The 53,281-nt window shown below is 33.8% G+C and carries 47 protein-coding genes and 4 pseudogenes (1 of these 51 only partly in view); 36 read left to right on the top strand and 15 right to left on the bottom strand.

What is annotated here, in order from left to right; genetic code table 11:
* Positions 1–69 precede the first annotated feature (69 nt).
* Positions 70–981: a 1,4-dihydroxy-2-naphthoate polyprenyltransferase gene (gene menA, locus RTP99_RS21005; RefSeq protein WP_000536373.1), complete on the top strand. Its 912-nt coding sequence runs from the start codon at positions 70–72 to the stop codon at positions 979–981.
* Between the two features lie 85 nt (positions 982–1,066).
* Here menA and satA read toward each other — a convergent pair whose 3' ends face one another.
* Positions 1,067–1,621 carry a streptothricin N-acetyltransferase SatA gene (gene satA / locus RTP99_RS21000; RefSeq protein ID WP_000054742.1) on the bottom strand — a complete coding sequence of 185 codons (555 nt, stop codon included), beginning with the start codon at positions 1,619–1,621 and terminating at the stop codon, positions 1,067–1,069.
* 384 nt (positions 1,622–2,005) lie between these two features.
* On the opposite strand from satA, the gene RTP99_RS20995 reads away from it, so the two are divergent.
* Complete coding sequence (locus tag RTP99_RS20995; RefSeq protein WP_000665169.1) at positions 2,006–2,848, top strand: polysaccharide deacetylase family protein; 843 nt, start codon at positions 2,006–2,008, stop codon at positions 2,846–2,848.
* Between the two features lie 220 nt (positions 2,849–3,068).
* On the opposite strand, the gene RTP99_RS20990 is transcribed toward RTP99_RS20995, so the two are convergent.
* Positions 3,069–3,614, bottom strand: a complete 546-nt coding sequence (locus tag RTP99_RS20990) for a TetR/AcrR family transcriptional regulator (protein WP_000107859.1) — start codon at positions 3,612–3,614, stop codon at positions 3,069–3,071.
* A gap of 173 nt (positions 3,615–3,787) precedes the next feature.
* Here RTP99_RS20990 and RTP99_RS20985 point away from each other — a divergent pair, with 173 nt between their 5' ends.
* The 12 genes from RTP99_RS20985 (at position 3,788) to RTP99_RS20930 (ending at position 19,177) form a co-directional block, all read left to right on the top strand.
* Positions 3,788–5,242, top strand: a complete 1,455-nt coding sequence (locus RTP99_RS20985; RefSeq protein ID WP_000410731.1) for a DHA2 family efflux MFS transporter permease subunit — start codon at positions 3,788–3,790, stop codon at positions 5,240–5,242.
* A gap of 226 nt (positions 5,243–5,468) precedes the next feature.
* Complete coding sequence (locus tag RTP99_RS20980; protein WP_000798158.1) at positions 5,469–5,831, top strand: Na-translocating system protein MpsC family protein; 363 nt, start codon at positions 5,469–5,471, stop codon at positions 5,829–5,831.
* Between the two features lie 595 nt (positions 5,832–6,426).
* Positions 6,427–7,959 carry an NADH dehydrogenase subunit 5 gene (locus RTP99_RS20975; protein WP_000908916.1) on the top strand — a complete coding sequence of 511 codons (1,533 nt, stop codon included), beginning with the start codon at positions 6,427–6,429 and terminating at the stop codon, positions 7,957–7,959.
* The gene (locus RTP99_RS20970) at positions 7,959–10,583 is read left to right on the top strand and encodes a DUF2309 domain-containing protein (RefSeq protein WP_000512989.1); all 2,625 of its coding nucleotides are present in this window, start codon (positions 7,959–7,961) and stop codon (positions 10,581–10,583) included. Before RTP99_RS20975 ends, RTP99_RS20970 begins: the two co-directional genes overlap by 1 nt.
* A gap of 79 nt (positions 10,584–10,662) precedes the next feature.
* Positions 10,663–11,184, top strand: a complete 522-nt coding sequence (locus RTP99_RS20965; RefSeq protein ID WP_000992255.1) for a carbonic anhydrase — start codon at positions 10,663–10,665, stop codon at positions 11,182–11,184.
* A 257-nt stretch (positions 11,185–11,441) separates the two neighbouring features.
* A complete protein-coding gene (locus RTP99_RS20960; RefSeq protein WP_011040477.1) occupies positions 11,442–12,467 on the top strand; it encodes an alpha/beta hydrolase in 1,026 nt (341 codons plus the stop codon).
* Between the two features lie 175 nt (positions 12,468–12,642).
* The gene (locus tag RTP99_RS20955) at positions 12,643–13,860 is read left to right on the top strand and encodes an NAD(P)/FAD-dependent oxidoreductase (protein ID WP_000365728.1); all 1,218 of its coding nucleotides are present in this window, start codon (positions 12,643–12,645) and stop codon (positions 13,858–13,860) included.
* A 215-nt stretch (positions 13,861–14,075) separates the two neighbouring features.
* Complete coding sequence (locus RTP99_RS20950) at positions 14,076–15,599, top strand: MDR family MFS transporter (RefSeq protein WP_042875254.1); 1,524 nt, start codon at positions 14,076–14,078, stop codon at positions 15,597–15,599.
* A 76-nt stretch (positions 15,600–15,675) separates the two neighbouring features.
* On the top strand, positions 15,676–16,257 hold the full coding sequence (locus tag RTP99_RS20945; protein WP_001093178.1) for a PadR family transcriptional regulator: 582 nt from the start codon (positions 15,676–15,678) through the stop codon (positions 16,255–16,257).
* A 110-nt stretch (positions 16,258–16,367) separates the two neighbouring features.
* Positions 16,368–17,798 (top strand): cryptochrome/photolyase family protein, encoded by a 1,431-nt coding sequence (locus RTP99_RS20940; protein ID WP_001179990.1) that lies wholly within the window; start codon positions 16,368–16,370, stop codon positions 17,796–17,798.
* A 111-nt stretch (positions 17,799–17,909) separates the two neighbouring features.
* Positions 17,910–18,365, top strand: coding sequence for a TspO/MBR family protein (locus RTP99_RS20935; RefSeq protein ID WP_000749772.1), 456 nt, complete (start codon positions 17,910–17,912; stop codon positions 18,363–18,365).
* Positions 18,366–18,466: 101 nt separating this feature from the next.
* The gene (locus RTP99_RS20930) at positions 18,467–19,177 is read left to right on the top strand and encodes an alpha/beta hydrolase (RefSeq protein WP_000758839.1); all 711 of its coding nucleotides are present in this window, start codon (positions 18,467–18,469) and stop codon (positions 19,175–19,177) included.
* A 35-nt stretch (positions 19,178–19,212) separates the two neighbouring features.
* On the opposite strand, the gene RTP99_RS20925 is transcribed toward RTP99_RS20930, so the two are convergent.
* Positions 19,213–19,578 (bottom strand): YxeA family protein, encoded by a 366-nt coding sequence (locus tag RTP99_RS20925; protein ID WP_000713453.1) that lies wholly within the window; start codon positions 19,576–19,578, stop codon positions 19,213–19,215.
* Positions 19,579–20,005: 427 nt separating this feature from the next.
* Between RTP99_RS20925 and RTP99_RS20920 the strand changes: the two genes are divergently transcribed.
* The 3 genes from RTP99_RS20920 to RTP99_RS20910 are packed head-to-tail and all read left to right on the top strand — an operon-like array spanning position 20,006 to position 23,335.
* Positions 20,006–20,779 (top strand): C39 family peptidase, encoded by a 774-nt coding sequence (locus RTP99_RS20920; RefSeq protein WP_000456803.1) that lies wholly within the window; start codon positions 20,006–20,008, stop codon positions 20,777–20,779.
* Between the two features lie 28 nt (positions 20,780–20,807).
* Positions 20,808–21,488: a response regulator transcription factor gene (locus RTP99_RS20915; RefSeq protein ID WP_011040476.1), complete on the top strand. Its 681-nt coding sequence runs from the start codon at positions 20,808–20,810 to the stop codon at positions 21,486–21,488.
* Positions 21,488–23,335, top strand: coding sequence for a HAMP domain-containing sensor histidine kinase (locus RTP99_RS20910; RefSeq protein WP_001227604.1), 1,848 nt, complete (start codon positions 21,488–21,490; stop codon positions 23,333–23,335). Before RTP99_RS20915 ends, RTP99_RS20910 begins: the two co-directional genes overlap by 1 nt.
* A 147-nt stretch (positions 23,336–23,482) precedes the next feature.
* Here RTP99_RS20910 and RTP99_RS20905 read toward each other — a convergent pair.
* Positions 23,483–23,731: pseudogene (locus RTP99_RS20905) on the bottom strand (DUF4046 domain-containing protein); the annotation flags it as partial.
* 399 nt (positions 23,732–24,130) lie between these two features.
* Here RTP99_RS20905 and RTP99_RS20900 point away from each other — a divergent pair.
* Positions 24,131–25,186, top strand: coding sequence for a serine hydrolase domain-containing protein (locus tag RTP99_RS20900; RefSeq protein WP_001034047.1), 1,056 nt, complete (start codon positions 24,131–24,133; stop codon positions 25,184–25,186).
* Positions 25,187–25,782: 596 nt separating this feature from the next.
* Here the strand turns inward: RTP99_RS20900 and RTP99_RS20895 are convergent.
* On the bottom strand, positions 25,783–26,133 hold the full coding sequence (locus RTP99_RS20895; RefSeq protein WP_312367354.1) for a YxeA family protein: 351 nt from the start codon (positions 26,131–26,133) through the stop codon (positions 25,783–25,785).
* Between the two features lie 254 nt (positions 26,134–26,387).
* On the opposite strand from RTP99_RS20895, the gene RTP99_RS20890 reads away from it, so the two are divergent.
* Positions 26,388–26,510, top strand: coding sequence for a flavoprotein (locus RTP99_RS20890; protein ID WP_000564623.1), 123 nt, complete (start codon positions 26,388–26,390; stop codon positions 26,508–26,510).
* A 394-nt stretch (positions 26,511–26,904) separates the two neighbouring features.
* Positions 26,905–27,129 (top strand): hypothetical protein, encoded by a 225-nt coding sequence (locus tag RTP99_RS20885; protein ID WP_312367352.1) that lies wholly within the window; start codon positions 26,905–26,907, stop codon positions 27,127–27,129.
* 113 nt (positions 27,130–27,242) lie between these two features.
* Here the strand turns inward: RTP99_RS20885 and RTP99_RS20880 are convergent.
* A pseudogene (locus RTP99_RS20880) lies at positions 27,243–27,397 on the bottom strand (acyl dehydratase).
* Positions 27,398–27,515: 118 nt separating this feature from the next.
* On the opposite strand from RTP99_RS20880, the gene RTP99_RS20875 reads away from it, so the two are divergent.
* The 6 genes and pseudogenes from RTP99_RS20875 (at position 27,516) to RTP99_RS20850 (ending at position 32,567) form a co-directional block, all read left to right on the top strand.
* A complete protein-coding gene (locus RTP99_RS20875; RefSeq protein ID WP_000549437.1) occupies positions 27,516–27,902 on the top strand; it encodes a YflT domain-containing protein in 387 nt (128 codons plus the stop codon).
* Between the two features lie 85 nt (positions 27,903–27,987).
* The gene (locus RTP99_RS20870; RefSeq protein ID WP_000683206.1) at positions 27,988–28,389 is read left to right on the top strand and encodes a hypothetical protein; all 402 of its coding nucleotides are present in this window, start codon (positions 27,988–27,990) and stop codon (positions 28,387–28,389) included.
* A gap of 35 nt (positions 28,390–28,424) precedes the next feature.
* On the top strand, positions 28,425–29,450 hold the full coding sequence (locus RTP99_RS20865) for a ParM/StbA family protein (protein WP_000839461.1): 1,026 nt from the start codon (positions 28,425–28,427) through the stop codon (positions 29,448–29,450).
* Between the two features lie 293 nt (positions 29,451–29,743).
* Positions 29,744–30,694 carry a magnesium transporter CorA family protein gene (locus RTP99_RS20860; protein ID WP_000388884.1) on the top strand — a complete coding sequence of 317 codons (951 nt, stop codon included), beginning with the start codon at positions 29,744–29,746 and terminating at the stop codon, positions 30,692–30,694.
* Between the two features lie 343 nt (positions 30,695–31,037).
* Positions 31,038–31,463: pseudogene (locus RTP99_RS20855) on the top strand (MarR family winged helix-turn-helix transcriptional regulator).
* 225 nt (positions 31,464–31,688) lie between these two features.
* The gene (locus RTP99_RS20850; RefSeq protein ID WP_000423193.1) at positions 31,689–32,567 is read left to right on the top strand and encodes a LysR family transcriptional regulator; all 879 of its coding nucleotides are present in this window, start codon (positions 31,689–31,691) and stop codon (positions 32,565–32,567) included.
* 302 nt (positions 32,568–32,869) lie between these two features.
* On the opposite strand, the gene RTP99_RS20845 is transcribed toward RTP99_RS20850, so the two are convergent.
* The 4 genes from RTP99_RS20845 to ycaC all read right to left on the bottom strand — a co-directional run bounded on the left by RTP99_RS20845 (position 32,870) and on the right by ycaC (position 36,762).
* The gene (locus tag RTP99_RS20845) at positions 32,870–34,705 is read right to left on the bottom strand and encodes an amidohydrolase (protein WP_001102412.1); all 1,836 of its coding nucleotides are present in this window, start codon (positions 34,703–34,705) and stop codon (positions 32,870–32,872) included.
* 13 nt (positions 34,706–34,718) lie between these two features.
* The gene (locus RTP99_RS20840; protein WP_000806865.1) at positions 34,719–35,312 is read right to left on the bottom strand and encodes an antibiotic biosynthesis monooxygenase; all 594 of its coding nucleotides are present in this window, start codon (positions 35,310–35,312) and stop codon (positions 34,719–34,721) included.
* Entirely contained in the window at positions 35,309–35,953 is a 645-nt protein-coding gene (locus tag RTP99_RS20835) for a hydrolase (protein WP_000067162.1), read from the bottom strand. The genes RTP99_RS20840 and RTP99_RS20835 overlap by 4 nt, the downstream gene beginning before the upstream one ends.
* A 164-nt stretch (positions 35,954–36,117) precedes the next feature.
* The gene (ycaC, locus tag RTP99_RS20830) at positions 36,118–36,762 is read right to left on the bottom strand and encodes an isochorismate family cysteine hydrolase YcaC (RefSeq protein ID WP_000131205.1); all 645 of its coding nucleotides are present in this window, start codon (positions 36,760–36,762) and stop codon (positions 36,118–36,120) included.
* Positions 36,763–37,254: 492 nt separating this feature from the next.
* Between ycaC and RTP99_RS20825 the strand changes: the two genes are divergently transcribed.
* The 3 genes and pseudogenes from RTP99_RS20825 to RTP99_RS20815 form a co-directional block, all read left to right on the top strand.
* Positions 37,255–38,091, top strand: a complete 837-nt coding sequence (locus tag RTP99_RS20825) for a bromoperoxidase (protein WP_001074322.1) — start codon at positions 37,255–37,257, stop codon at positions 38,089–38,091.
* Between the two features lie 601 nt (positions 38,092–38,692).
* Positions 38,693–40,282, top strand: a complete 1,590-nt coding sequence (locus tag RTP99_RS20820) for a bifunctional metallophosphatase/5'-nucleotidase (RefSeq protein WP_000913757.1) — start codon at positions 38,693–38,695, stop codon at positions 40,280–40,282.
* A gap of 226 nt (positions 40,283–40,508) precedes the next feature.
* Positions 40,509–40,672: pseudogene (locus RTP99_RS20815) on the top strand (D-alanyl-D-alanine carboxypeptidase family protein); the annotation flags it as partial.
* Between the two features lie 197 nt (positions 40,673–40,869).
* Here the strand turns inward: RTP99_RS20815 and RTP99_RS20810 are convergent.
* A complete protein-coding gene (locus RTP99_RS20810; protein ID WP_000551409.1) occupies positions 40,870–41,289 on the bottom strand; it encodes a DUF1259 domain-containing protein in 420 nt (139 codons plus the stop codon).
* 493 nt (positions 41,290–41,782) lie between these two features.
* Between RTP99_RS20810 and RTP99_RS20805 the strand changes: the two genes are divergently transcribed.
* On the top strand, positions 41,783–43,048 hold the full coding sequence (locus RTP99_RS20805; RefSeq protein WP_000272633.1) for a Y-family DNA polymerase: 1,266 nt from the start codon (positions 41,783–41,785) through the stop codon (positions 43,046–43,048).
* Complete coding sequence (locus RTP99_RS20800) at positions 43,045–43,386, top strand: YolD-like family protein (protein WP_000980464.1); 342 nt, start codon at positions 43,045–43,047, stop codon at positions 43,384–43,386. Before RTP99_RS20805 ends, RTP99_RS20800 begins: the two co-directional genes overlap by 4 nt.
* A gap of 77 nt (positions 43,387–43,463) precedes the next feature.
* On the opposite strand, the gene RTP99_RS20795 is transcribed toward RTP99_RS20800, so the two are convergent.
* Positions 43,464–44,597 (bottom strand): zinc-dependent alcohol dehydrogenase, encoded by a 1,134-nt coding sequence (locus RTP99_RS20795; protein ID WP_000649081.1) that lies wholly within the window; start codon positions 44,595–44,597, stop codon positions 43,464–43,466.
* 367 nt (positions 44,598–44,964) lie between these two features.
* On the opposite strand from RTP99_RS20795, the gene sasP reads away from it, so the two are divergent.
* The gene (sasP, locus tag RTP99_RS20790; protein WP_000002833.1) at positions 44,965–45,177 is read left to right on the top strand and encodes a small acid-soluble spore protein, SasP family; all 213 of its coding nucleotides are present in this window, start codon (positions 44,965–44,967) and stop codon (positions 45,175–45,177) included.
* A 294-nt stretch (positions 45,178–45,471) separates the two neighbouring features.
* On the top strand, positions 45,472–45,987 hold the full coding sequence (locus tag RTP99_RS20785; RefSeq protein ID WP_000512137.1) for a DUF3231 family protein: 516 nt from the start codon (positions 45,472–45,474) through the stop codon (positions 45,985–45,987).
* Positions 45,988–46,022: 35 nt separating this feature from the next.
* Here RTP99_RS20785 and RTP99_RS20780 read toward each other — a convergent pair whose 3' ends face one another.
* Complete coding sequence (locus RTP99_RS20780; RefSeq protein WP_000680658.1) at positions 46,023–46,499, bottom strand: YndM family protein; 477 nt, start codon at positions 46,497–46,499, stop codon at positions 46,023–46,025.
* Between the two features lie 305 nt (positions 46,500–46,804).
* Entirely contained in the window at positions 46,805–47,662 is an 858-nt protein-coding gene (locus RTP99_RS20775) for an MBL fold metallo-hydrolase (RefSeq protein ID WP_000368292.1), read from the bottom strand.
* Positions 47,663–47,912: 250 nt separating this feature from the next.
* On the opposite strand from RTP99_RS20775, the gene RTP99_RS20770 reads away from it, so the two are divergent.
* Both RTP99_RS20770 and ppsA read left to right on the top strand, forming a co-directional pair.
* The gene (locus RTP99_RS20770) at positions 47,913–49,115 is read left to right on the top strand and encodes a macrolide family glycosyltransferase (RefSeq protein ID WP_001151406.1); all 1,203 of its coding nucleotides are present in this window, start codon (positions 47,913–47,915) and stop codon (positions 49,113–49,115) included.
* A 151-nt stretch (positions 49,116–49,266) separates the two neighbouring features.
* Positions 49,267–51,873 carry a phosphoenolpyruvate synthase gene (gene ppsA, locus RTP99_RS20765; RefSeq protein WP_000094207.1) on the top strand — a complete coding sequence of 869 codons (2,607 nt, stop codon included), beginning with the start codon at positions 49,267–49,269 and terminating at the stop codon, positions 51,871–51,873.
* A gap of 55 nt (positions 51,874–51,928) precedes the next feature.
* Here the strand turns inward: ppsA and RTP99_RS20760 are convergent, their stop codons facing one another.
* On the bottom strand, positions 51,929–52,546 hold the full coding sequence (locus tag RTP99_RS20760) for a TetR/AcrR family transcriptional regulator (RefSeq protein WP_001205685.1): 618 nt from the start codon (positions 52,544–52,546) through the stop codon (positions 51,929–51,931).
* Positions 52,547–52,716: 170 nt separating this feature from the next.
* Here RTP99_RS20760 and RTP99_RS20755 point away from each other — a divergent pair, with 170 nt between their 5' ends.
* Positions 52,717–53,281, top strand: partial view of a YhgE/Pip domain-containing protein gene (locus RTP99_RS20755; protein ID WP_000482923.1) — the beginning only. Its footprint extends 617 nt past the window's final position; the window shows 565 of its 1,182 coding nt (coding positions 1–565); the start codon lies at positions 52,717–52,719; its stop codon lies beyond the right edge, outside the window.

Below are 53,281 nucleotides of genomic sequence, written 5' to 3'. Positions count from 1 at the left end.
AACTTGTGTAAATTTGATTGAATTGTATAGATTTAGTTAAGTTTATCGTATCGGAGATTGAACAGAGTTATGGGGACAGAAAAAGAAATTAGTTCCGCTAAATTAATATGGAAGATGACGCGCCCGCATACGTTAACGGCGACGTTTTCTCCTGTAATTTTAGGGACAGTGGCATCACTTTATGTTGCCAAAATTGATTGGCTTTTATTTATTGCGATGATGGTTGCATGTTTAGCATTGCAAATAGCAACGAATTTATTTAATGAGTACTATGATTTCAAACGTGGATTAGATACAGCTGATTCTGTTGGAATTGGTGGCGGAATTGTCCGTCATGGATTGAAACCAAAAAATGTTTTAACAGTTGCACTTTTATTGTATGTAGTAGCAGCATTTATTGGAGTTTATATTTGTATGAATAGTAGCTGGTGGTTAGTTGTCATCGGTTTAATTGGAATGGCGGTTGGCTATTTATATACAGGTGGTCCATTACCAATTGCGTACACTCCGTTTGGGGAATTAGTTTCTGGATTGTTGATGGGGACATGCTTTGTACTTATTGCTTTCTTTATTCAAACGAATACGATAACGACTGAAAGTGTATTAATTTCCATTCCAATTGGAATTTTAGTCGGTGCAATCAACATGTCAAATAACATCCGAGATATCGAAGAAGATATTAAAGGTGGAAGAAAGACATTAGTCATCCTCCTTGGGAGAGAAAAAGCAGTAGTAACACTAGCTGTAGCCTTTTTCATTGCTTATTTATGGATCGCTGTAATTGTATTAATGGGTTATATAAGCCCTTGGGCATTAGTGATGTTCCTAGGTTTGAGAAAGCCAATCTCCGCCATTCAAAGTTTCCAAAAAGGAGCAAAGGATCCAGGGTATATGCGCATCGCAATGAAATCAACAGCGATGACAAATACGATTTTTGGCTTTTTATTATCAGCAGGATTATTAATAAGTTACTGGTTTTAAATAAAAATATTGTTAAGTAACTTAACCCCAATTTCTCAATTTTAATATGGAGAGATTGGGGTTTTTATTTTGACTATTTTTAACGTTAAGAGTCGAAATGCAAATACCAATAAATTGCAACTTCATCACTTGTCATATTTAAGCCTTTATAAACAAGAAAATCAAACCCACCAATTACAAATCCACATTTTTCATAGAACTTACATGCTGCGACATTATTATTTTGCGTTTCAAGCATGATACCTGGCATGTTGCCTTCTTTTGCCCACTGTTTTGCTTGAACAACTAATCTTTTACCAACCCCGAGTGTACGATATTTTTTATCCACCGTTATATCTTCTATGTAAGCATAGTGATTCCAATTCTTTTTCAATACTATGAATCCAATGATTTGGTTATGTAACAGTGCTATGTAAATTATTTGATTTGGCTTATTTATATATTCATTGTACGCCAGTTCTTCATTATCATTTTGTAAATAACTTTTTTCATAACTCGGAACGTCTTCTACTGTATATTCTATGTGTCTATTTACTTTTGAAAGAGAAAGCATTAACCGAGCATTCACTATAAAACTGTCATCAATCTCCGGGAAATTATCTAAATCATTTGTTTCTAACTCCCTAATTAAAAGGCTCATCGTGATACCTCCAAATCATATTATTTCTTCTGGTTCTTTATGTAATCCAAATTCATTCCAATTACAAAATTATAATAGAATTTCAATAGTAAGGTTATCTCTGTATTTTATCTTAATACCGGTATTCTTGTATCTTAATATAAAAATGATGTTTAGAAAGATTAGTGTTTTTTATTTTGGGTGTATATTCGGTGTTCAAATTTAACTGTATTAGAGAAACAAATATTTTGCAGAAGAGTGAATGTAATAGGCTATTCTTTAACTGGTTTCGACATTATCTGCATTTTATCTTTATCCGTCTCTATTAATCTATTTATTGTAAATACCGGCTGAAACTAACAATTCAGCCTTATAAATAATTAATAGGGAAAGGATCGAAACATCATGAAAGAATCGCAAAGTAAGAAAAAAACAAGTATAGTAACAAAGGCAATAATATCTCTAGGAGTTGTTTTAGCAGCGACATTTTTCACATTCTTTTTAATTGGGAAATGGAATGCTATCCCGGCGAAGGGAGTAGCGTATGAAAGTATGGATCAAGTTAATACGCAGCAACAAGAAAGGAATAAGGGAACATTACCGGAAAAACAGAAAAGACCTGATGGAAAACCGTTAGGAAAGGTTGTTTATTTAACATTCGATGACGGTCCTAGTGAATTAACTGGGAAATTTTTAGATGTATTAAAAGAGCAAAATGTTGCTTCGACATTTTTTATGCAAGGTAGTAATTTACAAAATACAGGTTTTCAGGAAAACGTAAAAAGAGCGGTAAAAGAAGGACATTATATTGGTGCTCATAGTATGACACATAATAGTGATAAGCTATACAAAAAAGGACAATTTGTACCGGAGATGAAAGAAACGTTAGCTCTAATTCATAATATCACAGGCGCAACTCCTAAACTGGTTCGTCCGCCATATGGATCTGCACCAGGATTAAAGAGTGATGAAATTCGTAATCAAATTGTAGAAGCAGGAATGAAAGTTTGGGATTGGACTATAGACTCAAATGATTGGAAATTAAAAGATAATTCAACTCAAATTATTGAAAATGTAAAGAAACAAACAACAGAAGAGGTAGAAGTTGTTTTAATGCATGAAAAGGCGCAAACATTACAAGCTCTCCCTGAAATTATTACATTTTATAAAGAGCAAGGGTATGAATTTGGGGTATATAATGATGAGGATCATTTTTGTCTAAACTTCCAGAAAGATCAACGTCTATAGTATAAATATAGTTATTTTAAAAAGATGTTTTTATTACTAAAACAATAACTAATACAAAGTCGATTTCCATGAAGTGTCCCCCGATTGTTAAGCACATTCTAACAATCGGGGGATTTTTTATATTCAAATTCTCTTAGTGTACGAAATTCGCGTTTTTCTCCGTAGCGAAACAGGGCTCATATGCTCTAACCTCATTCTATTAGTAAATAGCCTGCAATCATTATCCTCTGTACATGAAATAAATTTGATTTGTAATATAATCTGAACTAAAATGAAGTCCATTTCTTATCCACCACATGATGATTCCTACCAATGAGGCAGTTTTAATCTCAATAGCGACATAATCTGCTGGTAGCTCTGTCTCACTATTATTCCTTCTCGTTTCTACTAATCGCTTTATTAATAGAAATAATTGTTCTTCAAAATGATTCATATTAAATAAAATGGATAAATAATTTCGATGAGTATATAAATAATCAAGCAATTGTGTTAGCTGTTGTTTTTCGGATAAATCACTTACGTGTATTAAAGCAGTAATTTTATTAGAAAGTTCATTTAAAATTTCATCAGTGAGCTGCATGAGTAAATCCTGAATATCTTGATAGTGTAAGTAAAATGTTGTCCGATTTAACCCAGCTTTGTTTGCTATTTTCTGAACTGTTAAATTTGAAATAGTAGATTCCTCTTGTAAAAGGGAATAGACGGCATTTTTAAACATTTCTCTTGAACGAAGTGTACGAGGATCCTCTTTTTTAGATGTAGACATTTTTAAACTCCTTTATAGATTTTTCTTTGACTTTCTCGACAAAGCATATTTTCAATGTCGATTAATGAACATTTTCAACAAAATTGTTCATGGTCAGGAATATGTATCTTTGTTACTATGAATTTTATCGACACTGTGTCGATAATGCAACTATGGAAAAAGGGAGTTTACAAATGGAGAAGGGAATAACAGAAAGAAATAAGAAAGTTTTATTAATTGTACTAATTGCTGGATGTTTTTTATCGACATTAAACCAGACGTTACTTAATGTGGCAATGAGTAACTTAATGGAGGTATTTGATGTTACAGCTGCAACTGTACAATGGTTATCAACAGGTTTTATGCTCGTAAACGGTGTGTTAGTGCCAATTACGGCATTTTTAATGAAACGTTTTACAACAAGGCAATTATTTACTAGCTCAATGCTTTTTTTATTCATCGGAACATTACTATGTGCCGGTGCCATCAATTTTGGCATGTTATTAACAGGAAGAATGATTCAAGCAATTGGGGCGGGAATTATTATGCCGCTCATGATGACAGTTATTTTATATTTATACCCTAGTGAAAAGCGTGGGAGTGTTATGGGAACTATCGGCTTTGCCATGATTTTTGCGCCAGCAATCGCTCCAACGTTATCTGGTTTTATCATTGAATATGTATCATGGAGATGGTTATTTATTGGATTAGCTCCATTTGTATTCATCGTCATTATTCTTGCACTGAAATATTTAATGAACGTTGCAGATACGACAAAAGCAAGGTTGGATATTGTAAGCGTCATTTTATCAACGATTGGCTTTGGTTGTGTTTTATTTGGATTCAGTAGTGCAGGAAGTAAGGGATGGGGTCATCCAATTGTTATTACAACAATTATTACCGGTATAATTGTTACAGCGTTATTTTGCTTACGTCAAATAAAGTCTAACGATCCATTATTAAATTTATCCGTATTTAAGTATAAAATTTTTACTCTTACATCAGTGATAAACGTACTCGTCACGATGATTATGTATGCTGATTTAATTCTTTTACCGATTTACTTACAAAATGGAAGAGGCTTTACCGCATTTGAAACAGGTTTGCTTCTATTACCTGGAGCTGTTATTAATGCATTCTTATCACCTATTACAGGTAAAATGTATGATAAATACGGAGCAAAACCACTCTTTATTACAGGGTTAGTATTTATTATTATTTCGATGTGGGGTGTAATTGATTTAACTGAATCTACAACGTATATGTATGTAATGGTGCGCACTATTATTTTGCGAATTGGATTAAGTTTCATTTCAATGTCTTTAAATACAGCAGGACTAAATGCTTTACCTAGAGAATTAGGTTCACATGGTTCAGCGGTAAATAATACGATTCGTCAATTAGCAGGTGCTATTGGAACAGCAGTTGTTATTACTATATATACGACTCAAGCAACTTCACACGCTTCAGAGTTATCTTTAGAAAATGGAAGCATTGCCGCTATTCAACTAGCGAAATTATCTTCTATTTTCGGCTCAGGTGATGCCTATCTATTTATGTTATTCTTATCTTTTGTAGCATTAATCTTTGCATGTTTCATGCCTAAAAAGGTGGCGACTCAAAAACTTGAAAAAGAAGCAAGTAATTAGAATGGTTTATAGGGTTGTTTAGAAAGTGTATGATGAAAGAAAAGTAAGTGATCTAATATTGAGGTACTTGTTTTTCTTTTTATCGAAATAATATAAAAAGGACTCTTAATTTTATAAGAGTTCTTTTTTGCTACCCCAATAAATTCTTCTCAATAATTGAAAATAAAATCAATCCAGATTATTATATTGTTATTGTAAATTTATTTTATTTAAGGAGGATACATAAATGAAAAACTCAAAAGGCTCTATTGAATCAGAGATAAGCAAAGCAATTACGCACTGGGAGAAGGACTACTTAGGACGCGGGTCTATATCCGTTAAGACAGATATATTACGAGATATGATTATCGTAAATTTACAAGGTATTTTAACACCGGCTGAATATACTGTTTGCGAAACGAAAGATGGTATGCTAACGATAAAGAAAAATCGTTCGGAGCTAGTTGAATCTGGAATTGACGATTTGAAAGAGATCATACTAGAATTAACTGGAGAGAAAGTGAAAAGTTTTCATACGGATATAAGCTCTCGTACAGGTGAACGAGTAATGATTTTTAAATTGTTTCATAATCTTGAGGAAAAGTTTTAAAAATTAAAACCACCGTAGAGTTAGAGGGAGATAATTAAGAAACCTAAAAATTTCGCACTTTATTTATATTTATTAACATGATAATAATTAAAAATTTGAAGTTATTTACGTATAATAAATCTTAAAAACTGATAAAAAATTGACAAAATGCTTAATATGGTTTATCTTATAATTGTTTTAAAAATGAATAGATGCTTATTTTAACTGTTTGCTATAATTAAGGCTTTAGCATTTTTTTAATATGTAATATTGACTAAATGAAAAAGTTTCTTAATGAAAAGATGGCGCATAACATAAATTGATATATTGATTGTATAATCTAGGAGATCAGAAATATACTTTTCTTTTTAATAGGAGTAATACATACATTCTTTTATAAAATGGGAGCTCTTCAAAAAACTTTATTGAAGTTAGTTGAAGGGAAACCGACAATCTCCATAATTCAATGATGATATAAAATCATTGAATTATGGAAGTTGTCGGTTTTTTTTATGGGAAAAAACGATGTACTAAAAAGAGTGAATGAAAATTTAAAAAATTATCGTAATGAAAAGGAATTCTTACAGTTTATTTTCGTTTAGAAGGGAGTATTTACATGTTAATTTCGCTAAGTTCATCAACATTGTTAACATTATTTTTTATGGCGCTTAGTGCTTCTTGGCTAAGTGGATTATTGTTTTTACATGCAAGGATACCTTTACGTTTTGTTCATATCCATATTGGTATCGCTGCATTGCCTTCATTGGTTTCTTTACTCGCACTTGTTAATCACAATGGAGATAGCGTTGTAGGGCCTTGGCATTTAGATACTTTAGCTTGGTTCATGTCTTTCTTTGTTCTTACAATTGGTTTAATCATTCAACGTTTTTCTATACGTTACTTACTGGGGGATCGCTCATATCGAAAATACTTTGCACTTTTTACATTTACTACAGGTGTATCTTCAGTTGCATGGCTAAGTAATGATCTTCGTTTCATGATTATTTGTTGGGGAGCAACTCTTATTGGATTGGTTTTACTCATAGGTCTAAATAAAGGATGGAAAGTAGTTAGCGAAGCAACAAAAATTTCTAGTTATTTATTTACAATAAGCTGGATCGCCTTGCTAGCAGCTATCATTTGGCTTTTTCAAATCACTGGACAGTGGCAGTTAACATCAGTTGTAACGAATGAAAATGTAGCTCAATTTGGAACGTTGGAGAAAACAGGAATTAACTTATTCATTATAGTAGCTGTGATGATTCCAGCAGCACAATGGCCTTTCCAAAGATGGTTAATTGAGTCGGCTGTTGCTCCAACTCCTGTTTCTGCTATTATGCATGCGGGGTTAGTAAATGCTGGCGGTATCATGTTAACTAGATTTTCGCCACTGTTTCATGATGATATTGCACAAATCATTTTACTAATTTTCTCTAGTATTTCTGTTTTAATCGGAACAGGAATTAGCCTAGTTCAGGTTGATTATAAACGTCAGCTAGTGGGATCAACTATTGCACAAATGGGGTTTATGCTGATTCAATGCGCATTAGGAGCTTATTTAGCGGCTGTTATTCATTTAATTTTACATGGTTTGTTTAAAGCTACACTGTTTTTACAAGCTGGTTCTTCCGTACAACGTTTTGGGGAAGTGAAGCAGTCTAATGAAAAGATGTCCAATTTATGGATGATAGTCGGGCGTGTTTTCGGATTATTTATAGTGATTGCATTTTGGTTTACGACTTCTGGAGAAGGGTATCAATTCGTTAGTGCGTTCGTCTTAGGGTGGTCATTATACTTTTCATGGAAACAGCTTGTTGTTTTTGGAGAGGGAAGAATGGGAAGAATTGTTGGTCTATTTATTTTAGCTGGATTTTCTCTCATTTACTTTACAGTTCATAATTCTCTTTATAAATGGTTGCATACTGACATGTATCAAAGCGTTCAACCTTCAGCTCCAGCCGTTATTTTTGTTATATGTCTCTTATTATTTGGTAGTGCTATTAGTACTCTCGTTACTCGTAACCAATCCTCTACTATATTTGCTGTAATGTACCTTTGGTTCGTTCGAGTAGGTGAGGCGAGAAGAAAGTCAGTAGAAAGTCATCCAAGCTATCTGAAACATTATGTATCAAAAGGAGGTAATCAGTGATGGGCATATCGTCAATCGTAACGAAAGAAACTTTAAAAAAGAAAGAGACAAACATTGAAGTACAAGAAAATAATATGAATGATTTAGTTAAATCTGCTAGCCGAGTGATTGCACCACTTTGGCCGATTGCTACATTTGCAGCTCATCACCCTTGGATGGGGCTTGAAAAACAATCATTTGAACAAGTTGCAGATTGGTTAAAAGAAATTCGTAATGTGGATATATATCCGAGTGCTTCTATGATTCATTCGGCAAAGGCAAAAGGGGAGATTGAGGAATTATTTTTACAAAGTGGCTTGTCTCGTTGGCTTGATTCACAATCTTTTCATATTCCGCGAGAGAAAGCGGAGCGTTTTTGCCAAGAAGCTTTAAAGTTAGAAAGATTACCTTCTAGTTTGTTATCATCGCCAGAATTAAATAAATTAGCAGAAGAAATAAGTTATATAAATACAGGGGGTATGAAAGATTCTTCTTTGCAATTAATCAGTTCACTTATAGAGGATCAAAAGGGTGAAAACCTATCTGATATTCTTAATTATCACATCATTAAATGGTGTAAATTATATTTGGATGACTCCGGGGCAAGCTGGACGATGCCAAACCGAGAGAAAGGCTTGTATCGTGCATGGCACCACCTTATTACATTTGATCCAGCGCTCAGTAAAAATGAGCGTAAAGTTTTAAAAGATTGGCCACAAGATGCCCAGGGAGCTTTAACAAAAGCATTATCTGAACTAGGAATTTCTGAATCTAACAAGCAAGCTTACCTTGAAGGTCACTTGCTTGCTTTGCCTGGATGGGCAGGAATGATACGATGGCGTTCCCAACAATCAATTCAGGAACAGGAACTTATGATTGAATATTTAGCAGTTCGAATTTCTATGGAGCTAGCCATTGTAAAACCTTATTTACCTATAAAAAATCAAAAGATTGAGAAAAAAGTTGAGGTTGTCCCACTTATAGCTTCTTGGATCTATTGGGGGGATATTTCAATAGAGGAATGGTTACAAATGTCTGCCACTGAACAAAGTGAATTATTAGCATTTGCCTATCGTTTTGATGAAAATATTCGCAAGAAACTTTGGCTGGAAGCTTGGGAACAGACGCATGCTGAGCAATTAAGGGAGAAAATCGCTTCTAAACAACGTGCAACGAATGATAAAAAACATGTATTAGCTCAATTAGCATTCTGTATTGATGTACGTTCAGAACCTTTTCGTCGCCACCTAGAAAAATTAGGTCCGTTCGAAACGTTTGGAATAGCCGGTTTCTTCGGGTTACCAATTGCGACTAGTGAACTAGGTAGTAATGACAGTTATCCTTCTTTGCCGGTTATATTAAAACCGAAACATCAAATAAAAGAACTCGCGGATGAAAAGGAATTTAAAAATTATAAACAACGCAAGAAGATAGACAGCTCAGTAAGTTATACGTTTAAGACGATGAAACAAAATGTATTGACAAGTATGTTACTACCTGAGGTAAGTGGCCCTTTACTTGGCTTACAAATGGTGACAAGAAGTTTTGTGCCAAGAAGAGTAGGCAGTTTCATTCGTAACCTTCGTAAAACGATGTTACAAAAACCTGATACAACATTCTCACTTAATCATGTTCATGATACAAAATGTGAGATACCGATCGGTTTTACGAAAGAAGAAAAAGTGAACTATGTGCGTCAAACTTTAAAAATGGTGGGATTGACAGAAAAATTCGCGCCTTTAGTTGTAATGTGCGGACATAGTAGTCAAAGTACGAACAACCCTTATGCTGCAGCGCTTGAGTGTGGTGCTTGTGGCGGAGCAGCAGGAGGATTCAATGCAAGAGTTTTTGCTACTTTATGTAATCTTCCAGAAGTAAGAGAGGCATTGTCTGCTGAAGGTATTAAAATTCCTGAGGATACCATTTTTGTAGCAGCTGAACATAAAACAACAGTGGACGAATTGGAATGGATTTACGTCCCAAAACTTTCGGAAGCTGCGCAAGAAGCATTTGATCGTATTGAGTCAGTTATGCCAAATGTGAGCCAACATGCAAACAGAGAGCGTTTAACACAATTACCTAATTTTAAAACGAAAATAAAAAATCCGAGTAAAGAGGCACATCGATTTGCAGAAGATTGGAGTGAAATACGTCCAGAATGGGGATTAGCCCGTAATGCATCTTTTATCATCGGACAGCGTGAATTAACGCAGGATTGTGACTTAGAAGGAAGGGCCTTCCTTCATAATTATGATTGGAAACAGGATGAAAGTGGCGATATATTAGCTAGCATCATAGCGGGACCAGGAACAGTAGCGCAGTGGATCAATCTACAATATTACGCTTCAACTGTAGCCCCTCATTATTATGGTAGTGGGAATAAAACAACACAAACTGTAACGTCAGGTCTCGGTGTTATGCAGGGAAATGCAAGTGATTTGTTATCAGGCTTACCTTGGCAATCCGTTATGCAGTCAGATAATGAGACGTATCACTCACCACTTCGTTTACTCATTGTAATTCAAGCGCCTACTAAATATATAGAACGTTTGCTAAAGAATGATTTCACATTTCGAGAAAAAGTTAAAAATGGGTGGGTTAGACTGGCGAGTGTTGATCCAGAAGGACAATGGAAAAATTGGTAACAATCATGTCATGAACAATCAACTATCGTTACTAGTTTAAAAGTTTCATAAATACAATCATGAAGAAGGAGTGCTATATATGAATGCAAAGAATAAAAAGGTTTTATTGTTAACAGACATTGAACACGGGATAGAGCCTATTATCCAACAAGTAACTAACGTTCAACGAGAAAACATGTTGACTATACACAGCTACGATTCTGTAATTGTACATCCTTATGGAGATATAATGAGATCTATTATTATTGCTATTTATGAAGAAAATGTGGAAGAAATTTTTGTTGTCGGAATAGAGGATAAAGAAACTAATGTAGTTAATCTACAAATTCAACGTGATTCCATAAAAAATAACAAGGAACTAGACTATCTCTTTAAAAATTGCATGCCTGAATTTTCAAGTGGTAGTCTTGAGGAATGGCTAAGTGGAAAAGAAAATGTTAGTGAAAATATTGAGAAGAGTATAGATATGATTCGTCATCATCCGTTAGTGCCTTCTAATGTTAAAGTTCATGGTTTCAAGATTGATAGAACAGGTGGAAAAGAAACAGTTGTTGAAGTTTCTGCTAATCAAGTAGTAAAACAAATGCATTCTTATGTGTAAATTATCGATAGATAAGCAACTTTTATTTGGACTTATGTCTTTTACAAAGAGCAAAAGAAATCTTCTATAAATGGGGATCTTTTGCTCTTTTTGTTTGAATTTTTAATGTGTTTTATAGGAGATATCTAATATGTACATAATAAAAATATATAACCTTTTGGATGAAATTTTAAGGACGGATTAGCAGGTGGGAAATAAAAGTTTATGTTGTGATTTATTTTAAGATTATTATTAAAAATAATGGAGATTCTTTAATTATGACAATAAAACAGTTAAAACCTAAAATAATATGGAAAAAAAGAATGTTGCTAACTATTTGTATTGTTTTCGGATTGATTATTGCGGGAGTTGTTTTTTGGAATGTTTCACCTATTCCAAAAGCGTTTCTCATAAAAAAAGCATTTGAAGGTGGAATGTTTGTTCAATCTAACAATTATAAAAATGCTCTAAAAGAGACACGAATTGTTAAAGATATCAATTATAATTCTAAATTTCCTGATGGTACATTAGATATTATTTATCCCAAAAACCTTACGGGAAAAAAATCTGTTATTTTTTGGGTGCACGGGGGTGGGTTTGTAGGTGGAGATAAATCAGACATTACTGGTTATGCAGTAGAATTAGCTGCTCGTGGTTATACAGTAATAAATATAAATTATGCTCTTGCTCCTAAAAGAAAGTATCCTACACCAGTACTACAACTTGGTGAGGCTTACGAATATATAAAAGAAAATGCAAAGAAATATAATGTGAAACTAGATGACCTGTATTTTGCCGGAGATTCTGCTGGAGCGCAAATATCTGGACAATTCGTTACTATTCAAACATCTCCAGATTATGCGAAATTAACTGGAATCGACGCTATTGTTGCTCCTTCTACAATTAAAGGTATACTGCTATTTTGCGGTCCGTATAATATGCCTGCATTAGCTAAAATGGAAACATCCAAAGAAGTGCAAGACTTTATGCGTACTACTGGCTGGGCTTACTTTGGGAAAAAGAAGTTTGAAACATTACCTGAAATGGAAATCGCCTCTATTTATCAACACGTTACAAAAGATTATCCACCAACGTTCATTACAGATGGAAATACTGCATCATTTGAAGAGCAAGCTAAAGCATTAGCTTCTACTTTACAAAATAAAGGAGTACCTGTAGATACACTTTTCTTCGATAAAAATATCTCTGGGAAGTTAGCGCATGAATTTCAATTTAAAATGAACACTCCAGCAGGTCAAGAAGCTTTTAACCAAGTTCTTAAATTTCTAAATGAAAATAAATAATATATATACTATTAACTTTTTATAAGCTTAGTTTAATACCAAATATGAGTGGACAAACATATTGTACTAATAATTTAATGATAGCAAGAATAATTTTGATAAGAAGTATATAGTAAGAATGATTTGGAGATACAGATGGGGATATAACTATTTTATTTAGGACGGTGCACTTTAAATGGATTTACAGACAGGGAAATTATATTGGAACACAACTTTTTCTAATACACCTTCTTATCCTCAATTGGAAGAAGATATAAAATGTGACGTACTAATAATAGGAGCAGGGAGTTCCGGTGCTCAATCCGCATACTATTTAAGTGAATCAGATTTAAAGATTGTTGTCGTTGATAAAAGAAAGGTAGGACACGGAAGTAACCTTACAAATACAGCACTTATTCAATATTTAGGTGACAAGATGTTTTTTGAACTTGTAAATACATTTGGAGAAGAGTATGCAGTTAAGCATATGAAATTATGTGAACAAGCTATTAATGATATTGAATATGCTGATCAAAATTCACCTTATTGCTCTGACTTTAAACGACGTGACAGTTTATATTATGCAAGTTATGAAGAGGATATAAAGAAATTAGAGAAAGAACTGTATTATTTACATAAGCATGATTTTAAAGCGACTTGGCTATCAGAGGAACAAATTGGACAGAGATATCCATTTAAAAAACGTGCAGCTATTTATACGTATAACGATGGTGAAATAAATCCGTATAAATTTACACATAGTTTATTAAAACAAGCTTCTAATAAAGGAGTCCACATTTATGAAGATACGGAGATTGTTGGCAAAAAGTTAGAGAAAGAGCGTGCTGTTTTTTATACAAAAGGGGGCAATTCTATTACTGCCGATAAAGTAATTGTGGCTGCAGGATATGAAGGTTTGGAATTTAAAAAGGAAAAGAACGCTACACTAATTAGCTCGTATGCAATTGTTACTAATCCTGTAGAAGATTTATCTTCTTGGTATAAACGTACTCTCATTTGGGAAACTGCGAGACCATATATTTATATGAGAACTACTGCAGATAACAGGATTATTATAGGTGGGTTAGATGAAGATACAAACATTGCTCAAGAAAGAGATTCAAAATTAATCCATAAAAAAGAGAAATTAGTGAATGAATTTAATAAGCTCTTTCCAAATATTACGGTTGAACCTGAATTTTATTTAAGCGCTTTTTATGGTGGTACTCATGATGGTTTACCTATAATTGGAATGTATGAAGAGTTTCCAAATTGTCACTTTATCTATGCGTATGGAGATAATGGATTAGTATATAGTATGGCACTTTCTAAAATGGTTCGAGATGTAATTATTAGCGGTTCAAGTCCAGATTTGAATTTATATTTACAAACTAGACCAAAACTAAATGAATAAGCTATATGTACGCAAAATCACAGTAGTATAAAGAAGTGATCGTTTTAACGGTTTTAATTATTTTATATAGGAAGCAATTCTACATTTGTAATCTCTCCAATATATTTTGGGGGGATTTATTTTTTTATTGAAAAATAGTCTAATTAAACTATAATGAGTATATAGTTTAATTAGATTATTTATTCTGTTGGGTGTGAAAAAAGGAGGAAAGAGGTATGGTTGCAAAAGAGAGCAACTTACGCTTAGTAATAGCTGGTTTAATGCTAGGCATTTTAATGGCTGCAATGGATAATACAATTGTTGCTACTTCAATTGGTACAATTGTCTCAGATTTGGGTGGATTGGATAAATTCGTCTGGGTTACTTCTGCTTATATGGTTGCAGTTATGGCTGGTATGCCTATTTTTGGGAAATTATCTGATATGTATGGTAGAAAGAGGTTCTATATTTTTGGTTTATTAATCTTCTTAATTGGTTCTGCATTATGTGGTACTGCGCAAAGCATTGTTCAGCTAAGTATTTATCGTGCAATTCAAGGTATAGGTGGGGGTGCACTTATGCCAATCGCCTTTACCATTGTATTTGATATTTTTCCTATTGAAAAAAGAGGAAAAATGACTGGATTATTAGGGGCCGTATTTGGTTCTTCAAGTGTATTAGGACCTTTATTAGGCGCGTATATAACAGAAAATATTAGTTGGCATTGGATTTTTTACGTCAATATTCCAATTGGTTTAATGTCATTAATTTTTATTTTAAAAGCTTATAAAGAAAATAATCCACCTACTAAGCAAAATATTGATTGGTGGGGGGCGATAACGCTCGTAATAGCAGTAATTAGCTTAATGTTCGCTTTAGAATTAGGAGGAAAAGAGTTTAAGTGGGATTCGATACAAATCATTGGGTTATTTACATCGTTTATTGTATTTTTTATTGGCTTCCTATTGGTAGAAAGAAAAGTGAAAGATCCGATCATATCATTTTGGATGTTTAAGCGTAAGGAGTTTGCAATATCTCAAATTATTACATTTTTCTATGGAGCAACATTTGTTATTTTAACAGTATTCATTCCTATTTTTGTTCAGGCTGTATATGGTGGAACAGCAACTAATGCTGGATTAATTTTAACACCAATGATGTTAGGTTCTGTCGTAGGTAGTGCCATTGGCGGAATATTTCAAACGAAAATTAGTTACCGCAACTTAATGTTATTATCTGTAATATCCTTTGGGATAGGTATGTATTTATTAGGAACGATGGATCCGCAAACAAGCCGTGCACTTTTAACGATATACATGATTATAACGGGATTTGGGGTTGGATTTTCGTTTTCTTTACTTCCTACAGTTTCTATTCATAATATGGAACCGAGATTCCGTGGCTCAGCTACTTCAACAAATTCATTCTTTCGTTCACTAGGTATGACAATTGGGGTAACGATTTTTGGCTCCATTCAAAATAGTACCTTTACAGCTAATTTAAAGGATGCTTTTAAGGGAATAGAACACGGTTCCAGCATGTTAAATAATTTAGGTGATCCAAGTGCAATATTTCGCTCAGATATAAGGGCCAGTATCCCTACTTTTATTCTTGAAAAAATTATAGCCGCTATGTCATCTTCAATTACTACTGTATTTCTATTAGCTTTAATTCCAATTATCGTTTCATTTATGGCAATATTATTTATGGGGAATGTCAAAGCTAGCACAAAGGATAATAAAGTGAATTCGAATTCATAAATTTTATAAAACAAAAAGATTCTTTGCTTATTTTTAGCTTATACTATTGGTATAGGTTATTAAGGAGTGGAGAATTATGAATACAAAGCTTTTTATGCTGGGTCTTCTTATGGAGAAGAATAGACATCCGTATGAAGTCCAGCAACTTTTAAAAAATAGTGAAATGAAATATTATATAAAAATTACAAAAGGCTCTTTATATTATACATTTGAGCAACTTGAAAAGAAGGGCTTTATAGAAGTTGTTGATATTATTCGTAATGAACAACGCCCTGAACGGACTATTTACGGTATTACTCAAAGTGGTAAACAAGAATTTGAGCATTTATTATTAGAGCAAATGATAAAGAAAGAGGATATGCATCGTCCTATATATGAAGCGTTACTTTTTGCACAATATGGGGAGGAACAATTAATTCTAGAACAGCTAAAAATTAAAATCTCTCAACTGACGTTATATCTTACTACTCTTCAAAAAGTATATGAAGAGAAGTGTGGAAAAGAGAGTTTAGCTAAGCTATATATATTATCTAGTGTCATTTTACATTTAAGAACAGAGTTAAAGATTTTACAGAGTTTATATAATAACGTAAAAAATGAAAAGATAGATAATATAGGAAATGATGTACTTAGAGAGATAGAAAATCAATGTTTATAATGAAGAAGATTATAAAATAAAAAGAACGATTGTTATAATCATTTAAAAATAACAGAAGTACTTGTTCTAATAAAAAATGAATTGTGCTTTAAGAATCAGAAGGGATAGCCATGCAAAATAAAATTATTGTTATGTTTCAAAAAGATTTTCGCTTATATGATAACCCAGCTCTATTTAAAGCTACTCAGTCCGGTGAGGTTGTTCCGGTATATGTACATGATGAAACTTTTTCAATGGGAAGTGCGTCAAAGTGGTGGTTACACCATGCAATAATAGATGTAAAGAAGCAACTTGAGGCATTGGGCTCTACTTTAATCATTCGTAAAGGAAGTACGGAGGAAGAAATACTTTCTCTCATAGAACAGTTAGGTATAACGGCTGTATATTGGAATATTTGTTATGATCCGGACAGATTACAATTTAATCAAAACATGAAAATGATGTTAGAAGATAAAGGTATTACATGTAAGGAATTTAATTCACATTTATTATTAGAACCGTGGATGATTAAAAAGAAAGATAACACTGAATATAAGGTGTTTACGCCTTTTTATAATGCATTTCAAAAGCAGGTAATATCTAAACCTATTAGTAAAGTGCAGAGTATAAAATGGGGAAGTTCTTTACCAGAAAGCTTATCTGTTACAGAATTACACTTGCTGCCGACTATACCGTGGACATCTCATATAGAATCAATATGGGATCCTACAGAAGAAGGGGCATACAAAACATGTAAGAAATTTTTCTCTAGCAAATTAGCCTCTTATAGTGAAGGAAGAGATTTTCCAAATCAAAATGCTCATTCGATGTTGGCACCTTATCTTTCATTTGGTCAAATATCAGTGAGGTGGATGTATCATTACTTAATCAATAAAAGTACCGAAAGACAATGTAGTCTTTTTGAAAAACAAGTGAATAGCTTTATCCGTCAATTAATTTGGCGAGAGTTTTCTTATTATTTACTATATCATTACCCATTTACAGTATATAAACCTCTTAATAAGAATTTTGAACATTTTCCGTGGAATAATGAAGAGGAGTTATTAACAGTATGGCAGAAGGGTGAAACTGGTTATCCGTTTATTGATGCGGGAATGCGGGAACTATGGCAAACAGGTTTTATGCATAATCGAGCAAGAATGGCTGTAGCCTCTTTTCTTGTAAAGCATTTATTAATTCCGTGGCAAGAAGGAGCAAAATGGTTTATGGATACACTACTAGATGCTGATATTGCAAATAATACCATGGGGTGGCAATGGGTTGCTGGAAGTGGAGCGGATGCATCACCGTACTTTCGTATTTTTAACCCGATTACACAAGGAGAAAAGTTTGATAAAGATGGAGAATATATAAGAAAATGGGTACCAGAATTAAAAGATATGCCTAATAAATATATACATAAACCGTGGGAAGCACCTGAGCATATTTTACAAAAGGCTAATATAAAGCTAGGAGATACATACCCTTTGCCAGTTGTTGATCATAAGGCAGCGCGGGAGAGAGCACTTTGTGCATATAAAAGTATGAAAGAATTCGTATGAAATAGGTTAAACAATATGTATTTGGAACTTGAATATTAGAATTTCATCCATTACAAGGACATACTAATCATATAAAGTTTTTATAACCTTCGAGTAAAAAGGAGAATGTTTATGAAAAAATCTAGTATTCTAGTATTTTTACTAACATATGGTTTGTTTTATGTTTCTAGTATTTTATTTCCAATTGATCGTATGTGGTACGATGCGCTGGAAAAGCCGTCTTGGACGCCTTCTGGCATGACAATCGGAATAGTTTGGACGGTATTATATGGACTTATTGCATTATCAGTTGCAATTATTTACAACAAATATGGATGTAAGCCAAAAACATTTTGGTTTATATTCCTTTTAAATTATATGTGCAATCAAGCGTTCAGCTACTTTCAATTCAGTCAAAAAGATTTATTTTTAGCAACAATAGATTGTTTACTAGTCGCTGTTACTACGTTACTTCTCATAGCGGTTTCTTCCAGTTTGTCTAAAGTATCGACATGGTTGCTCATTCCATATTTTTTATGGGCTACATTTGCTACATATTTATCTTGGAGCATTTATAGTATAAATTAAAGGCGTAAATAAAAACTTGAGCATAATAAAAATGCTCGAGTTTTTATGTGTGCTAATGAAAATCTGAAATATAGAATATACATCTTAGGGAGGTCATCTTTGTGAAGAAATGGATAAAAATTACGCTGTACTCTTTACTCGGTATTTTACTTATAGGAAGTATTACGTTTTTGACTTGGTCTCAGTTTACTTATAAACCAACGAAAGAGGCTTTGTTGTTAGTAGATGATAAAAAAGGTGAAGATCATATCGTTTTTGGAGAGAAAGATGCTAAAATAGGGGTTATTTTTTATCAAGGTGCTAAAGTAGAAGCGGAGGCTTATAGTTACTTGGGAGAAGCTCTTGCAAAAGATGGACACTTTGTAGTAATGCCTAAGTTACCATTAAACTTAGCGATACTTGGAATCAATGCAGTAGACAGTGTAATGGCACAGTATCCTGAAGTTCAAAAATGGTATGTTGCGGGCCATTCAATGGGGGGAGCTATGATTTCTAAGTATGCCTTTCAACATGAGGACAAGGTAGATGGGATCATTTTCTTAGGTTCTTATCCTGCAGATGACTTCTCTATGAAAGCGATTCCGATGTTATCAATTTATGGGGAAGTAGATGCTTTAGCAACTGTAGAAAAAATAGAGGACAATAAAAAGTTTATGTCAAAGAATACAACTATGCACATGATAAAAGGTGGAAACCATGCTCATTTTGGCATGTATGGTGAGCAAAAAGGTGATAATGCTAGCTTAATTACGCCAAAAGCACAACGAGATGAAACAGTGAAAGTAATTGAAGAATGGTTGTTGAAACAATGATAGACGGGAGAGCCAACTCATACGAGTCGGCTCTTTTATTTAACTTCTATCTTCAATTTCCCTCTTATTTTCTCCGGAATATCCTCTTCAGCGATAATATCGTAAGAATACACATACTTTCCTTTTACATGAATTTTCAAGTAAGTTTTTCTTATAAAATCATTAGGTGTGTTCGTTCCAACTTTATATTCTGTTTCATTGCTTAATTCATCAACACCTTTTAGTGAGTACACAGCTCTTCCTTTATGATGATAATCTGGAATGCCATATCCCTTCGCAACGGCGTATACATTTTTTTCTTCAGCAATTGGATTAAATCTGTCTAAATCCCCGCGTAATATGAAAGGTAGTAAGTATATAGGAAGGCCTATTCCTATTATACAAATTATAAATTTCTTCATGATCGTTTCTCCTTTTATCTATTTACATTTTTCAGTATAGATAAAAGTTCTTATGAATATAGAGGGAAATTTTTTAAGTTTTTCTTAAGAGTTATTTTATTATGGTAAAAGGAGCGAATGCTCACATCGCTAGAGTCGTAACTTTGTATGATGATTCTTTTTTACATAACGAACGGATTTAGCTCTACGATATAATGCATTAGAAAATTTTCATCCATATAGCATTTGGAGTGTTACTGGGCAATCAATTTAAAATAGTTAAATATTACTTCTTGAAAGCACACTTTATTACCCATACGATTGTTTAGGATAGTATGTATCTTTATATAATCTTGATATAGATTTCTCTTTATCTTTCTATGAACATGAGATTATCTAAATATGAACAAGCTACACTCTCCTTAGAAAGAAGTGAGGAGAGGGATTTATGGAATATAGTAGAAAAAAAACATTTTGTTTATTAACTATCGCAGGACTAGGTATATGTATAGGTATGTCAAATAGTGAAAGTCCTATAAGTGAAAAGAAACCACCTGTCATTGTGCAAGAAGTAGAACAAAAACCAGAAGTAGTTGAAAAAGAGAATATATTAATAGAACAAGAAAAAGAGGTAATAAAGCCATTAGATGTTCCGCTTATCTTACAAAAACCAGAATTGATGCGCGGTTGTGAAGTAACAAGTCTCGCTATGGTATTACAATTTTCAGGAGTGAAAGTAGATAAAATGGAATTGGCTTCAAAGATACACTATGTACCATTTCAAAGTAATGGTTTGAAGGGAAATATGCACAAAGGGTTTATCGGGGATATGGCTACCTTTGATAAACCTGGATTAGGTGTTTTTGTTGAACCGATTTTAGAATTGGCAAAGTTGTATGTTCCGGATGAAAAAGTGATGAATCTAAGTTACAAAGAACCTGAACACATTTATGAAGCGATAGATCGAGGCCTTCCTGTATGGGTATTAACAAATGCTCGTTTTAAACGATTACCTGATAATCAATTTTATACATGGAGAACAGATACAGGGGAAATGAAAGTGACATATCATCAACATAGTGTCGTTGTGACAGATTATGATGACCAATATGTATATATTAACGATCCACTAAAGACGGACAAACATAGAGCGATTAATCGAAATAATTTTGAACAGTCTTGGATTCAGATGGGAAGACAAGCGATGACCATTTCGATTTAAAGAGAACGTAGATTGGATGAGAATAGAAATGAAAAAAGTTTTAATTATAGAAGATGAAAAAATTATAAGAGAGACGGTAGCGCATTATTTCTCACATGATGGATATGATGTGATAACAGCAGAAGATGGCCAAATTGGATTAGAGTTATTTGCTGCACATGATCATGAGGTCAGTTTAATCATACTAGATATTATGCTTCCAGTAATGGATGGGTGGTCAATTTGTAGACGTATTCGCAAGAGTTCTAACGTTCCCATTATTTTATTAACAGCTCGAAGTGATGAGGATGATACATTACTTGGATTTGAACTAGGGGCAGATGATTATGTAACGAAACCATTTAAACCTGCAATTTTATTGGCGAGAGCAAAGCGTTTGTTCAAAGATACAAATCAAAATTTACAATTTCAGGACTGCATTCATTTATGTGGTATTCGCTTAGATAAATCAGCACGTTCTGTTTCAATAGATGGACAAAAGATAGATTTTACACATACAGAGTATGAAATTTTACAATCTTTAATGGAGCATAAGGAACAAGTATTAACGCGAGAACAATTAATCACAAATATTTGGGGATATGATTATGACGGAGATGATAAAACTCTAACTGCACATATGCGTAATGTACGTTTGAAACTAGGTGAGAAAGCCAAGCACATTACTACAGTTGTTCGTACGGGATATAAGTTTGAGGTAGAGAAATGATGAGAAAGAAAATTGTATTTCAGTTATTTTCTCTTACCTTTTTACTATGCTGCATGATCATCGCAACTATCTTTTTTGGACAAATGTATGTGATGAAGTATATGTATGTAGATAAGGAAAAAGAAAATGTTCAGAAACAATTAAAACAATATTATACATTTTACGAAGAACATAAACAGGATGAAAATAAACTCCAGAGTAAAGAACTATCATATGCGAATCAGCAAGGTATTATGATTGCTAGGCTTGATGAAGTAGCAAACATTAAGAAATTACCATCAGGAGATTACTATATAAAAGCGACTGATAAAAATAATCCAAGTCGAACATCTAAAGTCGTATTTAATAATTTAATTAACGCAAAGAGAGATATGGATTCTAATTTTAGCATTTTAATTACGAGTTTAATCGATAAGACGACCCAAACAGCTATCATGGATACAGTGAGTAAAGGACCAAATAAGGATATTGTTGTTCCTACAACACTAAGGATAAAAGGATACGATGGAAACTTTGTAGCTCCTACATATCATCAGACAATGAAATACATGATGTCAGGCGCTAAAAATGGAATTAAAATTTTTTCAAAAGAAGAAAGTGATAAATATTATTACTTAGAAGGACTTGTAACAGAAATTAGCTTCCCGAATTATAGCAACCCAGAAATTGATAACACGTTGTACAGTAATGAAGTATTTGCAAATCGTATTTTGCAATTTCAGTCGGATTGGATTAGCGATAAAGTAAAATTACGCGGAGAAGAATGGGTGCAGAATGAAATTAGTATAGATGGAATCAAGTATCTAGAAACGATAAAACCACTCATGAAAGATGGTCAAGTAAAGGAATTTATTTATACGCTATCTTCGTTACAACCAATTACAAAAGCAACAGATGTAATGAGTGATTATTACATATATATTATAGTATTTGTGCTGGTTCTATCGCTTATTGTATGTTTTTATTACTCGAGAATTATCACTAAGCCATTATTAAAGGTTAATGAAGCAACGAAAAAAATAATGGAATTCCAGTTTCAAGACAAGCTTTCTATCAAGTCGAAAAATGAAATTGGAGAGCTTTCCTCTAACATTAATCAGCTCTCAGAAAGAATGGAAGGGTATATCAATCAGTTAAAAAAGGACTTAGAGAAAGAAAAGAAACTAGAACAGACAAGAAAAGATTTCATTGCAGGTGTTTCACATGAATTAAAAACCCCCCTCAGTGTGATGCAAATATCTGCTTCCATGCTGCAAGATGGTATTGCACCTGAAATGAATCAATACTATTGGGACGCATTAGAAAAAGAAATAGAGAAAATGAATGTACTAATTGATGAAATGTTAAACTTAGCTAAATATGAATCAGGAACATATCAAATACAGATGGAGCAAGTTAATATAGTTGACTTAATTCAAAAGGCAGAACAAGATTTACAAGTTCAAATTGATGAAAAATCCCTACAAATCAAATTAAATATAGATGATGTGTGTGTCAAGGGGAAAACGAATTTATTGGAACAGGTTATAACAAACTTGTTTACAAATGCGATTCGTTATACAGATGCAAAACAAATCATTGTGATTGATGTAAAAGAGAAACAACACGACGTATATATAGGGTTTGAAAATAAAGGTTCACATATAGCAGAAGAAAATATAGATAAAATATGGGATCAGTTCTATAGGGGCGATAAATCAAGAAAACGAGTATGTGGTGGAACGGGTCTTGGGCTGTCCATTGTAAAAAATATATTTGATTTACATGATGCGAAATACGGTGTGACCAACACTGAAGACGGTGTATTATTCTACTTCCGTTTAGAAAAGTGGGATGGAAAACAGTAATATAAAACGGTTGTAGTAAACAGTAAAGGTGCAAAGTCTAATCTAAGGCTTTGCGCCTTTTTTGTTTACTGATTGTTATTGCATAAACAAAGGAATAAAGAGGGAGGTATATATGTGGTATTTTAGATATTTTAACAAACCTGATTTTTAATTCTTACTATAACCTTTTAGCATATTCTTTGAATATCGATTTGGATATAAAGCGTTTAACATTTCATATGGACTCCCATTCCAATATTTTCTCAAAGGTGTCCATAATTTATGTTTTACCAACCATCTTTGCGTATACATATATAATAACTGTTGTTCTGTTAGCTTTTCTTTTTCTTCAATAGTCCACCTCAATGCTTCTAGTGCTCGTTTCCTGTTCCAAAATCCAGTGGGGGTAAATTTAAAAATGGTGAAGTTACTCCTAATGCAAAAATGACCTTATTTAAAGATATATTTTCCTGTTTATGTTTTGTATAAGTTGAAATTTTAACACGATTACCTGTATTCCATAATCTTTTAGCCAATATTTATATTGTTTATATACGTAATTTCTTTAAATAAGTAATTTAAGTGAATTAAATCTAATTAAATTTTATTTACTTAAATTTAATTAGATGTTAATGTATATTTAATTATAATAAATTTTATTTAATTTTTTAATGATTCTACCCTAATAAAAATATTTAACATTTATAACAATAGTGAAAAAGCTATAAAGTTTCATGATTGTCCATTGTTATTTTTATAAATGAGTAAGGGTTTATTGTAATTAAATGACTAAGAAAGTTTAGGAAGGCGAATGAGATGAATAAAATTTATAACGAGAAGACACACACAACGATTGAACAATTGTTTAACAAAGTTTCAGCCGAAGAGCCTGGATGTGCATATATTGCGAGTTTTGATAATGGAGTAACGTATAAAGGATCAGTTGGCTTAGCTTCGATAGAAGAAAGTCTAGCTATAACGACAAAAACAATTTTTAATATTGCTTCAATTACGAAACAATTCACAGCATTTTCTATTTTACTCTTAGAACAAGAGGGGAAATTGAGTTTAGATGATTCAATTATAAAGTTTGTTCCTTCCATAGGGACATATGCTGAACCTGTAACGTTGCGACATCTAATTCACCACACTGGTGGACTAGTTGATTATCAGGAATTAGCTGAAGTCGCGAATATTAAAGATACTGATAAATTGACCCCAGAAGAATCACTAGAACACCTTAATAAGCACCAGAGTGCAAGGTTTTCAGTAGGAACTAAATTTGAGTATAGCAATACAGGATATTTTCTATTATCGCAAGTAATAGAAAAGGTGAGTGGTAAGTCTCTACGTGAATTTATGAAGGAGCGTATTTTTAATCCTTTAAATATGAAAGATACAACAATTGTGGATCACTATCCAACTTCTATATCAATCGCTAGGGGATACTTGAAGAATGAACAAGGCGCATATGAAATATATGAAAGCCCTTGGGAACATACAGGGGATGGGGCAGGCCATACAACTGTTGAAGATTTAGTAATATGGGGGAAGAATTTAACCTCAGGTACTGTTGGTGGAAAAGATTTAATGAAAAGGATGAGTGAAATTGGTCCGAAAGTTTCCTCAACTGGAGAGACAATCATTGATAATGAGGATTATGCTTTTGGACTGGAGATTGCAGCTGGCTATAATTGCCGATACTTGGAACATTCAGGGAGATGGGCTGGTTATAGTTCACAATTTATACGTTTCCCACAAGATGGATTATCTATTGTAGTATTAAGTAACTATGAGGATTTTGAGCCTGATAATTATGCTTATGAAATAGCAGAAATTGTTTTAGGCAGAGAAAAAAATAATAAGAATTAGATTTTTGATTTCTCTCAGACAATGGTTGAACAAGAATTGATTTCTTAATTTGAAAAAAGCATGGCGATTCAATGTCTTGCTTTTTTAATTACTGCCGTTTATCTGTTCTATATTCACAAGGCCAACTCGGCTTTGAAAGTATAGGGAAAAGGAGGGAATTTATATTGAAAATGTCTTTAGGTACAACCAAATACCTGAAAAATTCAGTAAATCAAATAGATTTAGTAGAGAAATTAAGCAGGTTATCGATATTCGAGAGCACTAGCTACTACTTGATTTAGAAGTAGCAATGGATATTGCGAAAAGAAGATTAAATGTTCAACAGATAGTAGAAGTAATACCATTTATACTTATAAGTACAGATTTTATTATCACTATAAATGAGAATAATCACGAAAAAACAAGGACACTATCTTTAAAGAAGAATATATAACGCAATAAGAGATTTTGAGCACTCAATAAACAGTGGATTTTCAGGATTTAAAATGGTGCCAATTAATGTAAATCATTATGTGGGAAAACGGTGCGATTTTGGAATAGCATAGCTAGGAAATAATCAAACTTTTTTGTGAAAGATTGAAGTTCTATATATTATATTACAATTGCCCCTTTATTTTGTCCGGAATATCCTCTTCAGCGATAATATCGTAAGAATACACATACTTTCCTTTTACATGAATTTTCAAGTAAGTTTTTCTTATAAAATCATTAGGTGTGTTCGTTCCAACTTTATATTCTGTTTCATTGCTTAATTCATCAACACCTTTTAGTGAGTACACAGCTCTTCCTTTATGATGATAATCTGGAATGCCATATCCCTTCGCAACGGCGTATACATTTTTTTCTTCAGCAATTGGATTAAATCTGTCTAAATCCCCGCGTAATATGAAAGGTAGTAAGTATATAGGAAGAGCTATTCCTATTATGTAAATTACAAATTTTTTCATAATCGTTTCTCCTCTTGTTAAATTACTTATTTTTAAGTATAGGAAAAGTAACATTTTTTAATGCGTAAATAAGAAGGTTCTAGTGTGAAAACTTCAGAGCAATTGCACCAGAATCACTATTGGATCAGTTTAGATCCATAAGAATTAAAAAAAGATATCCTGGAGTGGAAAGTAAAAAATGAAATTGCGAAAGGTGAATTTCAAATAATGCCAATGTTTTATAAAAACATTGTATACGAAGGGATGTACCATTTATGATTGACGAGAAAACAATACAAATTGTGCAGTCGACGGCTCCAGTATTAAAAGAACACAGTATAGAAAAGGAATTGATTCATTATGAATCGTTTAGCCCCGTTGCAATTTTAGGTGAGTAACTAATACCGGATAGGGTTATAGTCATAATAATGTAAGTAAATGGTTTTTTGCGATACTTCAATAGTGAAGTATCGTTTTTTCTTGTATAACTAAAGCACAGCTATGGAATCTGATATAATGTTGAAAAATGATCCCAAGTAATGATTTGTCTGTTGTAATACTAAGTAACTATGATGAAATTGAATCTAAAAAGTATGCTAATAAAATAGTAAAAATTTTTTAAAAAAGTAAAAAAAGAGCTTAGATTTGCAATAATAAATGTTTTTTTATTAGATAATTACTTTACCGATAATCGAGATGTTTGCGGATACATTTATTTTTGGGATACATAATTATATTTAGAGAATACCCAGTTACAGTATTTGAATTTTTAATAAGAAGGGATGCGAAGGAATGAGCTCACAGAGACAAGGCTATGCAGGCTGGTGGCAAGGCGGACACGGTGGTTGGCCGGGTGGACACGGTGGTTGGCCGGGTGGACACGGTGGTTGGCAAGGCGGACACGGTGGTTGGCAAGGCGGACACGGTGGTTGGCAAGGTGGACACGGTGGTTGGCCGGGCGGACATAGTGGTTGGCAAGGTGGACACGGTGGTTGGCAAAGCGGGCATGGATATTAAAACGAGGCTATAAAATCATTTTTTTATGCAAAGTTTGTATATTTTCATTTTTATTAGGTTATATGTTTTTTAGCACTCTTTTAAAAAGAGTGCTTTTTTTATTTTCCTTTGATTTAATTAACGAAAAAAATATCTTGTACTCCTTTTATAACTTTTTTTAATAGAAATTTTCTATAAAACAATGGGCTTGCTTTCCAAACAAATCGTTATTTGTAACACTGCTATCAAAGGAAAGTGCTCGTGACATCTCGTTAATATTGAAAAACAGTAATAACCTATCGCGTTAATTTTTTGAAAATTTAGGTTTAATATCTTTAAAATAGGTGTATTACATATTACATAACAACTAAATAAAAAAAAAAAAAATCTAAAGGAGGAAAAATACCATGCATAAGAATGAAAGAAAACCGGTTGTTCATGAATATCAAAATGAACAGGAAGTAGTTATGAAAGTAAAAGAGCTAGAATTGCAAGGGATTCGCCAAGATGACATTTACGTCTTAACACATGAAAAATATCTAACAAAAAAGATTGCGGATGATACAAACACAAATACGATTGGAGTAAAAGAACAAGGATTGGGAACAAGTATTATCAACTTTTTCTCCAAAAAAGGGGACGAACTTCGAAATCAAATGGAAGAAATGGGGTTGTCGAAGGAGGAAGCTAATTTATATGAAGAAAAATTAGATCAAGGGAGAATTTTACTTCTAGTAACAGCTGAAACACCAACGGCGAGTGATAGGCAGCCGCAAAACTATCATTCTCTCTAATAGATTGCAACATTTGATAAATAGATAAGTTAATTATTTTGGGTTGTAGCATGGAAGAAAATAAAAGTGGAGAAGGGTGAGAAAAATGAAACATACAATATTTAAATATGCTGTGATTGGGATTACGACCGGAATCATGGTCTCCTTATTAAAAAAAGAAAATCGGAAAGCTATACAAACAAAAGGAAAAAACGTAAAAGAAAAACTACAAGAAGGGAACATAAAGGAAACATTAGAGAAGGTAACTGAGACAAGTAAACAATTCTCTGTAACTGCAGCTAATGTTGCAAAACAAACATTACCACAACTGCTTACAGCCACACCAGTTGTCATTTCTACCATTAAAGATTTAACAGAAAACGAAAATAACAAAAAGAAAAAAGATGAAAAGGATTACGAAATAAATGAAAATAGTAAGGACTTAGACGGGGAGAAAACGAAAAATGAAAAGAAATATATGAAAGAAGGGAAAGAAGAGAGTGCTTAGATTTAATTCTAAAAAGAGAAAGTGAGGAAAAAAGTATGAAATCTCTGTATGCAATTGATGTAGGAATTGGCTTTACCAAGCGGGCATATCGACAGGATGTAGATTCTGAGGTGACGATTAAGAGTGAAGCTTCCACACTAGCCCCTGTACCTAATCATGCTGAAAGTGAAGATTTAACAAAGGTAAGTTTTATAGACTTAGACTTTGCATACTACATGGGAAATGAAGCGCATCAATCTGACGCTTCATTTCTTCCTCCATTTGACGAAGAAATAGAAAATTATTATGAAAGCGAACAGTTTAAACAACAAATATTTGGTTGCATTGCAAAGGATTATAAAGAAAATGTCGTGTTACCTTTAGTTGTTACCGGGCTTCCCGTTACTTATTTTGGTAGTCAGCATGAGCAATTACAACGTGCACTAAAAAAAGAAACTTCCGTACAAATTGATGGGAAATTTATAAATATTACGGTTGAAAATGCTTTGATTCTTCAGCAACCAGTCGCTTTACATGCCTATTTCTTAAAAGAGGGAATTATTCAGGAACGAGATCGTATCTTAATTATTGATGGTGGATTTCGTACATTAGAAATGACAGATATGAAACAGAATGTCATTTTAAATCATTATGAGACGGAACTAGGATGTAGCAAGCCTTTGAAAAATATTAAGAATATCGTGCAGAATCATGCAGGGGAAAGTGATCATTTGCATATTAACGACATGCCAAACATATTAGAAAAAGGATATGGGGATCGAGAAGAAAATCCTCAGACAAGTCAGGTTCATACTTTGATTCAAAAAGAGTTGGATACACACTTCCAAGACGTAATACGTGTATTACAAGAACAATTTAAGTTAGACCAGTATGACACTATTATTTGGACAGGAGGAATAGTAGATCTCCACAAAAAACGAATTGAAAAAATGCAAGATGAAATTTCTTCTTTCCGTATAGTAGACGCTTCGAAAGAGGCTGCACTTCATGGATACTACATGATTGGAAGTCAAGTATTTGACGACATCACCAATCAATCTGCATATGAATCTAAATTATAATAACGACCGGAATGTAGTTCGTTGAATAGACGCGCCAAAGTATGTGGCTTCTTTTCCACATATCAATAAGAAAAGATAAAAAGTACTTGTATAGAGGAAATGTTTAAAATTGAGAATACAAATAACTAATATATAGGGGGTCTTCCTTGTAACAGAAGAAGACCTCCTATATATTAGTTTGTAATTTAGAGGATCTAAAAACTTTTCCTCCAAGACATGAATACCTACATATAAATTTCATATTACGGATATTATTTGATCAAACATAAAACTATTCAGAAAGGAAGAATAATATGGAATGCATAAAAATGCCGAAATGGGATTGGTATCATGTGAAAACTAGTGAACTTGAAAAACTTTCTTCTATAATCCCTCGTGATGTAACATCTTATTTCTCTCAATTTGTAAAAAAAATAAGTTCTCCTTGTGAAAATGGATTATATGTTTATACGTTATCACCAAGTCAAACTTGTGTATATGGTTCGTTTTTATATGATCAAGATAAAAAGGACGCCAAAATCCAAAACTTTCTTCATTATTTCGTAGCTCATGGAATACTGATAACGGTCCAGGAAAAAGAGGAAGAGGATTTCCAAAAATTAATACATAATTTCCCTATGAGTATAAAAAATTGTAATAGTTCCGCTGAAGGAGTATGTGCGATCTTATCAATATTTATATCTCACTATTTACGAAAGGTTGACTACTTTGAAAACAATTTCAGAAATGTGTTATGGGATTTTTATCATCATAATAACATAGCAGTTTTAGAAAGAATTTACCATATTCGTCATGAATTATTTATGAACACACATGTGTTTCGCTTAATACAAGAAGTGTTACAAGGCTTGGAGGAAGCTTGGTTAGAAAACTTAACAAACACCCTTTGCTATAAACAAACACACGTAAAATTAGAGCGTGGATTACAACTCGTTAAAGAATACCAAGAAGAATTAGACACGATGATTCATTTACAAGAAGTTGTTTCTTCTCATCGTGGGAATGAAATTATGAAAGCTCTTACTGTATTAACTGCTGTAAGTACGCCTTTGACGGCTTTAGGAGCATTGTGGGGGATGAATTTTAAATATATGCCTGAACTGGAATGGAAATATAGCTATTTAATCGCTCTCTTATTTATTATTTTTACAACAGGGGGTATGTATTTGTATATGCGAGTCAAAGGATGGACAGGTGATTTATTACGAGTAAAGAAAAAGAAGTCTTTTTTTAAATCTAATTAATCCTGTTTATAAAAAATATGATAGATATATGGTTAGTAATCTTTGTTTAAAAACTATAGCATATACATGGGGACAGACTCATCATCTGAAATTTGTTCGAATCCAATTTAGAATATGGAAAAAGAGAACTTGCGATTAAAAACAAGCTCTCTTTAAAAGAAATAACGTAATTGAGATACTTATATATTAGCAATTGTTTTCTTCTAATTCCATATGTCTTATGTTGAGAAATAAATTATAAGTGGCTTGATCAAGCTAAAATGAATGATTGACATAATATTTTGACGATAATATAATAAATCTCGAATTCAAGATAATTTGTAAAGGATTGGTAATTGCGAGCGTGATTAACGATGAGAGCTTATCTTTAAAGTTATTTGTTATATTATCAAGGGAATTACAGCCAATCACTAAATGTATTGAAAAGGATCTAAAAATTTATGGACTTAATGTAACTGAATTTGCAGTGCTTGAGCTACTATACAGTAAAGCTGATCAGCCTATAAAAAAATTGGGGACAAAATATTACTTGCAAGTTTTTGTATCACGTATGTAGTGGATAGGTTGGAAAAGAAGAGGTGAAACCATGTCCTAAAGACCGCCGTGTCACGTATGCATTAATTATTTCAGAAAGTATTGAATTGGTGACACTAATTTTTCCTCAGCATAAAGAGGGGATTCGGCAAATATTTGGTAATTTGGATTATATTGAGAAAAAATGATAAGTAAACAGTTGAAAAAGTTAGGATATTACGCACAGAAAGTGTAAGTTTTTAGATGTTATTTCTGTTTAGTAATATCCTAATTAAATATAAATTAAATAAATAGGAGGGAAAATTAAGAAATAGTAGTAAATGTATTGTAGTACAAAATAAAGAAATTATGTAATTGCAATTGATATAGTAGGAAAGATAGTTGTTATGCATAACGTATACATATTGTCCTTTTCATTATAAATCTTTCATAAAGCGGAGAGTGGGAGTGGGTATCAAGAATGGAATTACGTCATTTAGAGTACTTTATTCAAGTTTGTAATAATAATAGTTTTACTAAAGCTGCGGAAGTTCTAGGTATTTCACAGCCGACTTTAAGTCAACAAATCCGTGTGTTAGAAGGTGAACTTGATACACCTTTGTTTCATCGAGTTGGAAGAGGTATCAAAATGACAGAAGCGGGTAAGCTGCTATTTGATAAAGGAAAATTTATCATGCAACAATTTGATGACGTTTATAATGAAATTTTTGAATTAAAGGGTGTAAAAAGAGGTGTAATTACTATAGGAGGTTTATTGGAGGACCTCACTTATTTAACACCTTATATTATGAAGTTTCAACAACATTATCCCAACATCGTTGTAAAAATTATAGAATCCGAAGTTGCTGTAAATCAAATCGTTGATAAAAATATTGATATAGGCATCACGCGTAGTGCTCAAATTCCAGACACATTAACAAGTACCCTTTTGTATAGCGAAGAGCTTGTCCTTGTCATTCCAAAAAAACATCCTTTGAATGAAACATCATTTGTTTCTTTTAGAGAATTAGTAGGACTGAGTAGAATAATGGTTTCATGTAGTTGTCGTGAATCTATTAAAATATATTGTGAGAGTTTAGGGTTATCTTTATCTAAAGCAAATATAGAAACAAAATCTTCTATTTCTCTATTGAGCCTTGTATACAATGGTCATGGGGTTGCCATAATACCTCTTTCACTGGTTGATTTTGTTAATAATGATACTTTGAGTATAGTTCGTATTATTGATCCAACACCAAGGCAAGATATTAATCTTATTCACTTTGACGATAAATTTTTAAGTTTTGCAGCACGTATCTTTATGCAGAAGTTAAATAACCCTCAAAAGGTATTAGTATAATAATGATTTTAGTGTAACAATTGAAAAAATCTATACGTCTTGAGATGAGACCTATTTTAAAGTCAAAGGGTAGTGGATTTATATGTATGGTGTGGTCGATCAAAAGGGGATACCACTGACTTTTAATTAAGGAAAAAAGGACGGACTTTACAAGAAGAGAAGGCTGTCAAAAACAAGTCAAGTTAATCAATCAACTCTTCGCTCTTATCGTATAGTCCCATTATGGATATACATTGCTATTTTGAATCTACATATCCTTATTGTAGAAAGAAAACCACCGGCATTATACCGGTGGTTTTGACTTAGAAAGCAAAGCAAGTACAACCAATACCCCATTTAGTTCCATCTTTTCCTATTACGGTATGAGTGTGTTGATGGAGAGGGTTACTGCAACTATGTAACTTGTTATCATGAGAATTGTGAGAAAGTATAGTGTGGGCTAGGTTAGCGCCACCATAACCATAAACTCCCGTCGGTGACCAATCAGGTGATGCTGGCGGCAATTCAGGTGATAAATTTTTAAATTCATCATTTCCATAAACAACCTGCCCGCCCATAATTGTGAGTAATGATTCAAGGTCTTTAATTTCTTCTTCTGGCACAGTAAAGTAGTCAGCAGACAATACAGCAATATCAGCAAACTGACCTACTGCAAGGGTCCCCTTTTTACCTTCATCACCAGAGAACCACGCACTTCCTTTTGAATATAATTCCAGGGCTACTTTTCTATCAAGTTTATTTTTTTTATCGTATATGGAAAGCCCACCAATGGTTTTTCCGGCAACCATCCAGTAAAGAGCAACCCAAGGGTTATAGCTGGAAACCCTAGTTGCATCACTACCGGCGCCAACAGGTATACCTAGGTCTAACATCCGATAAATCGGAGGAGTACGCTTTGCAGCTTCCTTTCCGTATAAATCAACAAAGTATTCACCTTGAAAAGCCATGCGGTCTTGGATGGCAATACCGCCATTTAAAGCCTTAACACGTTCCATACTACGATCTGAGATTGTTTCTGCATGGTCAAACCACCATCGTAGACCATTAAAAGGAATTTCTTTGTTGACTTCCTCAAATACATTTAAGAAACGTGTGATTGATTCGTCATAAGTTGCATGTAAACGGAATGGCCAACGGTTTTCCACCAATAGAGAAATTACTTTCTTTAAGTCAGCTTCCATCATCGTAGCTAGTTCGGGCCGTGGCATTTGAAATTTTTCAAAATCAGCTGCAGAGAATACTAACATTTCTCCGGCACCATTCATTTTATACTTATCATTTCCTTGACCTGGAGAAACAATTTTTGCCCATGAAGCAAAGTCTTCATATTCATGATTAGGATTTTGTGTAAATAGATTATAAGCAATACGTAAAGTTAATTGTTCCTTCTCGGCTAAATGTTCAACAACTCTGTAGTCGTCAGGGTAATTTTGGAAACCGCCACCTGCGTCAATGGCACTTGTAATACCTAATCTATTTAATTCGCGCATAAAATGGCGAGTTGAGTTAATCTGATCGTCAAAATTAAGTATGGGAGCTTTACCCAAACTTGAATAAAGAATAGAAGCGTTAGGATTCGCAATTAAAAGACCCGTTGGATTACCTCGTTTATCTCGCTCAATTAAACAACCTGGAGGGTCTGGGGTATCTTTTGTGTATCCCAGTGCACGAAGCCCTGCACGATTTACAAGTGCTCTATCATAAAGATGTAGCACAAAGACAGGGGTGTCTTCAGAAACAGCGTTAATCTCTTCCAAAGTTGGCATCCGTCTCTCTTTAAATTGAAATTCAGACCAACCTCCAACTACTCTTACCCACTGAGGAGCAGGTGTACGCCTTGCCTGTTCTTTGAGCATTTCAAGAGCAATGGCAATTGAAGGCACACCTTCCCATCGTAATTCCATATTATAATGAAGACCGCCACGAATAACGTGTATATGAGAGTCATTCAGGCCTGGAATAGCTCTTTTTCTTTTAAGGTCTATTTTTTTTGTTTTTTCTGTGGCACTATTAAGAAGCTCATATCCACCGACTGCAGTTATTAAACCATCAGTTATGGCGATAGCAGATACCTCAGGTTGAGAGGGATCAAGGGTAGTAATTTTTCCGTTATATAAAATCATATCCGGTACATTCATATTCACACCTCGTCTACTTCCTATTATTTTGTAACCATGGATGAAATAATTTACCGAAAATCGGCATAACTACCCATGATAGCAAGGACACTATACATACAGAAACAAAAAAAGCCGACATAATAGGATTCATATGTTTTATAATAGGTCCTATCAATTTAGGAACTAACATGCTAAGAGGCCATACACCCAAAAGGGTAACGATAGACATTTTCCATTTTGGCGGTGGAACTGGTGTTTTCGGAGTAACAAACCAATAAGCCAAACTGCTTTCAGTTTTGTAAGTTGGATTAGTAACTTGAAATTGTTCTGCCGTTTTTAACAAATCTCGGCGAACATCTGATTGTTGCCAAGCACGTAGATGCTCATACGTATCAAAGCGAAAAATAACAGTATACTCTCTGGATTCGTTACTTGGGACTATTAGGTTTACGCCTAAATGTCCTGGGAATTTAGTAGCGGCAGCTTCGATTTCATGTCTCCATGTTTCAAACTGTTTTTCTTTCCCTTGTTGAATTTCCCATGTAACAATCGTTGTTACTGGATCAGTAGCATCCATTGTGTTCTCTGTATGAGTCTCTTCGACAGTTACGCCTTCTTGTTTCATATTTTTCTGCTTGGAAGCGCGCCATGCACCATAGTATATGCGTATTCTACACCTTGACCATAAGCACCAGTGTGTTCCTTTACAATCTCCATTACAGCATCATAAGTGTCTTTGTGTGCCCAGTCACGTTGGTATTCAAGTAAAACTTGAATGGCTGTCACTGGAATTGCACCAGCTTGTTCTACACGACGCATAGCAGCGTTATGTGCTGTCAAACTAGTACCACCTGAAGCATCATCAACTGCATATACCTCATAGCCAGCTTTAATTGCTTCAAGCACAGGGAATGCAAGGCAAACTTCAGTCCAAAGTGCTGCAAATATTAATTTCTTTCTACCGGTTGCTTTAACTGCCTCAACAAATTTCGGATCTTCCCAAGAGTTCATTGAACTACGTTCTATAATTTCATGGTTTGGGAATATATCAAGAATTTGTGGCCAAAAATAACCAGAAAAGCTACGTGTTTCAACTGTAGTAAGAATAGTAGGTACGTTAAAAGTTTTTGCTGATTTAGCAAGTAGCATAACGTTATTAATCAATGTTTGTCTATCAATACTTGCAACTCCAAAAGTCATTTGAGGTTGAAAATCAATTAAAATTAAGGCACTGTTCTCCGGATTTAACAATTCTAAATTACTCATAATAAAACGCTCCTTTTTCAATTGTTTATTGAAAGTAATGTATCTTCTGTCAATTGAAGCTCTACTATACTTTTTAATTTAAATTTAGTGCTGATTTAATCAGCACTAAATTTATACTATCTACTTTAAAAAAGGTGATTTAAAGCTATTTCCTTGAGATACATTTATGCATTTTGTTTACTAAGATCTCGCTGAGCTCCTCTATAGCTTCCAATTATATTTTGATAGCCTGGAAGATTACTAGCAAGCAAATTGCCAAAACCTTCGACATCGTTGCGCCAATCGCGTTGTAATTCGCAAGCTACGCTAAACCAGTTCATAAGTTGTACACCATTATGTGCCATACGCGTATTGGCAGCATCTGCAACTTGTTTGCTGAAAGTTCCTGAAGCATCAGTAACAGCAAATACTTCATAGCCAGCTTTTATAGCGGAAAGTGCCGGGAAAGCAACACAAACGTCCGTAACTACACCTGCGATGATAAGTTGTTTTTTTTCAGTTTCTTCAATTGCTTTTACAAAATCATCATTATCCCATGCGTTAATTTGTCCAGGTCGAGCTATTTTTGGTGCATGAGGAAAGAGATCAACCAATTCTTGCATTAAAGGTCCATTAGGCCCGTTTTCGAAACTTGTTGTTAAAATAACTGGTAAATCAAAAAACTTAGCAGTATGAGCAAGAGCTAAAACATTGTTCTTGAATTCATCAACACCATAGTCACGTACTAGTCCGGACATAAGACCAGTTTGATGATCTACTAAAAGCACGATAGCATCATCTTTGTTAATACGAGAATAGAGATCAGTCATTATGTATTCCTCCTAAAAATTAAGTAATCGAAGAAAGTTTAAATAGTCGAATACTATCATAAATTTCTTCGTTTATAACTAAGCTCACCAATAATATTGGTTATAGCAGCATTCACGGAACATGAAGCGCTATACAAATTTATAGTATTTGAAAACTGATTCATTAATCAATTCTGAATTATCTATAATTTGTATAGTTCGTAACTATAGTTGTTTTTACTGTAAAATAGATTGATTTTACCTATACATTCTATAGATAGAATGATATTGATAGTCACCTATTTTTGTTATTAGAATTGAACAGGAGGAGTGTTCAGCAAATACTTCGTGATGAAAAAGGTAGGAGATGGGGAATCGTCCATAAACAGAAAATGAATGCATCGAAACAGTAGAGTTTCATACATAGAGTTCACAATATAAATGGGCATAAATAGGTTATGAGATTTATCCTGATTATTGAAGAAAAGGATACATATTAAAGGAGGTAGGACAATGGCAAAAATTACTGTAGGAACCGAAAATCAAGCACCAATTGAGATATATTATGAGGATCATGGCACAGGAAAACCAGTTGTACTCATTCATGGTTGGCCGTTAAGTGGTCGATCTTGGGAATACCAAGTTCCCGCTCTTGTTGAGGCTGGATACAGAGTTATAACATATGATCGTCGAGGATTTGGACAATCATCTCAGCCGTGGGAAGGGTATGAATATGATACCTTTACTTCTGATTTACATCAACTATTAGAACATTTAGAGCTTCAAAATGTCACACTTGTTGGTTTTTCTATGGGTGGAGGCGAAGTAGCCCGGTATATTAGTACGTATGGAACAGATCGTATTGAAAAGGCTGTTTTTGCTGGGGCAGTTCCTCCGTATTTATACAAATCAGAGGATCATCCTGAAGGGGCCTTAGATGATGCAACAATTGAAACATTCAAAAGTGGTGTGATAAATGACCGCCTTGCATTTCTTGATGAATTTACTAAGGGATTTTTCGCGGCTGGTGATCGAACAGATTTAGTTAGTGAGCCATTCCGTTTATATAATTGGGATATTGCAGCCGGTGCATCACCTAAAGGAACGCTTGATTGTATTACCGCCTTTAGTAAGACAGATTTTAGAAAAGACTTGGAGAAGTTTAATATACCTACTCTTATTATTCACGGAGACTCTGATGCAACTGTACCATTTGAATATAGTGGGAAATTAACACATGAAGCAATTCCTAATTCTAAAGTATCGTTAATAAAGGGTGGTCCACATGGGCTAAATGCAACGCATGCTAAAGAATTTAATGAAGCGCTCCTATTATTTTTAAAGGACTGATTACAACTATATAATTGTTAATTGATAAATTATAAACAAGTAAAATAAAGCATTTAAAAAGATGCTCTTGGATAAATCCAGGAGCATCTTTTTGAATGCGGCGTAGTGCACCACTGTAATCAATTTAAAGAATCGAAATCTTCCATAATGAAATTTTTATTCATTTTTAAATGGTGATATTGAGTTAGGTTTATAAATATCCATTAGTTTTGGATTGAATATGCTTCTTAACAGCTAACATGTATGGATTAGAGTTTTTTAGTCTCTTAGAAGTATTGTTATATTACTATCAAGATAATATTTTGAAGAATCTTCAAAACAAAGAAATGCACATTTTCTTATTTTGGGTAGTGAATTTTCTTAAGTTGAGTGGGGCCTTTATATCCTAATCCAAAAGTGTAGGATAGAGCCTACAAATAATCATTTCCTTCTTAAAATTGTCGTTTTACATCCTCACATTTTTGAGTAAATAGTGTTTTGTTGGGAAATAATAAAATCTTATTAATTTTTATAATTAGTAGAATTTTTATAGAAATAATCCTCTTAATATATTAAAATAACATTGTATTATGTAAGATTTTAATTAGGGGAGAGAAATTTTATGTTGAAAAAAATCATTCCAGTTGCTTTAGCAATAAGTACAGTTACTTTTACTAGTGTATTCGCTGTGCCTTCAGCCCAAGCAAGTACAGAACCAAACCGCTACATAGATGTACAAATGCTCGGTATTAACGATTTTCATGGGCAACTAGACACAGTAAAAAAAATTAACAATAAAGATGCAGGGGGAATCGAGTACTTAGGGGCTTATTTACGTGATCGTGAAAAACAAAATCCGAATACATTAAAAGTACATGCTGGCGATGTTGTTGGAGCAAGTACTCCTGTTTCAGCATTATTACAAGACGAACCTACCATTGAATTTCTAAATGATTTGAAATTCGATGTTGGAACGATAGGAAATCATGAATTTGATGAAGGTGTTGAGGAAATGAACCGCCTTATTTATGGTGGATACCATGAGAAAACAGGGAAATTTAAAGGTGCAAAATTCCCATATGTTGCCGCAAATTTCTATAATAAATCCACTGGTCGTTTATTTTTACCACCATTCACTATAAAAAAGGTACAAGGAGTTCCTGTTGGATTTATCGGAGTCGTAACAACGGATGTGCCTAACCTTGTTATGCCTACTATGCTAAAGAATGTAGAAATTACAGATGAAGTTGAAGCTATTAACAAATCCGTAAAGCAATTAAAAAAACTAGGCGTTAAATCTATCGTTGTTCTTGCGCATAACGGAGGTACAACAGATGGGAACGGCGTAACAAATGGTGATATCGTCCGATTAGCAAATCAGACTGATCCAGAAGTCGATGTTATTTTTGGTGGGCATAGCCACACGTATGTAAATGGAACTGTTAATAATAAACTTGTCGTACAAGCAAATTCTTACGGTATGGCTTTTGCTGATGTTGATGTAAAGATTGATCGTAAAACACAAGATATTGTTGAGAAAAAAGCAGAAATTGTTACAACTTACCATGAAGGCATAGAGCCTGATAAAAAAATAAAGAAGAAGATGGAGAAATATCAAGCAAAAATCGCACCTCTTGTTAATGAAGTTGTAGGTAAGTCTATTGCTCCGCTAGATCGCAAACTAAATACGGCTGGTGAATCTACTCTTGGAAATTTAGTTGCTGATGCCCAGCGTGCAACAATGCAATCTCAAATTGCACTTATGAATCCTGGTGGTATTCGTAATGACTTAGATGCTGGTGATATTACATGGGGAGAGATATATGGTATTCAACCATTCGGAAATCAATTAATAAAAGTAAATTTAACGGGTCAAGATATTCGTGATATTTTAAATCAACAATGGCAAAAAGACATAACAAGAATGCTTCAAATTTCAGGGATCCAATACACTTGGGATGCAAACAAACCTAATGGAGAAAAAGTAACAAGTGTGCGCCTAACAAATGGAGAAGAAATTATTCCTTCTAAAACTTACAGCGTCGTTGCGAACGCATTTCTAGCTTCAGGTGGAGATGGATTTGTATCCTTTAAAAACGGGAAAGATGCTGAAACAGGACCAACTGATTTTGAAGCATTAGTAGATTATATAAAAAAATCAAAAGAACCAATTCAGTCTGTTATTGATGGAAGAATTCAAAAAATAAATTAGTTTTTTATTAATCTCAAAAACAAATAGATTACCTGTACGCTATACTTTTTCGTGTACAGGTAATCTATTTTTTGTGGGTTTGAAATAAATCTTACCGTGGTCAATGGATATACCGTCTAGATGCAGAGTGTAGAAAAAAAGTGAAGTAAACAAAAGTTGATATCCTGAACGTACAGGGAGTCTTTGTTTGAAAAAACGGGACATAGCAAACATAAAACAGGCTTAACAATGGATGAAAGAAAATGCGCATTGGGCAGGGTACATCATTCGTTATTCAAAGGGAAATATAACTGGTTATGTGTATGAGCCTTGGCATATTCACGCTATATAGGAGAGGTTGCTGAAAAAATATATAAGGAAAAACTAACTTTAGAGGAATATATGGGATAAGCAAGCCACAGTGAATTGAGAATCTGTATTTTTGTTTAGAGAATAGTATTTTATAAAATAGTAGAGTACTTTACTTTAATAGATTCAAAAACTACCTATCTAAAAATTTGATAGGTAGTTTTTTTACTTTTGGGCACAAAGTGAAATCATTTTATTATGTTCACACATATAGAAAATGTAATTACCCTAAACACCAATCATTGCCCCTCATTATTAGCGATAGGATAGCTGCTTAAGGACAAAAAAGAATTGGCTAACTTTTGTGCAAAATGTAATGGGGGCTCTATCGACTGGATATGAATATACATAATTAAGGGATTCATGTACAGCCAGTGATTATGTAAAGCACTTACAATAATTCCTTGTTGTACAATTGATTTCATAAATGCAGGAATCTCTTCTTGTAGAATAGCAATTTCGCCTAAATTTAATGCATTACCATTTTGATCCAACGATTCAAAACTTACTCCGACGGGTACTACATAGGTACTTTGTTTTCCTTGTACAAGTACTCTAAAATCGCGGTGAAAAGACACCGAACAACCACCTTGACTTATTTTACTTTTCCCTTTAAGTATTGTAGCAAATTGTTCGCAAATGAAATTAAAGTTGTGCATAAATTCAATTCCTTTCTCGTACAAAATTATGTAATTAGAGATTCGATTAGAGAAAATTGTTGGCTTTTTTTAAAATTCAAAAAAAGGCTATAATTTTAATGTATCCGATGTATTCAATTTATGATTCATGATAGTCTGTTCGAGATATTGTTATAAAAAAGCACTGCTAAATAGTACTATTTTTCGAAATAAGTCTTTCTTATATAGGTATCTTGCTACTATGAAAATATCTATTTACATACAAGCCTTTTTGAATACCAAAGAATGGTCCCTAAAATACCGTGCTTATTCACGAAGAATGAAGTTGTTTCTCCTTTTATCTATTTACATTTTTAAGTACTGAAAAAGTTCTCAAGAATAGAGGGAAGATTTTTATAATTTTTCTTGAATGTAATAACGGTTATTTTAACCAAAATTTTCATAGAAATACCTTTAAAAAGAACGTAGGTTCGTATATAATAAGAACAAACGTTCTTTGTTAGGAGTGATAACCTTGTATGATTATTCGCTTTTACCGAATCGTATTATTCTTTGTGTAGATCTTCGTAGCTTTTATGCAAGCGTGTCATGTATTAAAAAAGGACTTGATCCACGATATACAAAATTGGCTGTTGTAGGAGATGTAAACAGGAGTGGGTCCATTGTATTAGCGGCAACACCGCCACTTAAAGCGTTAGGAGTTAAGAAAATGGCAAGGTTGTACGAAATACCGAAGAGGCCAGATATTATTATTGTGAATCCAATTATGCATACGTATATGAAATGTTCGACTTACATAACCAGTTTAGCCTTACAGTATGTTGCGCCGGAAGATTTTCATCAATATAGTATCGATGAGTTTTTCATGGATATGACCGCGAGTATTCATTTGTTTGCGAGTAATCCGCGTGAGTTTGCATTAAAGTTTAAAAGAGAAATATATGAACGTACACGGATTGAAAGTACGATTGGTATTGGTCCAAATTTATTATTGAGTAAGGTAGCGATGGATGTTGAGGCGAAAAAGAATAGGGATGGAATAGTGCAGTGGACGTATGACGATATACCCGAGAAGTTATGGAGCATTAGACCGCTCAGTAAATTTTGGGGTATATCGTATAAAACAGAAATGAAATTGAATCGAAAAGGTATACATACGATTGGAAATTTAGCGCAGTATCCTTTGAGGTATTTAAAGCAATCATTCGGTGTAATAGGGGAAGAATTACATCTACATAGTAACGGAATTGATTTTAGCAGAATAGCAGAAAAATACGTTCCAGCAACAACATCTATAGCGAAAAGCCAAATATTATTTCGTGATTATTCGATAGAAGAGTTCATCGTTATTTTATTAGAGCATGTAGAAGAAGTTTGCTACAGATTGAGAAGAGAAAAGAAATATGCGCAAACGATTCATTTTTCAGTTGGATACAGTAAGGAATATGGAGGGGGAATAAAAAAGGCAAATACATTAAATAGAGCAACAAATTTAACGATGGATATTTATAATGTTTGTACCTATTTTTTATACGAGCGGCATACAGGAGAACCAATTCGATCGGTAAGCCTTTCCTTAACAAATCTAATAAATGAAGGGGAAGAGCAAATTTCGCTTTTCGATAACATTATACAAAGAGAAAAAGAAATGCGATTAACGAAAGTTATGGACGAAATTCGAACACGATTTGGTAAGAACAGTATTTTACGTGGAATTTCTTACACAAGCGTCGCAACAGCAAGATATAGAAACACGTTATTAGGAGGACATAAATCGTGATGAATGCTAATATGCCAAAAGGAAGAGAGATGGTAAAGTGGCAACCGTTTGCCAGTATGCCAGAGCAGTTCGTTTGTATTAAAGAAATGATACAGGAGCAAACAAAAATCCCTCGTCCAATTTTAACGCAAGATGCAAAAGAAAGGATTGAGAATAAGCTGTTAATTTCATATTTAGGTGAAGAAGAGGTTTTACTTACATATTATAAAAATGGCTATTTATATAAAAATTACATAACAGTAGCTGATATAAATCCATTAAATAAGACGATTACTTGTACTGATGCTTTTCGTAATCAAAGAATCTTTAAGTTTAGGGATGTAATGGAAGTGGATTAGAGTATCTTTCTATGCAGTAGGGTATTTTTAGCAGTCTACTGCATAGAAAAATCAAAAAATCACCCACATATCAATTTTCAAGGTTTCAAAATGACTTTTATACAATCATCTTCACGATTATTAAAAATTTGATAACCGTAGCTCGCTTCTTCAAGGGGGATTTTGTGCGTAATAATCTCTTTTGGATCAAATTCTTTATTTGTTATTTTTTCAAATAGTTCTGGCATAAAATGAATGACAGGTGCTTGTCCCATTTTAAGATTAATATTTCTAACCCAAAATGCACCGAGTGGGAAGGCATTATAGTTGCCGCCATAAACGCCGGTCATTTGAACCGTTCCATATTTTCTTACGGCTTTCGTAGCAATTTGAATAGGGCCGAGAGTTCCGCCTTGTAATTTCAATTTTTGTTCCAGAAATTCTAGAGGCGATTTTTTTCCATCCATTCCCACGCAATCAATGACTACATCCGCACCGCCATGTGTGATTTCTTTTAAATGTTCTCCCATATCAGGAAATTTTGTGAACTCAAATACCTCAACATTGTTAATCTTTTTTGCATAATTTATCCGATAATCTAAGTAATCGACTGCAATTACGCGTTTAGCACCTTGCATCCAAGCGAATTTTTGTGTCATTAATCCAACAGGTCCACAACCAAGGACGATAACAGTATCACCTCGCTTAACGCCTGCGTTTATTACACTCCAATAAGCTGTTGGCAAAACATCGGATAAAAACAGTAGAGATTCATCTTCCAGTTCGCATGATTCTGGTATAACAAATGGCGTGAAATTTCCAAAAGGAACTTTTAAATATTCAGCTTGTCCGCCCGGATGATTACCAAATTTCTCTGTATAACCAAAGTATCCACCAGAATCATAATGAGGATTGGAGTTATCACATTGACTTTCCATTTCATGTTGGCAATAGAAACAATGTCCACAAGCAACGTTGAAGGGGATAACAACACGATCGCCTTTTTTCACTTTCGTAACATCTGGTCCTACTTCTTCAACAATACCCATTGGCTCGTGGCCAATAATATATCCTTGTGGTAAAGGCATGTTACCTTGATATAAATGTAAATCAGAACCGCAAATAGCGGTTGAAGTAATTTTTACAATAATATCATCTTTTTTTTCTAACTTTGCATCATCCACTTGTTTAACTTGTACTTGGTTTGGACCTTGATAGGTTACAGCTTTCATCTCGTATCTCCTTAGGAATCATTTTTCAAAATTTATCCCGCATTAACGGGCAGTAAGATCCCCACCTCAAAATTCAGCGGAAGCAAAGAAGTTAGGTGGGGGGGCGGGCTGCACGTAAAAGCCCGATTGGTGAGGGCTGATTAAAGTTTCACTTTATATGTATCTCTTGGCAAAACAGAAATCTTTAGTAAAGAGGAATCTATACATAGTGTTGTTATGACAGTATGTTATAGCAACTCTTCTTTCTTATGTCTTCTGCACTATTTTAAGAAGAAATTCAATATTTATTCATAAACTAATTCCCATAAAAAGGATAATTATTATTTCATAATCTGTAGCATATTAAAAACATCGGAGGTGAAATAATATGGCAAACAATAATAGTGGAAATCGTAATGAATTGTTAGTTCGAGGTGCTGAACAGGCTCTTGATCAAATGAAATATGAAATTGCACAAGAGTTTGGTGTACAACTTGGTGCAGATACAACAGCTCGTTCAAATGGATCTGTTGGTGGTGAAATTACAAAACGTTTAGTAGCAATGGCTGAACAACAACTTGGTGGTAGAGCTAACCGCTAAGTAAATTGACATACAATATAGTAGATATGTAAATCAATTTCTTTTGTATATGTGTAAAAATAAAAACCCTTATAGTAAATGGATTCTCACTCAAAGATTATTGATAATCTTCTTTCATAATCTTTGAGTATTTGATTTGTAAACTACTTTCCTAAACAATAAACACACAGTGTTGGAAAGGTGTTTTCCATGCATAGTAGAAAATCTTTTGCAGGAAAAAGCATACTTAAAAATTTGATTTCAATATTGAAATCAATATTGATTATGATATTTTCGAAAGGGAGGAATTTAAAAATGGGTATTTTAAGTGGAAATCCTCAAAATGAACCGTTACATTACGGAGAAGTATTTGATATTTGGAGTTATCTTTTAGCTGCACAAGGTGCCGTTGCAAGTCACCAAGTATTTATGAATCACACAGGTGATGAAGATTTGAAAAAGTTTCTAGAAGGCTTAATTGAAAATGACATGAATTCGGAAATAGAAGAATTAAAGGCGCTTTTAAAAGTTAATGGGGTTGCTTTACCACCTGCGCCTCCAGAACGACCAGTTGCATCTATTGAAGACATTCCTCCAGGAGCGCGTATTAATGATGTTGAAATAGCAGCAGCTGTTTCTACAGGATTAGCAGCTGGTCTTGTGACATGTAGTCAAGTAATGGGAAAATGCCTTCGAGAAGATGTAGGCATGCTATTTGGACAATTTCATATGAAAAAAGCGCAAGCAGGTGTAACTTTGCTACGTTTAAGTAAGAAAAAAGGATGGGTAGTACCACCTCCGTTACATGTGAAAAACTCTGATCAAGCTTAATAAACAAAAATAAAAAAGTGGCATTGGCCACTTTTTTATTTTTTAGATGTATCCTCAAGCTTGGATTTATTTATTGTAGAAGAATCTATATATTCATCTGACATTTCCATAGCATAGTTATCATGCTGAATATGATTGTGATTTCTTAATGTATTCTCGTTACGCAGTACTAACCTCTTCATATAAATGTGGAAGAAAATTTCTGTTCCACCAATAATTAAAGCGGCTATAAATGAAGAAAGTCCAATATTACGAGTAGCATCTAAATTAGTAAACAAGGATGTTAGTAACCAAATTCCGAAGAAGCTTAAGCCGACATCTGCTATTGTAGCAATCATATTTCCGTATTTAGGTAAAATGAAGAGATCTCCGATTAAATAGGCAGCTCCTGTAAGGAAAAGAGAAATGAGTAATACTCTAGGAATTGAAATGCCTTTAAAGATACTAAGTATGATTAGTAATACTGCAGTTATCGCTGTGTATTTAATTAATAAAGCAACAATATGTTTCATCCTTTTCCTCCATTGTTTAAACGTATATGGAATAAAATATTTCATTAAAAACGGGTTATGCTTTTATATAGCGTAACCCGTTTTAATTACTCTTTAATGGGAAGAGGTACAAGCTGGGTAAGAAGCAGGCTTATACTACGGATAGTATTTGCGGAATATCGAGTTTTATTCACAAAGGGTAGGTCTATCCTTATAATAGAGATGTTGCTTAAGTACAGTGTTTTTTCACTAAACTTAATAATTTTTTCTATTTTGATTTTGAAGTATATTTTAATTATTTAATATTAAAACCAAATTTTTTTTGCTTAATGTGCCTTTTTATCTACATATTTTCCGTAATCAGGTACAGCAATTTTATCAAATTCTTGAACGAGTGTGTTGAGGCTTGTTGATAGCAAATCACCTGACATCGGTATCCCATGTCCAGTAATAGCGACCAGAGGCTTTAATTCTTCTAATTTAATGACTGATTCTTTAGCGGCTTTCCAGTCTGTTGTTAAATAACGAGGGGGGCCGCTTATTTCCTGTTCCTGAGTAAATACTTTATATAGATATTCCTGTTTCACTGTAACAAAAGCATCACCAGCAATTAAAGTTCGGTCTTTTTCTCGAAATAATGAAATATGCCCAGGAGTATGCCCTGGTGTATGAATCCATCTAAACTCTGGCATATGAGGAACGGTTCCATCTGCAGGTAATACGGTTACGCTATTTCCTAAATCAATCGGTTCGTTAGGGAACAGAGGCGACATTTTCGCTACTATACCACCTTCAACTGTTGGATCTGGTTCAGGATAGCTTTGTTGTCCAGTCAAGAACGGTATCTCCATTTCATGAGCATAGACTGGAACATCCCAATACTTAATGAGTTCAATTATTCCTCCAACATGATCAAAATGCCCATGAGTTAAAATAATTGCTTGTGGACGGCTATTTGTACCAAATCGCTTCTCAGTAACAGATATAATTTCATTTGCACATTTAGGCATTCCAGCATCAACTAAAACAAAATCATCGGTATGCGGATTTCCAACAAAACATATGTTGACGATTTGAATCGTGTAGCAAAATAAATCAGGCAATACTTCGAGGCCATGACCACTTTCAATTGAAGTTGCTGGAATAAACTTGTAATCACTTCCATAATTCATTTCATTGTCCACTTTTTCTCCCCCTTAACTTATTCCAATATGACATTATAGTTCCCTAATTTTGAAAATCCATTTTGGGGGATATCGTTTTCTCCCGCTTTAATGGGCAGTAAGACCCCACTGATTAAAGTTTCACTTTACAGTATACTGACTTTGTTTCTTACTCGTTTATTACATTTACTATCACAAGTGCCCTTATTAAAATGAGGAGAGAAACGTACTTGATTATAGGAAGTTTTTATTTAAGAGGAGGAACTATCATATGGCAAAGGTACTAATGTTTAATTTTCCAGGGGAAGGACATGTGAACCCAACTCTTGCACTTATTGAAGAATTAGTAAAAAGAGGGGAAGAGGTTGTTTATTATTGTGTAGAGGAGTATAAGGAGAAAATTGAAAAAACAGGAGCTTTGTTTCGTCCATATGAAAATTTTTTAGCAAAAGTAGACATGTTGAAAAGGATGAATGGAGAAATAGATCCCTCTGAACTATTATTACATATGGTAAAATCCATGGATAAAATAATAAAGATTGTTATAGAAGAGTTGAAAGAAGAAAAGTATGATTACGTAATATATGATAACAATTTTGCAGTAGGATGGATCATAGCTGAAGCATTACATTTACCTAAAATCTCTTCATGCACAACATTTGCAGTTACGAAAAAGTTATTTAACGCATTGATGAACAATCATAATGAAGGAGACAAAAAATCACCTCTTTATCAAGAAGTTACGCATATTTTAGAAGAGTGGCAAAAGGTATATGGCTTTTCTATGAATGAAAAGAAAAATGTAATGACTTGTGCTGGAAATATTACTATCGTATATACGTCTGAATTTTTCCAACCTGATGTGGAGGAATTGGATGATTCTTATATCTTTGTTGGCCCCTCTATTACATCACGGAAAGATATGCAAGAAATTACTTTTAAACAGAAGGAAGAAGAGAAACTCATTTATATTTCTATGGGAACTGTATTTAATCAACAGATGGATTTTTATTACATATGTTTTGAAGCATTTAAAAATTTTCCTGCTACCATCATATTGTCCGTAGGAAAACATATTGACATCAACCAATTGAAAAATATCCCATCTAATTTCAAAGTTTATAATTATGTGCCTCAGTTAGAGGTATTGAAACAAGCTAATCTTTTTATTACGCATGGGGGAATGAATAGTTCTAGTGAAAGCTTATATTTTGGCGTTCCTATGATCGTTATCCCAGTTATGGGAGATCAACCGATAGTGGCCCAAAGAATAGAAGATTTAAAAGCTGGCATACAATTAAATCTAAAAAAGCTTACTCCAGTGACATTATATAATGCAGTAATGGAAGTATTATCGAATGATGTATACTTAGAAAATAGTCATAAAATCAAATGTACTTTAAAAAATGCTGGTGGATATATTAAAGCCGCTGAAACAATAGAACTATTTAAGTTGAAGACGGGTATTAAATGAGATGCCCCAGTTGCCAAACACAGCAACTGGGGCATCTTATTATTTCTTCCTAACTTAATTATACCACGTAAATCAAGTTCAAAATAGACTGTTTCTTCTCATTTACTCCTGCTACAATCAAGAACACATGCAAAGTAAGGAGAGATGTTATATGAGTTCTTTCGTTCTCGATTTTCAGGAAATAGAAAAGGTGCAGCTTTCACTTGTCGGTGGAAAAGGATTGAATTTAGGGGAGTTATCTAATATTCAAGGGATACAAGTGCCAGAAGGATTTTGTGTGACAACAGTAGGATATGAAAAGGCCATCGAGCAAAATGAAGATTTTCGTACTTTGTTGCAGCAGTTAACCAAGTTGAAGCGTGAAGACCGAGCTCAAATTGGTGAAGTTAGCAAGAAGATTAGAGAAGTCATTATGGCAGTACAAATCCCTACTGATGTAGTGGAAGCAGTAACTCAGTATCTCTCACGTTTTGGAAATGAACATGCGTATGCCGTGCGCTCTAGTGCGACGGCTGAAGATTTACCGTATGCTTCATTTGCTGGTCAACAAGATACGTATTTAAATATTATCGGAAAAGAAGCGATTTTGCAGCATGTAAGAAAGTGCTGGGCGTCTTTATTTACAGAGCGAGCCGTTATGTACCGCATGCAAAATGGTTTTGAACATAATCAAGTTTCTATATGTGTTGTCGTTCAAAAAATGGTTTTCCCTGAGGCTTCGGGAATTTTATTTACGGCTGATCCGGTTACTTCTAACCGAAAGGTGCTATCAATTGATGCCAGTTTTGGACTTGGTGAGGCGTTAGTATCAGGACTGGTCTCTGCCGATAATTATAAAGTAAAAGAAGGCAAAATTACCGAAACGATGATAGCGACTAAAAAATTAGCTATTTATGCTGTAAAAGAGGGCGGAACAGAGACGAAACAAATTGATCCGGCTCAGCAAAAGGTTCAAACATTGTCTGAACAACAAATATTACAACTAGAACAGATCGGAAGACAGATTGAAGCTTATTTTGGCTGTCCACAAGATATAGAATGGTGTTTAGTCGATAACGTATTTTATATTGTCCAAAGTCGCCCCATTACGACTGTATATCCAATTCCTGAAGAAAATGATGGGGGAAATCATGTGTATATATCAGTTGGTCACCAACAAATGATGACCGATGCGATGAAACCGCTTGGGTTATCTTTTTTCCTGTTAACGACTAATGCTCCTATGCGTAAAGCGGGAGGACGGCTGTTTGTTGATGCTACACAACAATTAGCTTCACCTGCTAGCAGAGATTATTTAATAAATACTTTAGGAAAATCAGATCCACTCGTAAGAGATGCATTAACGACTATAATCGAGCGAGATAATTTTATTACATTGTTGCCGGATGATGAAAAAGAAAAGATTGTTAGTAAAAGTAAGCAACCTGTAAATCCGCAATCAGAAATCGAAAATGATCCGGCAATCGTTACGAATTTAATACAGAATAGTGAAGCATCAATCGAAGAGTTAAAACGAAACATGCAAACGAAATCAGGGACGGATGTACTTGATTTTATTTTGGAAGATATTCAGCAATTAAAGAAAGTATTATTTAACCCGCAAAGTATCGCTGTCATTATGGCAGGTATGAATGCTTCAATATGGATGAATGAAAAGATGGAGCAATGGTTAGGCGAAAAAAATGCAGCAGATACACTTTCTCAATCGGTACAAAACAATATTACGTCAGAAATGGGTTTAGCATTAATGGATGTTGCGGATGTGATTCGGCCGTACCCAGAAGTTATTGCGCATTTACAACATGTAGAAAACGATAACTTTTTAGATGAAATAGTTCAGTTTAAAGGTGGAGAAGAAGCCCGAGATGCAATTCTAACTTTTCTAAATAAATACGGAATGAGATGTAGCGGAGAAATTGATATTACGAAAACGCGCTGGAGTGAAAAGCCAACTACAATTATTCCGATGGTTTTAAATAATATAAGAGACTTTGAAGCGGGTGCTAGTAAACGGAAATTTGAAGAAGGACTGCAAGAAGCTTTGAAAAAGGAAGAAGAATTATTAGAGCGATTGCAGCAATTGCCGGATGGAAAACAAAAGGTAGAAGAAACGAAGCGAATGATTCGTAATATACGTAATTTTATCGGTTATCGTGAATATCCGAAATATGGTATGATTAATCGTTATTTCATATATAAGCAGGCGTTGCTGAAAGAAGCTGAGCAACTTGTGCAGATCGGTGTCATTCATGAAGTTAATGATATATACTATCTAACTTTTGAAGAGCTTCACGAAGTTGTTCGCACGAATAAACTAGATTACGAGCTTATTCAAAAACAAAAAAATGATTACAAATTATATGAAAAACTAACGCCTCCTCGTATCATGACGTCTGATGGAGAAATCATTACAGGTAAATATAAACGAGAAAACCTCCCAGCTGATGCGATTGTAGGTTTGCCTGTTTCTTCAGGAGTGATTGAGGGAAGGGCTCGCGTTATTTTAAACATGGAAGAAGCGAATTTAGAAGAAGGAGATATATTAGTTACTGCGTTTACTGACCCCGGCTGGACACCATTGTTTGTGTCTATAAAAGGGTTAGTCACTGAAGTTGGCGGACTTATGACGCACGGAGCAGTAATTGCACGTGAATACGGATTACCAGCAGTCGTTGGAGTAGAGAATGCTACAAAATTAATAAAAGACGGACAACAAATACGGGTACATGGGACTGAAGGGTATATTGAAGTGTTGTAATGAAATAAAAGATCATCCGCTATTATAGTGGATGATCTTTTCATATATACTTGACTTATTTCTTTAAACCAGCCGCATAAAAAGGTCCATGAACTGCGATTGTTGATAAAATACGAGCAATTTCCTCAGGTGTTTCTTTTTGCCCGTTATTTAACCATTGCTGAATCACACCAATATGAGCAGATGCCATATAAGAGGCTAAGTATTGGCTTGGGACAAGTAAATTCTCTTTATTAATGAGAGCGCCATTCGTATCTTCAAATATTGTTTTCCACATAAAGTCTTTCAATTTTGTTTGGAAAGATAAATCTCCTTTTGGACTTAATACAGCTTTCATAAAATCACTATTTTCATTTAGAAATTCAAGAATAGAAGTGATGGGTATAAACGGCATTGTTGGGGAAGGGCTTGAGCCGAGATCAGCAATAACTTCCGGAAGTTTCTGTTTAGCAATGCTAGAAAACTTATACATAATTTCTTCTTGGCATTTCGTCATTAAATCAAACTTATCTTGATAATGTGCATAAAACGTACCGCGATTTATGTTTGCTTTCGTTGTAATATCTTTCACTGTAATGGCGTCAAAACCTTTTTCTTCAATTAGTTCCACAAATGCATTTCGTATGGCAGTTTTCGTGCGAACAACACGTAAATCTAAGTTACTATCACGCAAAGTATGTCCCTCCTTAATTTTAGCCAACACATTTTAAGAATGTGTCTTATAACCGACACATTCACGATTTTTGATTATTGTATAAGGTTCAACTCAAACATATAATTCAAATATAAATAAACAACACGTTGTTGGTTATTATAAATCAAATGATAGGAGGAGAAAAGAAAATGTTTAATAATAAACTTTTATGGTTATCACCAGTTATTGCACTACTTGTTGTTTTTATTTTTTCATTAACGTTATTTCCAACTGTTCAGCCTCAGTCGAAAAACTTGCCAATCGCAATTGTAAATGAGGATCAAGGAGTAGAAATTCCGAATCAACTGAAGATGAATATGGGGCAAACGATTGTTGATAATATGAAAAAAACATCAAAATCAGATGAAGAACCCGCAGTGAAGTGGGTAGAAGTGAAAAATAAAGAAATAGTTCAAAAAGGCTTAAATAATCAAGAGTATTACGCAGCATTAGTTATTCCAAAAGACTTTAGTACAAAACAAGCATCATTACGAACACCACAGCCATCTTCGCCAGAGGTAGAAATATTCATCAATCAAGGAATGAATACAGCAGCATCATCTATGGCAGGACAAATGTTAAATGGGATCATTGATAATATGAACAATACTGTTCGTACTCAGCTCCTAGATGGATTAAAAGCAAAAGGAGCTACATTAACAGCAGATCAAGTTTCAAATGTAGTAACACCGATTACAAAGAAAGTGACAAATG

The sequence above is a fragment of the Bacillus sp. (in: firmicutes) genome, assembly GCF_031983925.1.
GTDB lineage: Bacteria > Bacillota > Bacilli > Bacillales > Bacillaceae_G > Bacillus_A > Bacillus_A pacificus.
The sequence above is the reverse complement of the archived record's forward strand: the minus strand, read 5'-3'. Positions and strand labels throughout refer to the sequence as shown.

Excerpts from the sequence above, each read along its gene's own strand:
- menA (WP_000536373.1), top strand. The coding sequence starts at position 70 with ATGGGGACAGAAAAAGAAATTAGTTCCGCTAAATTAATATGGAAGATG.
- satA (WP_000054742.1), bottom strand. The coding sequence starts at position 1,621 with ATGAGCCTTTTAATTAGGGAGTTAGAAACAAATGATTTAGATAATTTC.
- RTP99_RS20995 (WP_000665169.1), top strand. The coding sequence starts at position 2,006 with ATGAAAGAATCGCAAAGTAAGAAAAAAACAAGTATAGTAACAAAGGCA.
- RTP99_RS20990 (WP_000107859.1), bottom strand. The coding sequence starts at position 3,614 with ATGTCTACATCTAAAAAAGAGGATCCTCGTACACTTCGTTCAAGAGAA.
- RTP99_RS20985 (WP_000410731.1), top strand. The coding sequence starts at position 3,788 with ATGGAGAAGGGAATAACAGAAAGAAATAAGAAAGTTTTATTAATTGTA.
- RTP99_RS20980 (WP_000798158.1), top strand. The coding sequence starts at position 5,469 with ATGAAAAACTCAAAAGGCTCTATTGAATCAGAGATAAGCAAAGCAATT.
- RTP99_RS20975 (WP_000908916.1), top strand. The coding sequence starts at position 6,427 with ATGTTAATTTCGCTAAGTTCATCAACATTGTTAACATTATTTTTTATG.
- RTP99_RS20970 (WP_000512989.1), top strand. The coding sequence starts at position 7,959 with ATGGGCATATCGTCAATCGTAACGAAAGAAACTTTAAAAAAGAAAGAG.
- RTP99_RS20965 (WP_000992255.1), top strand. The coding sequence starts at position 10,663 with ATGAATGCAAAGAATAAAAAGGTTTTATTGTTAACAGACATTGAACAC.
- RTP99_RS20960 (WP_011040477.1), top strand. The coding sequence starts at position 11,442 with ATGACAATAAAACAGTTAAAACCTAAAATAATATGGAAAAAAAGAATG.
- RTP99_RS20955 (WP_000365728.1), top strand. The coding sequence starts at position 12,643 with ATGGATTTACAGACAGGGAAATTATATTGGAACACAACTTTTTCTAAT.
- RTP99_RS20950 (WP_042875254.1), top strand. The coding sequence starts at position 14,076 with ATGGTTGCAAAAGAGAGCAACTTACGCTTAGTAATAGCTGGTTTAATG.
- RTP99_RS20945 (WP_001093178.1), top strand. The coding sequence starts at position 15,676 with ATGAATACAAAGCTTTTTATGCTGGGTCTTCTTATGGAGAAGAATAGA.
- RTP99_RS20940 (WP_001179990.1), top strand. The coding sequence starts at position 16,368 with ATGCAAAATAAAATTATTGTTATGTTTCAAAAAGATTTTCGCTTATAT.
- RTP99_RS20935 (WP_000749772.1), top strand. The coding sequence starts at position 17,910 with ATGAAAAAATCTAGTATTCTAGTATTTTTACTAACATATGGTTTGTTT.
- RTP99_RS20925 (WP_000713453.1), bottom strand. The coding sequence starts at position 19,578 with ATGAAGAAATTTATAATTTGTATAATAGGAATAGGCCTTCCTATATAC.
- RTP99_RS20920 (WP_000456803.1), top strand. The coding sequence starts at position 20,006 with ATGGAATATAGTAGAAAAAAAACATTTTGTTTATTAACTATCGCAGGA.
- RTP99_RS20915 (WP_011040476.1), top strand. The coding sequence starts at position 20,808 with ATGAAAAAAGTTTTAATTATAGAAGATGAAAAAATTATAAGAGAGACG.
- RTP99_RS20910 (WP_001227604.1), top strand. The coding sequence starts at position 21,488 with ATGAGAAAGAAAATTGTATTTCAGTTATTTTCTCTTACCTTTTTACTA.
- RTP99_RS20900 (WP_001034047.1), top strand. The coding sequence starts at position 24,131 with ATGAATAAAATTTATAACGAGAAGACACACACAACGATTGAACAATTG.
- RTP99_RS20895 (WP_312367354.1), bottom strand. The coding sequence starts at position 26,133 with ATGAAAAAATTTGTAATTTACATAATAGGAATAGCTCTTCCTATATAC.
- RTP99_RS20890 (WP_000564623.1), top strand. The coding sequence starts at position 26,388 with ATGATTGACGAGAAAACAATACAAATTGTGCAGTCGACGGCTCCAGTA.
- RTP99_RS20885 (WP_312367352.1), top strand. The coding sequence starts at position 26,905 with ATGAGCTCACAGAGACAAGGCTATGCAGGCTGGTGGCAAGGCGGACAC.
- RTP99_RS20875 (WP_000549437.1), top strand. The coding sequence starts at position 27,516 with ATGCATAAGAATGAAAGAAAACCGGTTGTTCATGAATATCAAAATGAA.
- RTP99_RS20870 (WP_000683206.1), top strand. The coding sequence starts at position 27,988 with ATGAAACATACAATATTTAAATATGCTGTGATTGGGATTACGACCGGA.
- RTP99_RS20865 (WP_000839461.1), top strand. The coding sequence starts at position 28,425 with ATGAAATCTCTGTATGCAATTGATGTAGGAATTGGCTTTACCAAGCGG.
- RTP99_RS20860 (WP_000388884.1), top strand. The coding sequence starts at position 29,744 with ATGGAATGCATAAAAATGCCGAAATGGGATTGGTATCATGTGAAAACT.
- RTP99_RS20850 (WP_000423193.1), top strand. The coding sequence starts at position 31,689 with ATGGAATTACGTCATTTAGAGTACTTTATTCAAGTTTGTAATAATAAT.
- RTP99_RS20845 (WP_001102412.1), bottom strand. The coding sequence starts at position 34,705 with ATGAATGTACCGGATATGATTTTATATAACGGAAAAATTACTACCCTT.
- RTP99_RS20840 (WP_000806865.1), bottom strand. The coding sequence starts at position 35,312 with ATGAAACAAGAAGGCGTAACTGTCGAAGAGACTCATACAGAGAACACA.
- RTP99_RS20835 (WP_000067162.1), bottom strand. The coding sequence starts at position 35,953 with ATGAGTAATTTAGAATTGTTAAATCCGGAGAACAGTGCCTTAATTTTA.
- ycaC (WP_000131205.1), bottom strand. The coding sequence starts at position 36,762 with ATGACTGATCTCTATTCTCGTATTAACAAAGATGATGCTATCGTGCTT.
- RTP99_RS20825 (WP_001074322.1), top strand. The coding sequence starts at position 37,255 with ATGGCAAAAATTACTGTAGGAACCGAAAATCAAGCACCAATTGAGATA.
- RTP99_RS20820 (WP_000913757.1), top strand. The coding sequence starts at position 38,693 with ATGTTGAAAAAAATCATTCCAGTTGCTTTAGCAATAAGTACAGTTACT.
- RTP99_RS20810 (WP_000551409.1), bottom strand. The coding sequence starts at position 41,289 with ATGCACAACTTTAATTTCATTTGCGAACAATTTGCTACAATACTTAAA.
- RTP99_RS20795 (WP_000649081.1), bottom strand. The coding sequence starts at position 44,597 with ATGAAAGCTGTAACCTATCAAGGTCCAAACCAAGTACAAGTTAAACAA.
- sasP (WP_000002833.1), top strand. The coding sequence starts at position 44,965 with ATGGCAAACAATAATAGTGGAAATCGTAATGAATTGTTAGTTCGAGGT.
- RTP99_RS20785 (WP_000512137.1), top strand. The coding sequence starts at position 45,472 with ATGGGTATTTTAAGTGGAAATCCTCAAAATGAACCGTTACATTACGGA.
- RTP99_RS20780 (WP_000680658.1), bottom strand. The coding sequence starts at position 46,499 with ATGAAACATATTGTTGCTTTATTAATTAAATACACAGCGATAACTGCA.
- RTP99_RS20770 (WP_001151406.1), top strand. The coding sequence starts at position 47,913 with ATGGCAAAGGTACTAATGTTTAATTTTCCAGGGGAAGGACATGTGAAC.
- ppsA (WP_000094207.1), top strand. The coding sequence starts at position 49,267 with ATGAGTTCTTTCGTTCTCGATTTTCAGGAAATAGAAAAGGTGCAGCTT.